Annotated in this window: 59 protein-coding genes, 1 pseudogene and 1 other annotated feature (1 of these 61 running past the window's edge); of the genes and pseudogenes, 38 read left to right on the forward strand and 22 right to left on the reverse strand. The window is 36.4% G+C overall.

The annotated features are described in order from the left end of the window. The 6 genes and pseudogenes from RTP99_RS24400 to RTP99_RS24420 all read left to right on the forward strand — a co-directional run. Positions 1–3,246: RHS repeat-associated core domain-containing protein (locus RTP99_RS24400; protein WP_312367935.1), on the forward strand; the 3,246-nt coding region annotated here is incomplete at its 5' end. Positions 3,247–3,301: 55 nt separating this feature from the next. After that, on the forward strand, positions 3,302–4,006 hold the full coding sequence (locus RTP99_RS24405; protein ID WP_000878669.1) for a hypothetical protein: 705 nt from the start codon (positions 3,302–3,304) through the stop codon (positions 4,004–4,006). A gap of 7 nt (positions 4,007–4,013) precedes the next feature. Continuing rightward, positions 4,014–4,163 (forward strand): annotated as a pseudogene (locus RTP99_RS27910) (RHS repeat-associated core domain-containing protein); the annotation flags it as partial. Next, positions 4,161–4,709, forward strand: a complete 549-nt coding sequence (locus RTP99_RS24410) for an RHS repeat-associated core domain-containing protein (protein ID WP_301280741.1) — start codon at positions 4,161–4,163, stop codon at positions 4,707–4,709. The pseudogene RTP99_RS27910 and the gene RTP99_RS24410, both read left to right, overlap by 3 nt. 340 nt (positions 4,710–5,049) lie before the next feature. Beyond that, a complete protein-coding gene (locus RTP99_RS24415; RefSeq protein ID WP_073569396.1) occupies positions 5,050–5,763 on the forward strand; it encodes an RHS repeat-associated core domain-containing protein in 714 nt (237 codons plus the stop codon). 47 nt (positions 5,764–5,810) lie between these two features. Then, positions 5,811–6,344 carry a hypothetical protein gene (locus RTP99_RS24420; RefSeq protein WP_011040108.1) on the forward strand — a complete coding sequence of 178 codons (534 nt, stop codon included), beginning with the start codon at positions 5,811–5,813 and terminating at the stop codon, positions 6,342–6,344. 230 nt (positions 6,345–6,574) lie between these two features. Here the strand turns inward: RTP99_RS24420 and prsA are convergent, their stop codons facing one another. Both prsA and RTP99_RS24430 read right to left on the reverse strand, forming a co-directional pair. Next, positions 6,575–7,432, reverse strand: coding sequence for a peptidylprolyl isomerase PrsA (gene prsA / locus RTP99_RS24425; protein ID WP_001214226.1), 858 nt, complete (start codon positions 7,430–7,432; stop codon positions 6,575–6,577). A 130-nt stretch (positions 7,433–7,562) separates the two neighbouring features. Beyond that, a complete protein-coding gene (locus RTP99_RS24430) occupies positions 7,563–7,694 on the reverse strand; it encodes a DUF3941 domain-containing protein (RefSeq protein WP_001120845.1) in 132 nt (43 codons plus the stop codon). Between the two features lie 100 nt (positions 7,695–7,794). Between RTP99_RS24430 and RTP99_RS24435 the strand changes: the two genes are divergently transcribed. Continuing rightward, the gene (locus tag RTP99_RS24435) at positions 7,795–8,652 is read left to right on the forward strand and encodes a YitT family protein (protein ID WP_000364453.1); all 858 of its coding nucleotides are present in this window, start codon (positions 7,795–7,797) and stop codon (positions 8,650–8,652) included. A gap of 25 nt (positions 8,653–8,677) precedes the next feature. Here the strand turns inward: RTP99_RS24435 and RTP99_RS24440 are convergent, their stop codons facing one another. From RTP99_RS24440 to RTP99_RS24450, 3 genes are all read right to left on the reverse strand, one after another. Further along, positions 8,678–8,875, reverse strand: coding sequence for a DUF3813 domain-containing protein (locus tag RTP99_RS24440; protein WP_000527392.1), 198 nt, complete (start codon positions 8,873–8,875; stop codon positions 8,678–8,680). Further along, positions 8,876–9,016, reverse strand: a complete 141-nt coding sequence (locus tag RTP99_RS24445) for a hypothetical protein (RefSeq protein ID WP_000516816.1) — start codon at positions 9,014–9,016, stop codon at positions 8,876–8,878. Between the two features lie 105 nt (positions 9,017–9,121). Further along, positions 9,122–9,931, reverse strand: a complete 810-nt coding sequence (locus RTP99_RS24450; protein ID WP_001041235.1) for a Cof-type HAD-IIB family hydrolase — start codon at positions 9,929–9,931, stop codon at positions 9,122–9,124. Positions 9,932–10,425: 494 nt separating this feature from the next. Between RTP99_RS24450 and RTP99_RS24455 the strand changes: the two genes are divergently transcribed. Next, complete coding sequence (locus RTP99_RS24455; RefSeq protein ID WP_000531421.1) at positions 10,426–10,605, forward strand: YjzC family protein; 180 nt, start codon at positions 10,426–10,428, stop codon at positions 10,603–10,605. A gap of 211 nt (positions 10,606–10,816) precedes the next feature. Further along, a complete protein-coding gene (gene clpB, locus RTP99_RS24460) occupies positions 10,817–13,417 on the forward strand; it encodes an ATP-dependent chaperone ClpB (RefSeq protein WP_000365369.1) in 2,601 nt (866 codons plus the stop codon). Between the two features lie 37 nt (positions 13,418–13,454). On the opposite strand, the gene RTP99_RS24465 is transcribed toward clpB, so the two are convergent. Further along, on the reverse strand, positions 13,455–13,637 hold the full coding sequence (locus RTP99_RS24465) for a YjzD family protein (protein ID WP_001211115.1): 183 nt from the start codon (positions 13,635–13,637) through the stop codon (positions 13,455–13,457). 156 nt (positions 13,638–13,793) lie between these two features. On the opposite strand from RTP99_RS24465, the gene RTP99_RS24470 reads away from it, so the two are divergent. The 7 genes from RTP99_RS24470 to RTP99_RS24500 all read left to right on the forward strand — a co-directional run bounded on the left by RTP99_RS24470 (position 13,794) and on the right by RTP99_RS24500 (position 19,878). Then, complete coding sequence (locus RTP99_RS24470) at positions 13,794–14,528, forward strand: lipase family protein (RefSeq protein WP_000028715.1); 735 nt, start codon at positions 13,794–13,796, stop codon at positions 14,526–14,528. Between the two features lie 29 nt (positions 14,529–14,557). Further along, on the forward strand, positions 14,558–15,430 hold the full coding sequence (locus tag RTP99_RS24475; RefSeq protein WP_000486162.1) for an NAD-dependent epimerase/dehydratase family protein: 873 nt from the start codon (positions 14,558–14,560) through the stop codon (positions 15,428–15,430). Positions 15,431–15,483: 53 nt separating this feature from the next. Continuing rightward, positions 15,484–15,660 (forward strand): ComZ family protein, encoded by a 177-nt coding sequence (locus RTP99_RS24480; protein WP_001986215.1) that lies wholly within the window; start codon positions 15,484–15,486, stop codon positions 15,658–15,660. A gap of 231 nt (positions 15,661–15,891) precedes the next feature. Beyond that, on the forward strand, positions 15,892–16,824 hold the full coding sequence (gene fabH, locus RTP99_RS24485) for a beta-ketoacyl-ACP synthase III (protein ID WP_001100536.1): 933 nt from the start codon (positions 15,892–15,894) through the stop codon (positions 16,822–16,824). A 30-nt stretch (positions 16,825–16,854) separates the two neighbouring features. Then, positions 16,855–18,093 (forward strand): beta-ketoacyl-ACP synthase II, encoded by a 1,239-nt coding sequence (fabF, locus tag RTP99_RS24490; RefSeq protein ID WP_000412648.1) that lies wholly within the window; start codon positions 16,855–16,857, stop codon positions 18,091–18,093. A 106-nt stretch (positions 18,094–18,199) separates the two neighbouring features. Further along, positions 18,200–18,988, forward strand: a complete 789-nt coding sequence (locus RTP99_RS24495; protein ID WP_000539320.1) for a DUF2268 domain-containing putative Zn-dependent protease — start codon at positions 18,200–18,202, stop codon at positions 18,986–18,988. A gap of 143 nt (positions 18,989–19,131) precedes the next feature. Then, the gene (locus RTP99_RS24500) at positions 19,132–19,878 is read left to right on the forward strand and encodes a YjbA family protein (RefSeq protein ID WP_000966125.1); all 747 of its coding nucleotides are present in this window, start codon (positions 19,132–19,134) and stop codon (positions 19,876–19,878) included. 345 nt (positions 19,879–20,223) lie between these two features. Here the strand turns inward: RTP99_RS24500 and trpS are convergent, their stop codons facing one another. Together trpS and RTP99_RS24510 are read right to left on the reverse strand one after the other, a co-directional pair. Next, a complete protein-coding gene (gene trpS, locus RTP99_RS24505) occupies positions 20,224–21,213 on the reverse strand; it encodes a tryptophan--tRNA ligase (protein WP_000110985.1) in 990 nt (329 codons plus the stop codon). Positions 21,214–21,289: 76 nt separating this feature from the next. After that, positions 21,290–21,506: a binding site (T-box leader), on the reverse strand. 105 nt (positions 21,507–21,611) lie between these two features. Then, positions 21,612–21,992 (reverse strand): DUF3899 domain-containing protein, encoded by a 381-nt coding sequence (locus RTP99_RS24510; protein WP_001044987.1) that lies wholly within the window; start codon positions 21,990–21,992, stop codon positions 21,612–21,614. A 319-nt stretch (positions 21,993–22,311) separates the two neighbouring features. Here RTP99_RS24510 and RTP99_RS24515 point away from each other — a divergent pair, with 319 nt between their 5' ends. From RTP99_RS24515 to RTP99_RS24535, 5 genes are all read left to right on the forward strand, one after another. Beyond that, positions 22,312–23,943: a peptide ABC transporter substrate-binding protein gene (locus RTP99_RS24515; protein ID WP_046646762.1), complete on the forward strand. Its 1,632-nt coding sequence runs from the start codon at positions 22,312–22,314 to the stop codon at positions 23,941–23,943. A 127-nt stretch (positions 23,944–24,070) separates the two neighbouring features. Further along, complete coding sequence (gene opp3b, locus RTP99_RS24520) at positions 24,071–25,000, forward strand: oligopeptide ABC transporter permease (protein ID WP_000534165.1); 930 nt, start codon at positions 24,071–24,073, stop codon at positions 24,998–25,000. After that, the gene (gene opp3C / locus RTP99_RS24525) at positions 24,997–26,013 is read left to right on the forward strand and encodes an oligopeptide ABC transporter permease (protein WP_000974100.1); all 1,017 of its coding nucleotides are present in this window, start codon (positions 24,997–24,999) and stop codon (positions 26,011–26,013) included. The genes opp3b and opp3C overlap by 4 nt, the downstream gene beginning before the upstream one ends. Before the next feature lie 18 nt (positions 26,014–26,031). Further along, a complete protein-coding gene (locus tag RTP99_RS24530; protein ID WP_000854346.1) occupies positions 26,032–27,075 on the forward strand; it encodes an ABC transporter ATP-binding protein in 1,044 nt (347 codons plus the stop codon). Continuing rightward, the gene (locus RTP99_RS24535) at positions 27,068–28,003 is read left to right on the forward strand and encodes an ABC transporter ATP-binding protein (RefSeq protein WP_000166342.1); all 936 of its coding nucleotides are present in this window, start codon (positions 27,068–27,070) and stop codon (positions 28,001–28,003) included. Before RTP99_RS24530 ends, RTP99_RS24535 begins: the two co-directional genes overlap by 8 nt. A gap of 144 nt (positions 28,004–28,147) precedes the next feature. Here RTP99_RS24535 and RTP99_RS24540 read toward each other — a convergent pair whose 3' ends face one another. Further along, the gene (locus tag RTP99_RS24540; RefSeq protein WP_041184457.1) at positions 28,148–29,593 is read right to left on the reverse strand and encodes an MATE family efflux transporter; all 1,446 of its coding nucleotides are present in this window, start codon (positions 29,591–29,593) and stop codon (positions 28,148–28,150) included. 352 nt (positions 29,594–29,945) lie between these two features. Here RTP99_RS24540 and RTP99_RS24545 point away from each other — a divergent pair, with 352 nt between their 5' ends. Then, on the forward strand, positions 29,946–31,592 hold the full coding sequence (locus RTP99_RS24545) for a peptide ABC transporter substrate-binding protein (RefSeq protein ID WP_000728614.1): 1,647 nt from the start codon (positions 29,946–29,948) through the stop codon (positions 31,590–31,592). 28 nt (positions 31,593–31,620) lie between these two features. Here RTP99_RS24545 and RTP99_RS24550 read toward each other — a convergent pair whose 3' ends face one another. Beyond that, positions 31,621–31,824 (reverse strand): hypothetical protein, encoded by a 204-nt coding sequence (locus RTP99_RS24550; RefSeq protein WP_000559976.1) that lies wholly within the window; start codon positions 31,822–31,824, stop codon positions 31,621–31,623. 592 nt (positions 31,825–32,416) lie between these two features. Between RTP99_RS24550 and spx the strand changes: the two genes are divergently transcribed. Then, positions 32,417–32,812, forward strand: coding sequence for a transcriptional regulator Spx (gene spx, locus RTP99_RS24555; RefSeq protein WP_000258267.1), 396 nt, complete (start codon positions 32,417–32,419; stop codon positions 32,810–32,812). Between the two features lie 49 nt (positions 32,813–32,861). Here the strand turns inward: spx and RTP99_RS24560 are convergent, their stop codons facing one another. Next, on the reverse strand, positions 32,862–33,536 hold the full coding sequence (locus RTP99_RS24560) for a TerC family protein (protein ID WP_000362602.1): 675 nt from the start codon (positions 33,534–33,536) through the stop codon (positions 32,862–32,864). A 339-nt stretch (positions 33,537–33,875) separates the two neighbouring features. Here RTP99_RS24560 and mecA point away from each other — a divergent pair, with 339 nt between their 5' ends. The 4 genes from mecA to pepF all read left to right on the forward strand — a co-directional run bounded on the left by mecA (position 33,876) and on the right by pepF (position 39,378). Then, positions 33,876–34,559 (forward strand): adaptor protein MecA, encoded by a 684-nt coding sequence (gene mecA, locus RTP99_RS24565; protein ID WP_000350722.1) that lies wholly within the window; start codon positions 33,876–33,878, stop codon positions 34,557–34,559. Between the two features lie 72 nt (positions 34,560–34,631). Then, positions 34,632–36,176, forward strand: a complete 1,545-nt coding sequence (locus tag RTP99_RS24570; RefSeq protein WP_000799204.1) for a cardiolipin synthase — start codon at positions 34,632–34,634, stop codon at positions 36,174–36,176. Between the two features lie 80 nt (positions 36,177–36,256). Further along, entirely contained in the window at positions 36,257–37,501 is a 1,245-nt protein-coding gene (locus RTP99_RS24575; protein WP_000612701.1) for a competence protein CoiA, read from the forward strand. Positions 37,502–37,551: 50 nt separating this feature from the next. Next, positions 37,552–39,378, forward strand: a complete 1,827-nt coding sequence (gene pepF / locus RTP99_RS24580) for an oligoendopeptidase F (RefSeq protein ID WP_000003391.1) — start codon at positions 37,552–37,554, stop codon at positions 39,376–39,378. A 117-nt stretch (positions 39,379–39,495) separates the two neighbouring features. On the opposite strand, the gene RTP99_RS24585 is transcribed toward pepF, so the two are convergent. From RTP99_RS24585 to RTP99_RS24600, 4 genes are all read right to left on the reverse strand, one after another. Further along, positions 39,496–39,669 carry a hypothetical protein gene (locus RTP99_RS24585; protein WP_000754593.1) on the reverse strand — a complete coding sequence of 58 codons (174 nt, stop codon included), beginning with the start codon at positions 39,667–39,669 and terminating at the stop codon, positions 39,496–39,498. A gap of 229 nt (positions 39,670–39,898) precedes the next feature. Beyond that, positions 39,899–40,792: a ClpXP adapter SpxH family protein gene (locus tag RTP99_RS24590; RefSeq protein ID WP_000360652.1), complete on the reverse strand. Its 894-nt coding sequence runs from the start codon at positions 40,790–40,792 to the stop codon at positions 39,899–39,901. Then, positions 40,792–41,190: a globin domain-containing protein gene (locus tag RTP99_RS24595; protein WP_000043381.1), complete on the reverse strand. Its 399-nt coding sequence runs from the start codon at positions 41,188–41,190 to the stop codon at positions 40,792–40,794. Before RTP99_RS24595 ends, RTP99_RS24590 begins: the two co-directional genes overlap by 1 nt. A 180-nt stretch (positions 41,191–41,370) precedes the next feature. Continuing rightward, positions 41,371–41,949 carry a CYTH domain-containing protein gene (locus RTP99_RS24600; protein WP_000191109.1) on the reverse strand — a complete coding sequence of 193 codons (579 nt, stop codon included), beginning with the start codon at positions 41,947–41,949 and terminating at the stop codon, positions 41,371–41,373. A 146-nt stretch (positions 41,950–42,095) separates the two neighbouring features. Here RTP99_RS24600 and RTP99_RS24605 point away from each other — a divergent pair, with 146 nt between their 5' ends. The 4 genes from RTP99_RS24605 to RTP99_RS24620 are packed head-to-tail and all read left to right on the forward strand — an operon-like array spanning position 42,096 to position 44,861. After that, complete coding sequence (locus RTP99_RS24605; protein WP_001180003.1) at positions 42,096–42,467, forward strand: UPF0738 family protein; 372 nt, start codon at positions 42,096–42,098, stop codon at positions 42,465–42,467. Between the two features lie 30 nt (positions 42,468–42,497). Beyond that, positions 42,498–43,136, forward strand: a complete 639-nt coding sequence (gene yjbM, locus RTP99_RS24610; RefSeq protein WP_001081482.1) for a GTP diphosphokinase — start codon at positions 42,498–42,500, stop codon at positions 43,134–43,136. Positions 43,137–43,154: 18 nt separating this feature from the next. Next, entirely contained in the window at positions 43,155–43,952 is a 798-nt protein-coding gene (locus RTP99_RS24615; RefSeq protein WP_000673185.1) for an NAD kinase, read from the forward strand. Between the two features lie 15 nt (positions 43,953–43,967). After that, positions 43,968–44,861 carry an RluA family pseudouridine synthase gene (locus tag RTP99_RS24620; RefSeq protein WP_011040118.1) on the forward strand — a complete coding sequence of 298 codons (894 nt, stop codon included), beginning with the start codon at positions 43,968–43,970 and terminating at the stop codon, positions 44,859–44,861. 48 nt (positions 44,862–44,909) lie between these two features. Here RTP99_RS24620 and RTP99_RS24625 read toward each other — a convergent pair whose 3' ends face one another. From RTP99_RS24625 to RTP99_RS24655, 7 genes are all read right to left on the reverse strand, one after another. After that, entirely contained in the window at positions 44,910–46,298 is a 1,389-nt protein-coding gene (locus tag RTP99_RS24625; RefSeq protein ID WP_000730500.1) for a peptidase G2 autoproteolytic cleavage domain-containing protein, read from the reverse strand. A 131-nt stretch (positions 46,299–46,429) separates the two neighbouring features. Then, positions 46,430–47,170, reverse strand: a complete 741-nt coding sequence (prpE, locus tag RTP99_RS24630) for a bis(5'-nucleosyl)-tetraphosphatase PrpE (protein WP_000872682.1) — start codon at positions 47,168–47,170, stop codon at positions 46,430–46,432. 74 nt (positions 47,171–47,244) lie between these two features. Then, positions 47,245–48,405, reverse strand: coding sequence for an FtsW/RodA/SpoVE family cell cycle protein (locus RTP99_RS24635; RefSeq protein ID WP_000655328.1), 1,161 nt, complete (start codon positions 48,403–48,405; stop codon positions 47,245–47,247). A 142-nt stretch (positions 48,406–48,547) separates the two neighbouring features. Then, positions 48,548–49,483, reverse strand: coding sequence for a glycosyltransferase family 2 protein (locus tag RTP99_RS24640; RefSeq protein WP_000427731.1), 936 nt, complete (start codon positions 49,481–49,483; stop codon positions 48,548–48,550). Between the two features lie 6 nt (positions 49,484–49,489). Further along, on the reverse strand, positions 49,490–50,248 hold the full coding sequence (locus tag RTP99_RS24645; RefSeq protein ID WP_001004738.1) for a class I SAM-dependent methyltransferase: 759 nt from the start codon (positions 50,246–50,248) through the stop codon (positions 49,490–49,492). Between the two features lie 142 nt (positions 50,249–50,390). Next, positions 50,391–51,236 carry a TylF/MycF family methyltransferase gene (locus RTP99_RS24650; protein WP_000428859.1) on the reverse strand — a complete coding sequence of 282 codons (846 nt, stop codon included), beginning with the start codon at positions 51,234–51,236 and terminating at the stop codon, positions 50,391–50,393. Between the two features lie 123 nt (positions 51,237–51,359). Beyond that, a complete protein-coding gene (locus RTP99_RS24655; protein WP_000069696.1) occupies positions 51,360–52,211 on the reverse strand; it encodes a BclA C-terminal domain-containing protein in 852 nt (283 codons plus the stop codon). A 165-nt stretch (positions 52,212–52,376) separates the two neighbouring features. Here RTP99_RS24655 and RTP99_RS24660 point away from each other — a divergent pair, with 165 nt between their 5' ends. The 7 genes from RTP99_RS24660 to rfbB all read left to right on the forward strand — a co-directional run. Next, positions 52,377–53,477, forward strand: coding sequence for a glycosyltransferase (locus tag RTP99_RS24660; RefSeq protein ID WP_000932900.1), 1,101 nt, complete (start codon positions 52,377–52,379; stop codon positions 53,475–53,477). A gap of 151 nt (positions 53,478–53,628) precedes the next feature. Then, the gene (locus tag RTP99_RS24665; RefSeq protein WP_001087864.1) at positions 53,629–54,318 is read left to right on the forward strand and encodes a class I SAM-dependent methyltransferase; all 690 of its coding nucleotides are present in this window, start codon (positions 53,629–53,631) and stop codon (positions 54,316–54,318) included. Then, positions 54,315–55,001, forward strand: coding sequence for a glycosyltransferase family protein (locus RTP99_RS24670; RefSeq protein ID WP_001271202.1), 687 nt, complete (start codon positions 54,315–54,317; stop codon positions 54,999–55,001). The genes RTP99_RS24665 and RTP99_RS24670 overlap by 4 nt, the downstream gene beginning before the upstream one ends. A gap of 12 nt (positions 55,002–55,013) precedes the next feature. Then, on the forward strand, positions 55,014–55,694 hold the full coding sequence (locus RTP99_RS24675; protein WP_312367969.1) for a glycosyltransferase family protein: 681 nt from the start codon (positions 55,014–55,016) through the stop codon (positions 55,692–55,694). A 14-nt stretch (positions 55,695–55,708) separates the two neighbouring features. Next, the gene (locus RTP99_RS24680) at positions 55,709–56,446 is read left to right on the forward strand and encodes a sugar phosphate nucleotidyltransferase (RefSeq protein ID WP_000676173.1); all 738 of its coding nucleotides are present in this window, start codon (positions 55,709–55,711) and stop codon (positions 56,444–56,446) included. An 8-nt stretch (positions 56,447–56,454) separates the two neighbouring features. Then, complete coding sequence (rfbC, locus tag RTP99_RS24685; RefSeq protein ID WP_000864170.1) at positions 56,455–57,000, forward strand: dTDP-4-dehydrorhamnose 3,5-epimerase; 546 nt, start codon at positions 56,455–56,457, stop codon at positions 56,998–57,000. A 15-nt stretch (positions 57,001–57,015) separates the two neighbouring features. Then, a protein-coding gene (gene rfbB / locus RTP99_RS24690; protein ID WP_001024145.1) for a dTDP-glucose 4,6-dehydratase crosses the window boundary here: on the forward strand, positions 57,016–57,671 show its 5' portion. It continues 313 nt past the right edge of the window; only the first 656 of its 969 coding nucleotides appear in the window; the start codon lies at positions 57,016–57,018; its stop codon lies off the right edge, out of view.

Consider the following 57,671-nt stretch of genomic DNA (forward strand, 5'->3'; position numbering starts at 1 on the left):
CAAGCCGCAAATACATCATCTTTCATGCAGTATGATCAGTTTGGAAATCCAATTGCAACAACTAGAGAGCTAGGAACAGGAGAAAACCTGATTCAAAATCCAAGCTTTGAAATGAATGATACGGAAAAATGGGTACCAGTAAATGCGAATAATTCTGGATCTATTATAAAAGATGCAACACCGGCACCAGGTGGTCTGGGCGGAGAATCATCACTCAAAATTTCAACAAAAGCAACGAATAATGATTGGGGCTATATTGCTGCAATTCAAGAAGTAACGTTAGAACCAAATACAACGTATACGTTAAGTGGTATGATAAAAACGGATTTAGCCAATGGTGCTGGTTTCTTCAATGTACAGTTATTAAATGAAAACAGTGCTGGTGTAGATGGTGGATGGCATGATACTCGTCATAATAAAGTTCAAGGAACGAGGGACTGGGTTAATCGTCAAGTTACTTTTAAAACAACAGAACAAACGAGAAAAGTAAACATCTATTTACAAGTAGAAAATGGCGGTTCTGCTACGAGTGGTACTGTCTGGTTTGATAAGATTCAACTGGAAAAAGGTGAGGTTTCTTCTAGCTTTAATCCAATTGAAAATAGTAGTTTAGAGAATATGACGGAAAAAGGTTGTATTCCAGGATGGATTCGAGGAGATGGAACAAGCTGTGATCCAAAAGATGTTTCTCAGCAAGAGAGCTTTACAGGACATTCATCTATTGTATTAGAGCGCAGCCAATATGGTGGTTCAAATGTAGGGTATGGCAAGCATGTAACTATAAATCAGAAAAAAGCAGAGCCAATTACACTAACAGGGATGTCTAAATCTGAAAATGTAGAGAATGATGCGCCAGATAAACTTTCTCGAGACTATGCGATTTGGGCAGATGTGTATTATCAAGATGGTAGTGGGGCTAATTACCAAACGAAATTCCCAAGTGGGACAAATGATTGGAATCGTAGTGCAGTTGTGATTCCAGCAACAAAACCAATTAAACGTATGGAAATCTATCTTCTCTTTAGAAATAATAACAAAGGGAAAGTTTGGTTTGATAACATCCGTTTACTAGAAGGTAACGCTCTTATTAAAAACGAGTACGACAACGATGGCAATGTTGTTGCCGCGTATGATGAAGAAGGGCAGAAGAATACATTCACATACGATGCATCAGGAAATAAAAAGAGCGAAACAGATGAAAAAGGAAATACAAAACTATATGATTATAACAAAGATAATTTATTAACGAAGGTTACTTTGAAAAATGGTACGTCTGTAAATTATCGTTATGATCATAATGGAAACACAACAGAGAAATCTGTCATGTTTGGTGGGAAAACACAAACACACAAATATGAATATGATGTAGATAATAAAAATACAGTGTATATCGATGCGTTGAACCGTCGTATTGAACATACGTACGATGAAAATGCAAACAAGATTAAAACGAAAATGCCAAACGGTTCTATCTTAGAATCTGTATATGATACAGCAGATCGCGTCATTGGTGAAAAGCGAAATGGAAAAGATTCATTTACATTTGAACGTGATCAAAATGGACAAGTTACGAAAGTCAAAGACCATGTCAATGGCGTAGAACGTACAAAAACATACGACAAGGCAGACCGTGTCACAAGCGCAACAGATAGCCGAGGCGGAAAAGTTGACTGGGCATATCACGATAAAGCAAACAGTAAGACAGAAAAACTAAAAGAACAAACAATTACGCAAGGTGGATACACAAATAAAGTATCGTATGACTACAACATGTTAGATCAAAACATTCGTGTGACAGACGGTTCTCAAACGTATCGATTTGACTATGATGATCAAGGAAATGTTCGCACGTATACAACCGGAAATGGTTCAGGTTCTACCTTTAACTATGACCATGCGAATAAAATTAAAGATTTAGTAGTAGGTACGTCAAATAGTATTCTTCTTTCTGAACGATATGAATATGATCAAGCGGGCAACCGTACGAAAATTAAACATGAAGGTGCGGGCGGAAAAGTAACAGAAATAAACTTTGTATACGACCCGATTAACCAACTATTAAATGAAGAATTACCAAACGGAACAACTAAATCATACACATATGATGGATTTGGAAATCGTACGAGTGTGAAAGTTGTAGAGAATGGAAAAGAAACAAAGTCTATAGCGGCAACATTTAATGACGGAAATCAGCTTGTGAAATTCGGAAACGAATCGTTAACGTATGATGCGAATGGAAATCGTACGTCTGATGGAAAGTACAAGTATACATGGAATGAAAATGACCAAATTGTAGCGATTACAAAACAAGGTGAAAGCAATGCATTCGCAACGTATAAATATGATGAAAATAATCGTCGTATTGAAAAGAATGTCAATGGTCAAGTAACACGTTACTTCTATGATGGAGATAGTATCAATCCATTGTATGAAACAGATGGAAGTGGAACTGTACTTCGTCAATATGTATACGCAACAAGTGGCGCGCGTCTAGCGATGAAATCAAAAGGACAAACGTTATACTACCACTATAACCCTCGTGGTGATGTCATCGCGATGACAGATCAAAATAAAGAAGTTGTAGCAACGTATGAATATGATTCTTGGGGTAATGTATTAAAGAGTGATACAAAAGGTATCGCAGCAGATAATCCGTTTGGGTATGCGGGATACATGTATGATAAAGAAATAGGCATCTATTATTTAATGGCGAGATACTATCATCCAGATCACGGTGTGTTCTTATCGGTGGATCCTGATCCGGGTGATAGTGATGATCCGGTTACAATGAATGGGTATACGTATGCGGATAATAACCCGGTAATGAACATTGACCCAGATGGGCATTGGGCAATGGCTGCAGGCATATATTTCGTACCAGGTTTGGGACAAGCGGCATTATTAGCAACTATAGCGGTTGGTGGTGCATATGCGGCTTGGCGTATTGGTGCAAAAATCAGAGTCATGCAGGCCCGTAGTAAACCATCTGGACCAGACCCGAAGGCAAAGGGAAGTCCACATACAAGATATAAAACTAAAAATGGAAAAGTGACTGAATACGCAACTTATGGACAAGGAGGAGTGTTGAGGAAACAATTTCGTGGAGAAGGAAAACCGCATGGTGATGTTCCTCGACCAAATGTTAAAACTAAAAATCAATACAATAGAAACCCTATAACTAAGAAGAAGTATCCGAAAGAAAAAGTGAGAAAACCATTTAAAAAGGAATATCCAAGAGGGTATTAAAATGAATATAGTTATTGAAGAATACTTGTATTCATAACAGGAAGGAGGGATGGGCATGAAATATTATAACGGTGGATTTATGATAATTTCATATGAAAAAGAGCTTATTTATCAAACTTGCATAATTGAGGGGCTGTCCTCGACTATTTTAACAATAAGTAATAGCGTACGGCCAACATTCCCTGATTATTGGTTTTTCCCTTGGGCCAATACAAATGAAAATGAATCGATTACTAAACTAATAAAATCAAGATTAAGGATCAGTAAAGAGGAGCATGAACAGGCGCGATGTTTTTTAGATACATTGATAGAGGAAAAAAGGTTCTCCTGGCCCAATGTTTTTAGGGATTTAGAGGATGCTAGATTTTTTAAGAAAAACTATTTAAAGGGTATAGAGGATTTAGAAATTGTTAGTTTAAATCTTTCAGAAGAGTATCGGGCGGATTTTTTATTGAATGAGCGAGAAGAGAATGATTTTGATTGTTCTATATATCATTTTATGGAAGATGCATTGCCATTCTGTATCAATAACGCTGAAATGTTAGGTTTTGATATATGTGGCTATAGTAACAATAATTTTTATTCGTTTATTCATAATAATTTACAGACGGATTTTAGAAAGTATGGTAAGAATTTAAATGAATTATCACTTATCGCTAATTATGAGGATGCACAATATGTTATTCATTTAATTGATAATCAACAGATAGAGGCGGAAGAGATATTGTGGTATCCGTGGTTAATGTTGAAGTGTTCATAATTTATAAAATGGAAAAGAAACAAAGTCTATAGCGGCAACGTTTAATGAAGGAAATTAACTTGTAAAATTCGGAAACGAATCGTTACTATATGATGTGAATGGAAATCGTACATCGGATGGAAAGTACAAGTATACGTGGAACGAAGATGACCAAATTACCATGAATGGGTATACGTATGCAGACAATAATCCGGTGATGATGACAGATCCGGATGGGCATTTAGCATGGATGGTATTAAACACAGGATTCGCAGCTTATGATGGGTATCAAGCGTATAAAAAGAGTGGTTGGAAAGCAGCTGCAGTAGCTGTTGGTGTCGGATTAGTTGGTGGAGCAGCTTATAAAGGTGCGAAATTAGCATATAATACATTTAAATATGGTACAAAGCTTAAGTTTACTAATGTTACGACTAGGAAATCCAAGCCTAATTTTCAGGCAAATATAAGTCTGCGCCAATTGCACAATAGATTGGACAAAGCGGGATGGAATCAAGAAACATTTTACCAAAAAGGTTTACAAATCGAATTAGCGTTGCTAATTAGTGAAAAAGATATTTATAGGGATCAGATGATTGATACAACGATATGGCAGCCTCTTTCTGATTTTCTTATTGAAACGGAGGAGTACCATAAAGAAATTTTTCGTGATGGAGGAAAAAGGTATAGGAAAGCTTTAGTTGAAAACTATGCTGGTCTGCAATAAAGGAATGACAATGCAAATATTTAAAGTAGTAATATTTTATACATATCGTTCTAGGATTATAAAATTAATTCATTGATAATATTCTTTTTAATGATGAGTGGAATATAAAGTTTTATAGATTCAGTGCATCCCGAAAATTAAACAGGTAATTTTTGAGATGCACTTTTTATTTTAAATAATCTATTACTTCTAAGGCAGAGAGTATCACCCTGTTATATGGGATAGATGGAAACGGGACTGCCCTTCGTCAATATATACATTTAATAAATGGTATACGTTGAGCGATGAAATCAAGAAGACAAACAGTATACTACAACTTCTTCATGGTAATGTCGTCGCGATGACAGATCAAAATAAAGAAGTTGTAGCAACATATGAATATGATTCATGGGGTAACGTATTAAAGAGCGACGCAAAAGGTATCGCAACAGACAATCCATTCGGATATGCGGGATACATGTATGATAAAGAAATTGGGATGTATTATCTGATTGCGAGATACTATAATCCGGAGCATGGTGTGTTTTTATCGGTGGATCCTAATCCGGGTGATGAAGATGATCCTGTGACGCAGAATGGGTATACGTATGGTGATAATAATCCAGTGATGATGGTGGATCCAGATGGGCATTGGGTGTGGTTTGCAGTAAATGCTGGTTTTGCAGCTTATGATGGCTATAAAGCTTATAAATCAGGAAAGGGTTGGAAAGGGGTAGCAAAAGCTGCAGCTATAAGCGCAATTGGCGGAGGAAAATTAAAACTAACAAAAACAATTACAAAACCGGTTTATTTTACAAAGTTATTAGGAAAAAATGCAAGAGCGCATAAATCAAGAATTAATACGGATTTGCCAGGTGGAAAAGCTGTTGCAAAAAGTATTTTTAGACATTATACAAAAGGGCAAAAGGTGATAAATCATAGAAAAGGAAATTCAGTTAGAAGACATACTAAAGACAATCGAATTCAAATTAGAATGGTAAAACGTAAAGATGGCACGTGGAAAGTTAATTTAGATATTAAAAGAAAAAGGATATACGAAGATATTCATTTTTAAGTATATAATACTGAAATTTTAATTAGGAGTGAAGAAGATTGATAGGAATGCCACATTATATAGTTCCGGTGCAAGTTCATCCAAAAGCTATAGATGCTTTAATGAAAGAAGCGGAGATCAAGATATTAAGTTTAACACCTATAATGCAAAAAGATGATAATACTATAATCAGTTCAGAAATAGCCATTCAACTAAAAGATAATTTATATTTAAATGTTTCTGTTGCTAGGTCAGAGATGAAATTTGAAGATGAAGTAGAGCACCTTCAGGTAATAGTGGAAAGAAATGTTCCCAATATAACTGATGGAAATCCTAAAAATATACTAGTTTTCGAAAAGTTTTTGAGAATAAGGGGAAATGTTCAGTGTGAACTATTAGTGGAAGAAGAAAAATATACAGATTTATCTTCAAAGAAAGTACTCTATACTTCCGAATGTGGAACAGGTATATTATTAAAAAATGATGAGGAAACTGTCTTAATAACTTGTAATGAATTTTGTACAATTTTAGTAACAAAAGATCAAGAAATAATTAATGATATATTAAATAAGCGTTATAATTTTGCTAGATTAAAAGGATGAAATGAAAAATAAGGGAATGTAAATAAATCTGTACTATTTGTAAAGGGCATATATTTAACAAAGGAATCCAGTTTGTCAAGTTTGGAAATAAATCGTTAATGTTTCGGGCTGCATTTTTTATTTTAAATAATTCATTTTTTCATTAGCATTATAAAATAAAGAAAAAATTAGAAATAGTGATGGAAGATTAAAAAGCACGATCTTATTTTTCAATAAGGTCGTGCTTCCTTTTAATTCTCCTGCTCACGCGTAAGAGTAAACGTATCTTTCAACTCACTATCATTTATTTTAATATTTGCCTTTTTTAATTCCTTTTGCAATAGTTTTTTGCCGAATATAGGGTCAGAGATACGTTCTTCTTCTAAGTTTTTGCGAATAGAGTCTTTCACTTCATCATAAGGCTTTAAAGCTTTTTTATCAGTTAATTTAATAATATGATAACCGTTTGGTGATGCAACGGGATTGCTAATTTGTCCGACCTTTAGTTTATAGGCAGCAGTTTCAAATTCAGGTGCCATTCTACCTGAATTGAAGTATCCAAGGTCTCCGCCTTTCTCTTTTGATAGTAGGTCTTGCGATTCTTGTTTTGCTAGTTCTTCAAATGAAGCACCAGCATCTAATTTTTTCTTTATTTCTTTCGCTTCATTTTCGTCACTTACTAAAATATGGCTTGCTTTAATTTCTGGTTTGTAGTGGTCTTTCACGTCTTTTTCTGTAATACTTTTCTTAATCGCTTCATTCATAGCAAGCTTGAACTTAATTTGATTTTTGAAATCAGCTTCATCTTTTAAACCATTGTTTTTCAATACGTTTTTAAATTGGTCTCCGTATTGATTTTTCGCTTTTTGTAATTCTTTATCTACATCATCGTCAGATACTTTATATTTTTTCGTGATAACGTCTTGCGCCATCATTTCGTACAGCATGTCTTTTCCGTAACGATCTTTCAACTGTTTTTCGAAGTCGCTCTTCGTAATGGTTGAGTCTGTTGCTGTAGCGACTGTATCTGAGTCGTTTTTTTGTCCACAAGCAGATAGCATTAATATACTTAGTAGTGCAGTAATAATGAAAATGTGTTTCCCTCTCATGCTAACACCTCATCCGAATATGTTATCGCTATTGTAGAATATAGAAGTGAACATGAAGTGAATTTTTAATGTTTTTTCCCTGTAAACTGTAAAAAAAGTACACCAACAATATTGTCGGTGTACGATGGAATCAAAGGTGATCAGTCTTTTTAGAATAGGCACGCTTACCTTGTTCTATATTCTTTTGTTCTTGCTCATTTTTTTGCGCGCGTTTTGCATTATTATCGCGTGCTTTTTTGTCGTTATCACTCGTATGTGGCATATGTATCAACTCCATTTCTAAACGTTGTACGTTTATCATTTCCTTTTTCGTAAAGACTATGTATAGCAGTGTACTCATGAATAATGAAGGTGGATTGGAAATGGATTTGAAGTTGAATTATACCGAACTTATAAAGAAGTTAATCGTTGTAATCGTCGCAGGTTTGTTAAATGCGATTGGAATGAATTTATTTTTAACGCCAGCGAAAGTGTATGCAAGTGGCTTTGCTGGATTGTCTCAATTGCTATCACAAATATTAGGTGATTTTTTATCTATTCACATATCAACCGGGGTATTATTTAGCTTGTTTAACATTCCAGTCGTTATTTTAGCCTGGAAAAAGGTTGGAAAGGCCTTTACTTTCTTTAGTTTTCTTTGCGTTATCTTTATGACTATGTTTTTAGAAATTATCCCAGTTAGAGCAGTTTCAAACGACATCATATTAAATGCGATTTTTGGTGGGCTTATTTCAGCAATCGGGGTAGGGATTGCGTTGAAGTGGGGGGCTTCTACAGGTGGTTTAGATATAATCGCCATGATTTTATCAAAGATTAAAGACAAGCCTGTCGGTACGTATTTTTTCTTCTTTAATGCACTGATCATTATCGCTGCCGGCTATGTGTATGGATGGGAAAAAGCATTATATACTTTAGTGACTTTGTATGTGTCAACGCGAATCATCGATGCAATTCATACGCGTCATGTGAAAATTACGGCATTAATCGTTACGAAAAATGGGGCAGATGTACGAAAGGCGATTCACTCACGCTTAGTGAGGGGGATTACAACTATACCAGCAACTGGTGCTTATACGAATGAAAATAAGGAAATGTTAATGATTGTTATTACCCGTTACGAACTGTACGAATTAGAGAGGGTTATTAAACAAGTGGACCCAGGTGCATTTACAAACGTACTGCAAACGGTTGGGGTGTTCGGATTGTTTCGAAAAGATTAAAGAGGACCAAAGCTGGTCCTCTTTTTTAATGTGCATTCGTAATGTTTTGCAACTGCTCTTGCATTTCACGTAGCTGAACTTTTTCAGCTGTTGAAGAGTTTGCGTATGCAGAGTGCAAAGCGTTTTTGGCTCTATATACGAGATCTTGTTGCTCGGCACCGCTTGAACAAGATACGGCATTTGCAACAGCATCTCTAGCTTGTTGAAATAGTAAGTTCCCCATTTAGACCCCTCCAAAAGAAGAGTTACTTCTCGCTTTTTCTGCCTCAGCTAATGTACCTCGGTACGGGAATCTTGCATCATGCTTCATAACAGCATCGGCTCCTTGTTGGATAAAACGTTTTGATTTATTCTTTTTACCCATTCGAAAAACCCCCTTTATTTAGCTGAAAACAATCGACGCGCTAACTTTTGCGTCTAATGATAGTATGAGCGTTTGGCGAGAAACTATAAGCAGGGAATTTTTAGATTACAACCCAAGAACCTCTTCTAAATATAGTGCAATGCCATCTTCTTCGTTCGTTAGCGTCGTATGGTTTGCGAGTGATTTTAATTCAGGAATGGCATTTCCCATTGCGATGCCGTGACCAGCAAATTCAATCATTTCAAAGTCGTTATCTTCATCACCGAAAGCGATAATTCGCTCTTGTGGAATGTTGTAATGACTAGAAATTTTTTGTAGTCCAACGGCTTTATTTAATCCGCTTTTTACAATTTCAATAATTGGCCAAGGTGCGCCCCATTTTCTATGGTCAATTACTTCAGCATGCATATCAGTTAAATGTTGACGAATTGCACTGGAATGCTCGTCATGTGCGTCAATTAATAAGCAAGTTGGATGATCGTTTAAAATATTTAATAAGTCTCCTGTAAAAATGTTTGGAGAACCGAATTCAAAAATATGTTTTTTATCTTCATCAATTTCACGAACATACACATCATCCATTACTTCAGCGTATATATTTTTTACGCCAAAATCAAAGCAAGCTCGGACAATTTCTTGCGCTGTTGCTAGCTCAAGAGGAGAGTGATGTGTGCCCCACTTTGAATCAAGAGGGTGATGTACGTAAGCGCCATTAAAGTTTACGATTGGTGTATTTAAACCAAGTTCTTTATAGTAATCATAACTAGCGCGGAATGGACGTCCTGTTGAAATAACGACAATATGTCCTTGTTCCTTTGCTTTTGCAATTGTATGTTTCGTTCGAGTGGAAATTATTTTGTTGTCTGTTAATAAAGTGCCGTCTAAGTCTAGTGCGATTAAATGCTGTTTGTTCATAATTTCACCTCTTATAATAATTTATTTTTGTTTCTATCTGTATTTCCGTTTTAATATGCAGAAATAAGAGGTTAAGCTGGGTGAGACCACCAAAGATGGAAACTTCACTATATATCCATCTTACGTCGCAAAGTGTTACGGTGTCTACTATTTCTCGCTGGAAATTAAGAAAAGTCAACATCTTTTTAGAAAGTTCAAACAATGTTTCTTTCATTATGGACAAATTGTGAAAAGGGTTACATTGTTCGTAGGATGAGGCTTATAATGAACATGTAATCTTCTCGTATATGTTTGACTCTCCTTTGAAACTGGCCTATAGTAGGTTGGTTTCTTTTTTTTCTACAAATCGGAAAGAAATCCCTGCTTTAAGCTTGTGTCATTCATGTATATGTACAAGAATGAAATGTAGTACTTGTTTCCTAAACATGACAGACAAGCTTTCTTTTAAAATGGATATACTAATGAGGCAAAGACGTCATGGAAGGAGAATGGAAATGGGACAAAATCGTAGGTTTCGTTCTGGACAAAAAGCGCCGAATGATGGCATTTACGTAGAAATTGGTGAAACGGGAAGTATGGTGAAAGATCCGCAAATGGTAAAACTAACTGCTGGTGAAAAGTTTCCAGATAACACAAATCATAACCGCCAGTGGACATATAAAAGAAAACCGTAACAGAAGCCGCAATTATTATTGCGGCTTTTTTGTCGTCATCCATTTTAATTTCATTTACCGTATATTTTTCAGTCGTATCATGCATGCTCCCTTTTTCTTTTTCTAATAATAAGTTTGAAAATACATAATCAAAATTATTGTATAAAAAAGTCAGTTGGCGTATAATCAAATCAAAGGTCAAAGAAAGTCAAACATTTGGAGGACTGTAAAGATGGACTTAAATCAAATGACAACAAAAACACAAGAGGCGATTATGAGTGCTCAATCTTTAGCGGTATCTCATCATCATCAAGAAGTAGATACTGTTCATCTCTTGTTTACATTATTAGAAGAGCAAGATGGGCTAGCAGTACGTATTTTTCAAAAAATGAATGTCGATATAGAAGCGTTAAAACAAGGTGCTGAAGGTTTAATTAAGAAAAAGCCCTCTGTAACGGGAAGCGGTGCAGAAGCAGGTAAATTATATATAACAGGTGCTTTGCAACAACTGCTTGTAAGAGCAGGAAAAGAAGCAGAAAAATTGCAAGATGATTACATTTCAGTTGAACATGTATTACTTGCTTTTACTGAAGAAAAAGGCGATATAAACCAATTATTTACAAGATTTCATATTACGAAAGATAACTTATTACAGTCTTTAATGACAGTTCGGGGGAATCAAAGAGTGACTAGTCAAAATCCAGAAGCAACTTATGAAGCGTTAGAAAAATATGGTCGTGATTTAGTGGCGGAAGTAAGAGCGGGGAAAATTGACCCTGTTATCGGCCGCGATAGTGAAATTCGCCGCGTAATCCGCATTCTTTCACGTAAAACGAAAAACAACCCAGTTTTAATTGGTGAACCAGGTGTTGGTAAAACAGCAATCGTTGAAGGGTTAGCACAGCGTATTGTGAAAAAGGATGTACCTGAAGGATTAAAAGATAGAACAATCTTTGCATTAGATATGAGTGCGCTTGTAGCTGGAGCGAAATTCCGCGGTGAGTTTGAGGAGCGTCTCCAAGCTGTATTAAATGAAATTAAAAAGAGTGAAGGTCGTATTTTACTATTCATTGATGAACTTCACACAATCGTCGGCGCTGGTAAAACAGAAGGCGCAATGGATGCAGGAAATATGTTAAAACCGATGCTTGCGCGTGGTGAACTGCATTGTATCGGGGCGACGACGTTAGATGAATATCGTAAATATATTGAGAAAGATCCAGCGCTAGAAAGACGTTTCCAACAAGTATTAGCAGAAGAACCAACTGTTGAAGATACAATTTCCATTTTACGTGGTTTAAAAGAGCGCTTTGAAATTTATCATGGTGTAAATATTCATGACCGCGCGATTGTAGCAGCATCAGTTTTATCAGATCGATATATTTCGGACCGTTTCTTACCAGATAAAGCAATTGATCTTGTCGATGAAGCGTGTGCAACAATTCGTACAGAAATCGATTCTATGCCGACAGAATTAGATGAAGTAACGCGCCGCATTATGCAGCTAGAAATTGAAGAAGCGGCTCTTGGAAAAGAAAAGGACTTTGGTAGCCAAGAACGTCTAAAAACGTTGCAACGTGAATTATCGGATTTAAAAGAAGTTGCAAGTGGTATGAGAGCCAAATGGGAGAAAGAAAAAGAAGATATTCACAAAGTTCGTGACTTACGTGAACATTTAGAGCGTCTGCGCCGTGAATTAGAAGAAGCAGAAGGGAATTACGATCTAAATAAAGCAGCGGAACTTCGCCACGGAAAAATTCCTGCAATTGAAAAAGAGTTAAAAGAAGCAGAAGAAATGGGCGCGCATAATAAACAAGAAAATCGTTTATTACGTGAGGAAGTAAGTGAAGAAGAAATTGCTGATATTGTTTCACGTTGGACTGGTATTCCTGTTGCAAAACTTGTTGAAGGTGAACGCGAGAAATTACTACGTTTAGAGCAAATTTTATCAGAGCGTGTCATCGGACAAGAGGAAGCGGTAAGCTTAGTATCAGACGCAGTTCTTCGTGCGCGCGCTGGTATTAAAGACCCGAACCGTCCAATTGGTTCCTTCATTTTCTTAGGACCTACTGGTGTTGGTAAAACAGAACTTGCAAAAACGTTAGCGCAGTCATTATTCGATAGTGAAGAACAAATGATTCGTATTGATATGTCTGAGTATATGGAGAAACACGCTGTGTCACGCTTAATTGGTGCGCCTCCTGGATATGTTGGATATGAAGAGGGCGGTCAATTAACAGAAGCGGTAAGACGTAAACCGTATTCCGTTATTTTATTAGACGAAATCGAAAAAGCACATCCAGAAGTATTCAACATTTTATTACAAATGTTAGATGACGGTCGCATTACAGATTCGCAAGGACGTACAGTAGACTTTAAAAACACGGTTATTATTATGACTTCAAATATTGGATCTGCTCATTTATTAGATGGATTAGAAGATGATGGCTCCATTAAAGAGGAATCAAGAGAGCTTGTTATGGGACAATTAAGAGGACATTTCCGACCAGAGTTTTTAAACCGTGTCGACGAAATTATTTTATTCAAACCTCTTACAACGAATGAAATTAAAGGTATTGTTGATAAAATTGTAAAAGAATTACAAGGTCGTTTAGCTGACCGTCACATTACGGTAGAATTAACAGACGCAGCGAAAGAGTTTGTTGTCGAAGCTGGCTTCGATCCGATGTACGGAGCCCGTCCATTAAAAAGATATGTACAGCGTCAAGTTGAGACGAAATTAGCGAGAGAATTAATTGCAAGTACGATTACTGACAATAGTCATGTAGTGGTTGATGTAGAAAATAACGAGTTAGTTGTTCATGTGAAGTAAAATAAAAAAGAGTTCGGATAAAATCCGGACTCTTTTTTTAGTGTTGTTCTACTGGCTCGTTTGGAATTGCAGCTGAAATTGCTAGTACGAATACCGCAAGAACAACTGAGAAAATAGACGCTTGGTTAAAATCGTATGTACCGCCAGTCATAGAGCCGATTACGTAGCTCATCATATGTACAAGCAAGAACGACCAAATTAATGCCCAAATGAAACGCATATTTTACACCTCTATTCGTTCAATCTGTCCTTATTGTAACACAATTGAAAAAAGAATATAGAAAAATATTTGTAGATTTTTCAACGCAAATTTGCATTCCGTTCATACATTATAAAAGAGTACTTTTATACGTTTAGAAAATAAGGCGGGGGAAAAATGAGTATTACGGAACGTTTTTTTTACTTAGAAAAAGAACCATGCGTTATTTATTTACCAGAGAAGCCAAATGGATTTTCTGTCATGCTTCTTGGTGATTACAACTACTTTATTGAGAATGGTACAAGTTTATGGACACAGCATACAGGTAGATCTTATTTTTTACATGGCCTTATTGAGGAAGGCTATACGGTCTTTTCTTCTAATTTATACGGAAGACATTGGGGAAACGACCAATCTGTTCGTCTAGCGAAACGTCTATATGACGTTGTGTTGAGAAAAGAGACATTAAATGCAAAAATGCACATTATGGCAGATGGTATGGGGGCACTTGTTGCGCTTGAAATGATGAACAAATACCCTGAATGTATACGTTCTGTCATTATGTTAAATCCGTGTTTAGATTTACCAGAATATGTGGAGTTTGAGAAAGAGCATAAATTTTTTTACAAGAGACTCTTGAAGGAATTAAGTTTGGCGTATGATGCTAAGGAAGAAGAATTAGAAGCGAAAATAAATAAGAAATCATTTACGCTTCTTCCGTCTTGTGTACCTGTTAAAATTTTTGTATCAACGCAAGAAAAAAGAGGAAGAAAACAGCTGCTACGTAAATACGAGAAAATGAGGCAATTGAACCAATGCGATACTTCTGTCTTATTCCATCTGCAAGATGTGAAATATAAAATGGTTAGGCAAACGACTGATTTCTTTAAAAAATATGAAGAAGAATTGTGAAGCTCCCATATACATAAATGAGGAGCTATTTGTTTCAAGGGGAAAGGGTTGGTGGTATGGAACGCGTGCTAATTATAGGTGCACTTACGTTTGTAGGTTATCACCTTGTGAATAAAATGATTGCAGAAGAAGTAGAAGTATATGGTCTTGATTTTGATGAATTTGATAGTATGACAAAAATTAATGAAGAGAAGTTATTGTTAATTGGGCGAAATGCGTTATTTACGTATTATTCGATAAGAGATGAAGACGGATGGAGATCCGTAGAGGAAGAGAAATTTGATGCGGTTTACTTTTGTCTGTATGAGCCTAATCAACAAAGGGGCTTTCGAAATGAAAGAGTTATATTACAGTATTTAAAGCGAATGATAAGACTGTGTGAAGAACATAAAGTGAAGTTAAATCTAATTTCTTCTATTGAAGTAGGAAACGCAGATGAGTCCGAAAATAAACGTTTATTTTCGAAAGTGGAAGAAGGATTGAAAAAAGGAGAGGTACAATATAGTGTATTTCGAGTTCCTACATTATATGGTCCATGGCAACCATCTTTTATGATGTATCATCAGCTCATGTTATCAGAACTGGGTGAGAAAGAGTGCCATTATGCGGGTGAGGAAAACGGAAGTGATCTACTGTACGTTGAAGATGTATGTGAATACTTATGGGAAAATGGAATGAACGAGGAGCATCTCGGTATATATAATTTACTTAGTGGCAAAAAATCATTATGGAAAAAAGGTATGAACCTTTTACGTGCAGAGGATAAAGTGAATAAAGAGAATGCGGAAGAAAGAGATGGAGCGGCCGAGGATATTTTAATAAAAAGAAATACTCCGTTAGAATACGGTTTAAATAAACAATTGGCACATATGAAAAAATATAAAGAGTTATACGAAGGATAGAGAGCATGTTACACTATGTATGTGAAAGTTTTAATGGAGAGGAAGAACGTAATATGAATGAGAAAAGCATGCAATTTTTACAAATCGCAATGAAGCATTTACCAGAAGCTAAGGCCATTTTAGATGATAATGGAATTGCGCTTGATATGGAGAAAGCTCAACCAGTATTAGAGTTATTGATGAAAGTTATGAACGAAGCATATGAGCTTGGGAAAGCAGATAAAGAATAAAAGCATTTTTTTAGACGGAAGAGAGGCCCGAACCGTAAGTAGAAGCGGTTCGGGCCTTTTTATATTTCGAAAGAACAGAGAAAGGTATGTTTCCGTTTCTTTTCATGAACAATAAGGTGAATAATGCGCTCGCTTTATGTTTTAGCTGAAATATATTCTAGACAAAAATACATTTATGTTTTAAAATTAGTACCAAGTCATAATAATTGATATAAAACGGAGGGCTGCGATGTGAACGTGGGCATTTTAGGGATCGGAAGATATGTGCCGGAAAAAGTAGTCACAAATCACGATTTAGAGAAAATAATGGATACATCCGATGAATGGATTCGTACGAGAACAGGTATTGCGGAAAGACGCATTGCCGATGATACAATAGATACTTCATATATGGCCGTAGAGGCCTCTAAAAAAGCACTTGAAGATGCAGGGATTAGCGGAGAGGATATCGATCTTATTTTAGTAGCAACAGTAACGCCAGATCGTGCTTTTCCAGCAGTAGCTTGTGTTATTCAAGAAGCGATTGGCGCAAAACATGCAGCTGCAATGGATTTAAGTGCAGCGTGTGCTGGTTTTATGTACGGAATGATTACAGCGCAGCAATTTATTCAAACGGGAACTTATAAAAATATACTAGTAGTTGGTAGTGATAAACTATCTAAAATTGTAGACTGGAACGATCGAAATACAGCAGTACTATTTGGAGACGGAGCTGGTGCGATCGTAATGGGAGCTGTTTCAGAAGGTAAAGGTGTTCTATCTTTCGAATTAGGAGCGGACGGAAGTGGCGGTAAGCATCTTTATCAAGACGAGTATGTTATGATGAATGGCAGAGAAGTCTTTAAATTTGCCGTTCGTCAACTTGGGGATTCTTGTCTTCGCGTTTTAGATAAAGCGGGTCTTACGAAAGAAGATGTGGATTTCTTAGTACCGCATCAAGCGAACATTCGTATTATGGAATCTGCAAGAGAGAGATTAAATTTACCACAAGAAAAAATGAGTATGACAATTGAGAAGTTCGGTAATACATCAGCTTCTTCCATTCCGATTGCGATGGTAGAGGAATTGCAAAACGGACGTATTCAAGATGGTGATTTAATTATACTTGTTGGTTTTGGCGGCGGATTAACATGGGGAGCAGTCGCTCTTCGTTGGGGTAAATAAGGACTGAGAGAAAAAAGGAGTGTATTTTGTATGGAAAAAAAGAGGGTCGTAATTACAGGACTAGGAGCTGTTACACCGGTCGGTACAGATGTTGAAACAGCGTGGGAAAACATTAAAAAAGGTGTATCTGGAATCGGACGACTTACAAGAATTGATCCGGAACTATTTCCAGCAAAAGTAGCAGCAGAAATTAACGACTTTGAAGTCGAGAAATATATTGATAAAAAAGAAGCGCGCCGTATGGATCGCTTTACACAATATGCAGTAGCAGCAGCGAAAATGGCAGTTGCAGATGCAAAGCTTGAGATTACAGAGGAAAACGGACCTCGAATTGGTGTATGGATTGGTTCTGGTATTGGCGGTATGGAAACATACGAAGAACAATTTAAGATTTTTACTGAGAAAGGTCCGCGCCGCGTGAGCCCATTCTTCGTACCGATGATGATTCCAGATATGGCAGCAGGCCAAGTATCAATTGCAACCGGAGCAAAAGGAATTAACACTTGTTCTGTAACGGCTTGTGCATCTGGTGCAAACTCAATTGGTGATGCGTTTAAAGCGATTCAGCGCGGTGATGCTGATGCAATGATTACAGGCGGAGCAGAGGCGCCGTTAACAAATATGGCATTCGCAGGATTTAGCTCAGCGAAAGCATTAACATTCAATGAAGATCCAGCAACAGCTTGCCGTCCATTCGATAAAAACCGTAGCGGTTTCGTAATGGGTGAAGGTTCAGGTATTTTAATTCTTGAAGAATTAGAGCACGCATTAGCTCGTGGTGCTCACATTTATGCGGAAATCGCTGGTTACGGTGCAACTGGTGATGCATTCCATATTACAATGCCGGCTCCTGGCGGTGAAGGCGGCGTGCGCGCAATGCGTCAAGCTTTAGCAGATGCAGGTCTACAGCCAGAAGATATTGATTACATTAATGCGCATGGTACAAGTACGGATGCGAATGAAAAGTATGAAACGATGGCAATTAAAGAAACGTTCGGTGAGCATGCGTATAAAGTAGCGATCAGCTCAACGAAATCAATGACAGGTCACTTATTAGGGGCAGCTGGTGCTGTTGAAGCGATTTTCTCTATTAAATCAATTACAGATGGAGTAATTCCTCCAACAATTAACTATGAGACACCAGATCCAGAATGTGACTTAGATTACGTACCGAATCAAGCGAGACATCAAGAAGTAAACGCAGTGTTAAGTAATTCATTAGGATTCGGTGGTCATAACGCAGTATTAGTATTTAAAGCGTATAAATAATAGATGAAATAAGGAGTTTTTTCGTAACATATTGCGAAAAAACTCCTTATTTATTTTTACGCCTTTTTCTCCTTTTGCATATACATAAGAAAAAGGAGGGATAAAGATGGGGGTTGTTGAAACTGCTGAGTGGTTACATCTATATTACGGACGGCCAGAAAAGCTGTGTGAGAAGTTTACGAAGTATATCCCGCTACCAAAAGAAAGATTGTATCGCTTTTTAATTTCTAAAGGTATGTATCGCCCCGTTATGCGAGGAGAACGAGAAATTAAAGAGTTAGAGAAAAAGGAAGTTTGGAAAGAGTTACGTGCAGAATATGAGAAGCTGAAAGATTGGCTAAAAGGTCCAGATGTCCCTGTCTTTATTTTATTATCAGATTCCTATAATCGAACGGTACAAGAAGAGTATAACGGCAGGGCTGGATTATCTATGCGTCACGTTATTTTCTTATTTGTATGTGGACGGAATTCGGTGGAAGAATTAAAAGTGTTACTAGCGCATGAATATCATCACATATGCAGGTTACATCAAATTGAGACGAAAGAAACGGAATATACATTACTTGATACGATGATTATGGAAGGTTTGGCTGAGCAAGCGGTAACGGAAAGATATTCAGAAAAAAACAATGCACCGTGGACGACGTATCTTTCAAAAGAAGAGGCTATATATTATTGGAAAAATGTTGTGCATGAAAGAATAAGTATAAAGCGAGGAACAAGGGAGCACGACATCTTATTAAATGGATTTCATTCTTATCCGAAGATGCTTGGCTATGCGCTTGGATTTCATATTGTCAAAGATTGTGTAACTTTGGAAGGAGAAGATACACTTTCTTTATTGCCTATAGATGCGAAAGAAATATTGAATAAAGCAAATACATTTCATATATAAAAAAACAGGAGCTCTCTTTCCTGTTTTTTTAGTATTAATAGAAGAAAAAATAATAATTAGAATATATTTCCTTAGGTGGAATAAAGTTAAGAAAAATTGAACATAATGATGGATACAAACAGTAGTGAAGTGAGGGGTAGTGAATGTTATATCTACATGATGTATGGGTAAATTGGTTTGAAGGTGAAGAAAATGGGTATAACGTTTGTCATTTTTACGAATGGCGGAAAGATGATACGATTGAGCTATTAGATCAAGTGCCATTATTAAAAGTAGATGCCACATTATATCATTACATCGAGAACGAATTGTTAGAGCTTCCGCAAAAAATGTTGGAAGACGTACATCATAAGGCTTATATTCGTAAAAATCATGAACGTTTGCAGCAAGAGTATTGCTTTGTAGTTACAGATGGAAAAGGAATTATTGCGATTGACACAATTGGTTACAATGTACCGATTCGAAAAAGTAGACTTATACCGCGCCAAGAGCAGATGGTATATGAGATGGTAGAAAACGTACAAGCAGAAAAGTATGAGTTCCAAGTAGAAGAAATAGAAAAAGAACATCATATTTTATCACCATCACCATTCATTATGAATGGCCTGACTCGTAAAGAAAGACAGCTTAAACAATTATTATTTATGGCGTTAGATCAATTACATACAACGAAAAACACAGCAGAAATTCGCTATTGGTTCACAGAGTGGGATCCATCAGCATACGGAATGGTTCAACATATGGAATTTGAAGATATTTGGGCTAAGCTGTATGAGGAAGCGAAAACAGGTTGGTCTGAGAAGCACGAACAATTATGCGAGCGTCTCGTAAAAGGACAACCATTTTTTGAAAAGTTATGGGAAATGGAAAACGAGCAAAAGGTAAATTAAAAAACCGCCAATCGGCGGTTTTTTTAATTTGGTGTAACTTATCTTCAGCAGCAAGCTCTTCGTGTCTAAGAACTGAACGAGCTGCCTCCGCTTTTATATGAAATCCAGCTCCAGCGGCAAGAATGTTCGGTGGCTTCGCACCTTCCTGCGAGGCAAAAAACGCCTCTCCGTCAGGAGCTCCATCCCCCTCACATTCTAAGCGAGCCGCTTCCGCTTTATATAGAAATCCAGCTCTGGCTCCTAGCCCTTCGCGTCTAAGAACCTTCCCCACGAGAAGGTAAAAAGCACCTTCTGTGAGAAAGAACCTTAGCCGTCAGGGCTAAACAGTCGCCTCCGCTTTATATGTTACCTACGTTTTCTGCTTAGTCCCATTGCGTTTTCTACTTTGCGTAGTTGTTTGAATGCGACGCGGTTTGCTTTTTCGGCACCTTTGTCTAGAATTTCGTCTAGTTCTGGTGAGTTAATTAGTTCGTTATATTTGTCTTGGATTGGGCGAATCGCTTCTACGACTACTTGTGCTAGGTCGCCTTTGAAGTCGCCATATCCTTTTCCTTCGTACATTGCTTCGATTTCTTCAACTGTTTTTCCAGAGAATGAAGAGTAGATTGTTAATAAGTTAGAGATACCAGGTTTGTTTTCTTTATCGAATTTCACGATACCTTCAGAGTCAGTTACAGCACTCTTAATTTTCTTTTCAATTGTTTTTGGTTCATCAAGCATGCTAATCATTGATTTTGGATTCGGATCAGATTTACTCATTTTTTTCGTAGGCTCTGTTAGTGACATAACGCGAGCTCCTACTTTTGGAATGCGGATTTCAGGAATTGTGAATACTTCACGGAAGCGTTTGTTGAAACGCTCTGCTAGGTCACGTGTTAATTCCATATGTTGCTTTTGATCATCACCAACAGGCACGATCTCAGTGTTGTAAAGTAAAATATCAGCAGCCATTAATGGTGGATACGTTAGTAATCCAGCTGGTACTGAATCTCTACCTGACGCTTTATCTTTATATTGCGTCATACGCTCTAATTCTCCAACGTAAGCAACTGATTGCATAATCCATCCTAGTTGAGCGTGTGCCGGTACTTCTGATTGTACAAATAACGTAGCTTTTTCAGGGTCGATACCGCATGCTACATAAAGTGCAGCAAGACTGCGGATGTTTTTACGAAGCCCGACAGGATCTTGAGGTACTGTAATCGCATGTTGGTTTACAATACAGAAATAACAGTCGTGTTCATTTTGAAGCTCTGTAAATTGCTTCATAGCTCCTAAATAGTTTCCAAGTGTAATCGTTCCACTTGGCTGAATACCAGAAAAGATAACTGACATAATTAATTCCTCCTAAATTTGAATGCGTAATGGGGAAGAGAAGGCAAACAAAAAAAGCCCATTCATCCCAAAAAACTATAGGGACGAATGGACCGCGGTACCACCCTAATTATTTCACTACTGTGAAATCTCTCTAATCCATAATAACGTTTGGATATAACGCCAAAGCCTACTACTTTCGGTTCGGTTTGGAGCTCAAAAGCCCATTCCATACTGTACAATTACTTGTTCACACCAGCCACAAGCTCTCTGAAATTGCCTCAATATGTACTCTTCTTTATCATCGCATACATATAAATTTATTTATTGTTACCTGAGCTCTTTAAATATGAAAGAACTAAAGTTTTATAACAAAATGTTTTGCTGATTATTATATCATATGGGATAGTGTTTGCAAACTACATCAAAATAGTAAAGCTAATGAAGGTCGAGAACAACCCAAGAATGATACCGGTAATGCAAATTGGATACGTCCATTTGAATGAATATGTTTTATAAATACGTTCTTTCTTATCGACAGGTTCCTCTACTTCTTCAATTAAAGAGTCAATTTTTTTGTTCGTACCAAATACTCTTTGGAAGGCGTAAATTGTTACATTAAAAAATCCATTTTGAAATATGAATAAAAAACCGCCTATAAGAATAAAAAATAGTGCAATATAAAACGAGATGTTGACAAAATTCAACAAAAAATGCGATGAAACGAGGAATGCACCAATACTAGAAGCGATTATCGCTATGAAAATTAGTATACAAGTATGAAAAAAAACTTTATTCAAAATGTTCCCCTCCGTCAAAATATTACTAGAATTATTATACTATAAAAGCTATAATATGTACTAGAACTAATTTTTTGAAAATTATACGCAATTAAAGGTCTGATTGCAAGATGATGGTAGCAATGTTAACGTATCCCTTTACAAAAAAATAAAAATATAAACATTTTATTAAAAATTTTAACAAAAAAACAAAAAACTATATTCACAATTGTTATATTATATGTATAATGAAAATTGTAGAAACTTGGAGATTATTCTTTCAATTCTACTTTTTTACAAGTGAGGGTACAGGAAGTGCAATTAGGGGAGGCAACACAACATGAAGAAAAAGATACCGTTATTACTTGCATCGACGTTGACTGTCAGTATGTTAGGAGCTTGTAGTTACCAAAAAGAGGATAATAAAGCAGGCGCGAAAGAAAAATCCTCAAACAAGCAAGTGTTAAATCTAACTGAGACAGCTGAAATCCCAACTATGGATACGACGTTATCAACAGATGCAACATCTTCTAACATCATGAATAACACAATGGAAGGGTTATATCGTCTGGGGAAAGATGATAAACTTGTTCCGGGTGTCGCTAAATCTTATGAGAAATCAGAGGATGGCAAAAAGTATGTGTTTAAGTTACGTGAAGATGCGAAATGGTCTAATGGTGAACCTGTAACAGCGAAGGACTTCGTTTATTCTTGGCGAAGAGCTGTAGATTCAAACACGGGTGCCAAGTTTGCTTACATACTATTTGATGTTAAAAATGCGGAGAAAGTTAACAAAAAAGAGTTACCAGTTGAAGAACTTGGTGTAAAGGCAATTGATGATCATACACTTGAAGTGGAATTAGATAACCCTGTTCCTTATTTTGTAAGTTTAACAGTCTATCCAACATTGTATCCTTTGAATGAGAAGTTTGTAACAGAACAAGGAGCAAAATTTGGATTAGAATCCAATACGACACTTTATAATGGTCCATTCGTATTAAATGAATGGAAGCATGAACAAAGTTTCAAGCTTAAGAAGAATCCAACGTATTGGGAAAATAAAGAAGTAAAACTTGAGGAAATAAACTTCAATATTGTTAAGGATCGTTCAACTGCTATAAATTTATATGAAACGAAAGCAATTGATCGTGTAGTCTTAACATCAGAGTTTGTAGATAAATACAAATCAGATGCTGACTTTAAAACGATTAAGAGACCATCTACACAATTTATTCGCTTAAATGAAAAGAATAAATTTTTAGCAAATAAAAATATCCGAAAAGCAATTGCAATGTCCTTTGAACGTGAAAACATCGGAAAAGTAATCTTAAACGATGGTTCAGAGGGTATATATGGTTTTGTTCCGAAAGGCTTAGCAAAAGGTCCGAATGGAAAAGACTTCCGTGAAGAAAACGGAAAGCTTATAAAAGAGGATATGAAAGAAGCACAAAAATACTGGGAAGCTGGTAAAAAAGAACTTGGTGTAGACAAAGTAGAGTTAGAGCTATTAAACTTTGATACTGATGATGCTAAAAAAATCGGAGAGTATTTAAAAGGCCAATTTGAAAAGAACTTACCAGGTTTAACAGTTCCAACAAAAATGCAACCATTTGCACAAAAATTAAAACTTGAAGCAAGTGGAGATTATGCAATGTCATATGCGGGATGGAATCCAGATTATATGGATCCAATGTCATTCCTTGAAATGTATACGACAGGTAATGCGCAAAACAAAGTACATTACGCAAACCCAGCGTATGATGATTTAATTAAAAAAGCAAAAACAGAAGTTGATGTACAAGCTCGTTGGGATGCATTATTACAAGCAGAAAAACAACTGCTTGAAGATGCAGCAATTGCTCCAGTATATCAACCTGGAAAAGCATATTTACAACGCCAATCTATTACTGGCCTATTAGAACATAAATATGGCGGGGAATTTAGCTATAAGTGGGTTGAACTCAAAAACTAAAAATGGTTTCCATCATGAATAAGGGTATATGCCTATGATGGGCATGTACTCTTATTTTAAAAAAATAAAAGTAAGAATATTTAAAACTATCTTATTGCTTTTGAGAAAAACGGGGAGGTGCTTGACTATGGGACGTTATGTATTAAAACGTTTCGTGTACATGGCTTTGACATTATTTTTAATTACTACACTGACTTTCTTTTTAATGAAATTACTTCCGGGTTCTCCGCTTAAAAACCAGGAGAAGTTATCACCGGCACAAAAAGAAATCATTCTTGAAAAATATGGCTTAAATGATCCAGTACCAGTTCAATACGCACGTTACTTAGGTAACTTAGCAAAAGGTGATTTAGGGGTATCATTCCAATATGATAACCGTCCAGTAACAGACATGATTGTGGATCGCATTGGACCATCAGCACAACTTGGTTTACAAGCGATTATATTAGGAACATTTATCGGTTTAATTTTAGGAATCGTTGCGGCACTTCGTAACAATACGTGGGTCGATTATGGAGCGACAATTATTTCCGTACTCGGGATGTCGGTACCATCGTTCGTATTTGCCGCATTACTACAATATTTCGTAGGGGTAAAACTTGGATGGTTCCCAGTAGCATTCTGGAAAGGACCAGAGTTTACAGTAATGCCTACAATCGCTTTATCGATGGCAGTTATCGCAACAATCGCACGTTTCGCTCGTGCAGAGTTAATTGAAGTTATGCAAGCTGACTACATTTTAACAGCGAAAGCGAAAGGAATTAGCCAAGGCGTTATCATTATCAAACACGCCCTTCGTAACGCGTTAATTCCAGTTGTAACAATTTTAGGACCAATGGTTGCAGGGTTAATTACAGGTACATTAGTTATTGAGCAAATTTATGCTGTACCAGGACTAGGGGAACAGTTCGTTAAATCTATTACAGTGAATGACTATACAGTTATTATGGGAACTACAATTTTCTATAGTGCGATCTTCATCTTAGTTATTTTCATTGTTGATATTTTATACGGAATTATTGATCCTCGTATTCGTTTAGCGGGAGGGAAAAAATGATGAAAGATGTACAAAAATTATCTCCAGACTTATTTCAACAAGCTAATCAAAATAATGTGGATAATGAAGTCATTGCCCGTCCAAGCTTAACGTTTTGGCAAGATGTAAGAAGACGTTTGTTCCAACATAAAGGAGCAATGTTCGGTTTAGTTTTATTAACGCTTATTATCTTACTAGCAATCTTCGGACCGATGGTAAGTAAGCACTCGTATAAAGAGCAAGATTTAGGACGTGCAAAATTGCCACCGAAAATTCCAGTTATTGAAAATGTTCATTGGTTACCATTTGACGGTACAGATCAATATGGTGTTGACCAATATGAAAAACGTGATATTAAAGAGTATTTCTGGTTTGGTACAGATGATCTTGGACGCGATTTATGGACAAGAACATGGGAAGGTACACGCGTATCATTATATATCGCTCTTTTAGCAGCAGCAATTGACTTAATAATTGGGGTTGCATATGGAGGTATTTCAGCATTCTATGGCGGTAGAGTAGATAACATTATGCAACGTATTATGGAGATTATTAACGGTATTCCATACTTAATCATCGTTATTTTAATGGTAATCATTATGGGATCTGGTATATGGTCAATTACACTCGCAATGGCAATTACAGGTTGGATAGGGATGTCGCGTATCGTTCGTGGACAAATCCTGAAATTAAAAAATCAAGAATACGTATTAGCATCTCGTACATTAGGTGCAACAAATACACAATTAATTGTAAAACACTTAATCCCGAACGTAATGGGACCAATTATCGTAATGACAATGTTTACAATTCCAACAGCGGTGTTTGGTGAGGCGTTCTTAAGCTTTATCGGTTTAGGTATTCAGCCACCATTCGCATCACTAGGTTCTCTTGTAAATGACGGTTATAAATCAATTCAAACGTATCCGCATATGATGTTCATTCCTGCGGTTGTCATCAGTATATTAATTTTAGCATTTAACTTAATGGCAGACGGATTACGCGATGCGTTAGATCCAAAAATGCGTAAGTAAAAGAGGGGAGAGGCAAAGATGAAAACATTGTTAGAGGTAAAAGATTTACAAGTCTCCTTTGATACACATGCAGGTGAAGTACAAGCTGTACGCGGCGTTACTTTTGATTTGAAAAAAGGGGAAACATTAGCGATTGTAGGAGAATCTGGTTCTGGGAAATCAGTTACTTCTAAAGCGTTAATGGGTTTAATTCCGAATCCTCCTGGACGCATTAAAAATGGTGAAATCGTATTTGAAGGTCGTGACTTAACGAAATTAACAGAAAAAGAAATGCAGCAAGTACGTGGTAAAGATATCGCGATGATTTTCCAAGATCCAATGACATCATTAAACCCAACGATGACAATTGGAAATCAAATTATGGAAGGCCTTATTAAACACCAAGGGATGAGTAAAGCAGACGCACGTAAAGTTGCGTTGGAATTAATCGACCTTGTAGGTATTCCAAATCCAGAAGCTCGTTTAAAACAATATCCGCACCAATTCTCTGGTGGTATGAGGCAGCGTGTAGTTATTGCGATGGCGTTAGCTTGTAACCCGAAATTATTGATTGCGGATGAGCCGACAACAGCGCTAGACGTTACAATTCAGGCGCAAATTTTAGAGCTTATGAAGGACATTCAGCAAAAAACAGAAGCAGCAATCATTTTCATTACGCATGACTTAGGTGTAGTGGCAAATGTTGCGGACCGCGTAGCAGTTATGTACGCTGGTAAAGTTGTTGAAATCGGAACTGTAGATGAAATTTTCTACAACCCAAAACATCCATATACTTGGGGCTTAATCGCATCTATGCCAAGTTTAGATGGTTCAGAAGAAGAGTTATATGCAATCCCTGGAACGCCTCCAGATTTATTGAAGCCGCCAAAGGGAGATGCTTTTGCACCACGTAACCCACAGGCATTAAAAATTGATTTTGAAATGGACCCACCTTTATTTAAAGTAAGTGATACACACTATGCAGCAACTTGGTTACTTCATGAGCAAGCTCCAGAAGTAAAACCGCCGGCAGTCGTTGAAAAACGTATTCTTCAAATGAAAGCAGGTGAACAACATGACTAAACAACGTGAGAAATTAATTGAAGTAAAAAATGTAAAGCAGCACTTCGACGTGAGTGGTGGTGTTGTCAAAGCGGTTAATGATATTTCATTTGATATTTACCGCGGAGAAACATTTGGTCTTGTAGGAGAATCGGGTTGTGGTAAATCAACAACTGGAAGAACGATCATTCGTTTATATGATGCAACTGCTGGTGAAGTATTGTTTGATGGTGAAAATGTACATGGTAAAAAATCACGCGCGGAACTGAAGAAATTCAACCGTAAAATGCAAATGATTTTCCAAGATCCATATGCATCATTAAACCCGCGTATGACAGTAGGGGATATTATTGCAGAAGGTATTGATATTCACGGGTTAGCGAAAAACAAAAAAGATCGTATGGACCGTGTTCATGAATTATTAAACACAGTTGGTTTAAATAAAGAGCACGCAAACCGTTTCCCGCATGAATTCTCAGGTGGACAACGTCAACGTATCGGTATCGCTCGTGCACTTGCTGTAGAACCTGAATTTATCATTGCCGATGAGCCAATCTCAGCACTTGACGTATCAATTCAGGCACAAGTTGTAAACTTACTGAAAAAGTTACAAAAAGAAAAAGGATTAACATACTTATTCATTGCCCATGATTTATCAATGGTAAAATACATTAGTGACCGCATTGGCGTAATGTATCGTGGTCAAATCGTTGAATTAACAACAAGTGATGAGTTATATGCAAATCCAATTCATCCATATACAAAATCACTATTATCAGCAATTCCACTTCCAGATCCAGATTATGAGCGCAATCGTAAACGTATCGTATACGATCCATCTCAGCACAATTATGGTAGTGAAGAACCGACAATGCGTGAAATTCGCCCAGGACATTTCGTATTATGTTCTGAAGCGGAGTATAAGAAATATAAAGAGATTTATCAATAATAAAAAATCCATTCTTCTATCACGGAAGAATGGATTTTTTTACTATATAAAAGAGTTGTCAATATTTCTCGGTAAGTCGATATATTTAAAGAATCGCAGATATAAGTTGCCTATACGAATGACTACACCTTAATTAAACGAGTATTATTGCGCCTGAACAGAAACAATCTCCTCTTGTTCTTGAGGTTTAACAAGTGCATAACGTTCCCACGCTCTACTTTTCCAGCGGAAGAACATAATAATAGCACGTGTCCATTCATCAATAGCAATTGCTAGCCAAATACCAACGAGCCCCATATCTAAATGGAAGGCAAAAAAGTAGCCGAGTGGTAAACTCATTAACACCATAGAAAATGCGCCGATTAAAACTGGGTACTTTGCGTCACCAGCTGCGCGAAGTGAATTGATGATGACGATGTTCATCGTACGTCCTGTTTCAAGTAGTACACTTAGTAAAAGAACGCTTGCACCTAACGAAATAATGTGCGGATTATCTGTAAATAGTCCCATTAATTGTGTGCGGAATGTAATAACGAGAGCAACCATACATAAAGTGACACCAATCGCCCACTTTACACTTTTCCATACACGTTCATACGCTTCATCTTTTTCACCACCGCCAACGAGGCGCCCAATAATAATAGCTGTTCCCATACCGATTGCAATAGCGAATAAATAAGTGAACATAGAAATGTTCGTAGCGTATTGTCTAGCCGCTAACGATTCCGTTCCTAAATATGTTGCATAGTATAAGAAGACAATTTGGCAAGCTTGATACATAACCTGCTCAAATGCAGATGGAATCCCAATCTTTAAAATTTTTCCGATGTATTCTTTTGATAAGGTGAAGTAGTATTGTAATTTCACACGGTACTCCATAACGCGGTACAGTAACCAGAAGAAAACGATAAGCGCGATTAGCCTGCTGGCAGCAGAAGAAATGGCAGCCCCTTGTACACCAAGCTCTGGAAAACCAAATTTCCCGAAAATGAGTACGTAGTTTCCAGCGATATGAATAATATTCATTCCAAGTGAAATAAACATCGCTTGCTTTGTGAAGCCGTGTACGCGGATAATTGCGGCTAATGAATTAATAATAGCTTGAAGGAAAATAGCTCCTCCGACGATAGATAAATAGCTCTGTGCATACATAAGTACATCGCCTTGTAAGTTCATCGCCATCATCATATGTTTTGAAAATAAAAGAAAACCAGCACTTATAACGAGTCCGACCACTAAATTTAATGTGACGGCTAAAGCTGATATTTTAGATGCTTCCATAAAACGTTTGGAACCGAGGTATTGAGATACGACGATAGCTGCGCCGTTCCCGATGACTTCTAGTACCAAAATAGCGATATGGAGATATTGATTCGCTGCACCAACCCCAGATACAGCATCGTCTGATAATGCACTTAACATGAAAGTATCAGCGATCCCCATTAACATAAATAGAAAAACTTCTAGAAAAATAGGCCATGTTAATAAGAATAAACTTAATTTCTCAGTGGGCCCGTTTTTTGCCTGAATTGCTGTCATGTCCGTCCCCTCTTTACCGATATCTATTTTTAGCAAAGTGTATCGTAACATACTTTCTTAACCTTTGCACTCATTTTAACCTACATATCTTTATTATGAAGGGAGCGCTATTTTATGATAAAAACAGAAGGATAATTATGCAGAAAGTATTATAGAATATAAAATTTATTTTTATCTAATAATTTAGAAAAATATAAAAATAATTATTTCTGACATTTCAGTAAGGGAAATCAGCAATATGAAACGTTTACAAAGGTTTATTTTTTAACAGAAAATTTTAATAAAATAGAAATATAAATATACAAAAAATATATTTGTGTGTATAATATGAATTATTGGAACATATATATATTTCTATTTGTTTGAAAATGAAAGGGCTAACATTTTTGTGGAGGGTGGAAATATGAAAAAAAAGATGCCAGTTTTTGTAGTATCAACAGTAGCGATGAGCATGATGTTAGGGGCATGTAGCTACCAAAAAGATGAACCGCAAGCGAACGCAAAAGGGGATAGCGGGAAAAGCGGTGCGAAGCAAGTTATTAACTTAATTGAAACACAAGAGATTCCAACGATGGATCCAGCGTTATCAGCTGATGCAGTTTCTTCAAGAGTAATGACTAATACGATGGAAGGCTTATACAGTTTAGGAAAAGATGATAAGCTAGTTCCTGGTGTAGCGAAGGAATTCAAAAAGTCAGAAGACGGTAAAAAATATACATTTACATTACGTGAAGACGCAAAATGGTCAAATGGTGAGCCTGTGACAGCGAAAGATTTCGTATACGCATGGCAAAGAGCGATTAACCCAGATACAGCTGCGAAATCAGCGTACATTATGTATGATATAAAAAATGCAGAGAAAATTAATAAAAAAGAGATGAGTCCGGACCAATTAGGGGTAAAGGCGATTGATGATTATACATTAGAAGTGGAATTAGATAATTCCATTCCATATCTTGTAGATTTAATGGTATATCCAATCTTCTATCCTGTGAATGAAAAGTTTGTGAAAGAGCAAGGTACGAAGTTTGGTTTGGAAGCGAATACAACACTTTATAACGGACCATTTACATTAAGTGATTGGCAACATGAACGTAGCTTTAAAATGACAAAGAGCGCGTCATATTGGGATAATAAAGAAGTGAAGATTGAGGAAGTAAACTTTAATATTGTTAAAGATACGTCTACACCAATTAATTTATATGAAACAAACGCAGTCGATCGAGCGACGTTATTAGCGGAGTTCATCGATAAATATAAAGGAAAACCAGATTTCCAAACAGTAGAAGATACATCTGTATTCTTCCTTCGTTTAAATCAAAAAGATCCAGCGTTAGCAAATAAAAATATTCGTAAAGCAATTTCACTTGCTTTTGAACGTAAACCGTTCGTTGATACATTATTAAATAACGGTTCTAAGCCAGCGACAGGATTAATTCCTGATAACTTCATTAAAGGACCGGATAAAAAGGACTTCCGTGCTGTAAATGGAGATATTGTAAAACCAAACGTGAAAGAAGCGAAGAAATATTGGGAAGCTGGTAAAAAAGAGCTTGGTAAAAATGAAATCGAATTAGAGTTATTAAACGAAGATGTTGAATTATCGAAGAAAACAGGGGAATATTTAAAAGGTGAGTTAGAAAAGAATTTACCAGGTTTAACAGTGAAAATTAAACAACAACCATTCGCGCAAAAACTAAAATTGGAAGATGCGGGCGATTTCGTCATGTCATTCTCTGGATGGAGTGCAGACTTCCCAGATCCAATTACATATCTTGATATGTTTGTAACTGATGGATCACAAAATAAAATGAAATATTCTAATCCGAAATATGATGAGATTATCATGAAAGCGAAAAAAGATGGAAGCGATGTAAATGCTCGTTGGAAAAGCTTACTAGAAGCAGAGAAAATGTTACTTGATGACGCTGCGATTGTACCGGTATATCAACGTGGTAGAGCATACTTACAAAGAGATTCCATTAAAAATATGTACAACCATAAATATGGCGGCGATTTAAGCTTTAAATGGGCGTCAGTAGAGAAATAAGAAAAAAGCAGGTAATTGCCTGCTTTTTTTAATACGTACGTTTCTTATAAATACCTTTCCCGCCAACCTCGTTCCAGCCGGATTGTACATCCAAACTTTTATTAACAAACTTCATCTTTTCTTTTCCGCCAAAGAGTTTTTCACCAATGCTATTTGTAATGACACCAATCAATGCTGTTATTCCGATGATGAGGGCAGCAACAGTGACAAAATCAATAAAAAAAGCAATCATTTGCAAATTCCCCCTTTGCCTGTCTGTATTTTTATTGTATGAGATAAAAGATGAAAAAGAAAGAAATGTCAGAAAAATATTTAATATATTTTAGAAATCGTATAGACATGAACGAAAATGTTTGTTAAAATAAGAACAAACGTTCTTTTAATTCTCACTTATATAGTCTTACATTTCTTGATTGATTTATCAAAAAAAGGTAAGAAAACGTTCTCTTTTTCATAGAAAAGATTATGAGGAAATAACTATAAATCATATGAAAAATCTATGAAAAGCAAGCGTTAAGAGGGTTGAAGATTATTGTTAAAGAACAGATGAAGTAAGTGTGATTATGTTACATAGCAGTGAAATGCACGGAAGAGTTTTCTCAATTAGAAGGAAATTTACTGTATATTTCTTGCAAAATCTATTGTATAATGATTATAGAAGTTACTTATTAAAAGTAATTGTTGTTTACTAAAAGTTGTTGCTTACATGAAAAGCAATTTTTGCACTTTGTTTTAAGACAAGGTATCGCGAAAAATTGCTGAATTAAGAAATTTAAACTGTAATTAGTACAGAATTTGTACTCTTTAAGGAGAGTGAGCTTTGTATGGTAACATTATATAGTTCTCCAAGCTGTACGTCTTGTAGAAAGGCGAAATTATGGCTAGAGGAAAATCATATTCCTTATACAGAACGTAATATTTTCTCAGATCCGTTAACGATTGAGGAAATTAAAGAGATTTTACGCATGACAGAAAGCGGAACGGATGAGATTATTTCTACTCGTTCGAAAGTTTTCCAAGAATTAAATGTAAACTTAGAGTCTTTACCACTTCAAGATTTATATAAGATGATTCGTGACTATCCAGGGATTTTACGTCGTCCAATTATGATTGACGAGAAACGCCTTCAAGTAGGTTACAATGAAGACGAAATCCGCCGTTTCTTACCACGTACAGTAAGAACGTTCCAATTACGTGAAGCACAGCGTCTTGTAAATTAATTATAATAATATGAAAACCTTCTACCTATTATATAGTAGAAGGTTTTTTTTAATGTTTCACATTTCGTAATCGAACTCGTTGAACGATAAAACCGATGCATAAGATGGTGAAAATAAATAAGTAAGGAATGCCTGCAGTGAAACTTGGGTTGTTATGAAAAAAGGTTGCCAGTCTGTCTTCATGTGTGACCATTTTTCCTGCTGTATAAGCGAGAATTGCTGCCCCGCAATAAATGAGGAATGGAAAGCGTTCCATAAGTATTAAAATGAGTTTGCTGCCCCAAATAATAATCGGGATAGAAATGAGTAAACCGATTATTACGAGTAAAAATCTTCCGTGAGCTGCCCCTGCAATGGCGATAACGTTGTCAAATCCCATAACAAGGTCCGCGAATACAATTGTACGCACAGCTTGAAATAAAGTTGTTTTTCCTTGAATAGAAGAAAGATCGTTGCTATTATCAGTTAGTAAATTTACTGCAATGAATGTAAGTAAAATGCCCCCGATAAGTTGCAGAAATGGAATGTCGAGCAAATAGACAGCTAGTATAGTAAGGATAATTCTTAGTACGATTGCTAAAAGAGTACCGATCAAAATAGCTTTATTTCGTTTCGATTCAGGTAAATTTCGGCTAGCTAGTGCGATGACAATTGCGTTGTCACCACCTAATACAACATCGATACCGACAATCATTAGTACAGATGTTAAAAACTCTAAGTCCATTCGTCTGCCTCCATTTATGATGTTTTAATAAGCGAACTATATGTATGTGGTGAAAAGGACTAAAGCATCTTCTCTAATAAAAGTTTCACTTTATTACAGTGTACGGGGGAAGATGGAAATGTATGTCCAAATTTTTTATAAGTGAGTAATCGCCACAATGATATATTTGTGTATACCATTGAATGAAGATAGGTATATAACTATTTTTGTAAAATAAATCGATTTTATTTCCATTCTGGAGAATCTTATCATAAAATGAGAGTACAAGAATCTATTGATTTGTCATATGAGTGGGGAATCCCTTCATAACAATTCTAAGCAGGAAGGGAGAGTTGTATTTTGGATATTGAAAGAATTAATGATCATACGATGAAATTTTTTATTACGTACATTGATATAGAGGACAGAGGCTTTAATCGTGAGGAAATTTGGTATGACCGCGAAAGAAGCGAAGAGCTCTTTTGGGAAATGATGGACGAAGCTCGTGATCATGACGATTTCTTTATTGATGGGCCGTTATGGATTCAAGTGCAAGCAGTCGATAAAGGGATTGAAGTACTTGTAACGAAAGCAGAACTTTCAAAGGATGGACAAAAGCTAGAACTACCAATAGGTGTAGATAAAATTATAGACATTCCTCTAGATGAAGGTATTGAATCATTATTCCAGCAAGAAGTAGTGGAAGAGGTAGAAGAACAAGCAGGTACAAACTTTAACGAAGATGGTACGTTTGGCTTTTTAATTAAGTTTAATGATTTTGAAGATGTCATTTCATTAAGCCACCGTCTTATCTTTGAAGATATAAAAGATGAGCTGTATTCATTTGAGGACCGCTATTATGTATATGTGGAATTCGATGAAGTGCTACATGATGAAGAAGAAATTGATCGCATTTTAAGCATTGTTTTAGAATACGGGGAAGAATCAACTTTAACAATTCATCGTGTAAGTGAGTATGGGAAACAAATTGTGAAAGAGCATGCGCTTGAAACAATTCGCAATAATTTTCCTGCTAAAACGTAGGCCGATTTCTGTAGTATGAAATCGGCTTTTTATATGAAGAATAGGAAAGCTTTCTTAGTAAGGAGGTAAGAGATGAAAAATACGTTAAAGTTGATTTTTTTTGTGTTACTATTGTTTGCATTATTTGTGTCATTACGTATGTTTATTGATGTAGCGTTTTATTCGGATGTAATTGGGATAAAAGATGTTTCGATTTTAGGTATTATTAGTATTTTATTTACGGTATCTGCATTTTTAATTGGCTGCGTTATTTTCTTAGAGAACCGTCATCCGTCAAAAACACTTACATGGCTCATTGTGTTAGGGATTTTTCCGGTATTTGGATTTTTCGCTTATTTATTATTCGGACAGAACTTTCGGAGGAAGAGAATGTTCCAAAAGAAGGCGTTGCTCGATGAACAAGCGTTTTTACAATATAAGGGGCATGAAGATTACGAAGAACGGATTTTGCGCAATCATAAGCATCAAGAGCTGTTATTTCGTTTAGCGGATCGCTTAGGCGCTTTAAATATTTCATTTCAAACTGAAACGAGAACATTAACAAATGGAGATGAAACGTTTCAGGCTATTTTAGATGGATTAAAACGAGCGAAACATCACATTCATATGGAATATTACATTGTGCGTGATGATAAGCTTGGAACAGAAATTAAAGATATTTTAATACAAAAATCAAAAGAAGGCGTAGTCGTTCGTTTTTTATATGATGCGGTTGGAAGTTTTAAATTATCAAAATCATATATTGAAGAATTAAACGACGCAGGTGTCGAAATGATTCCGTTCTTCCCTGTACGCTTTCCGATTTTAAACGATAAGATTAATTATCGAAACCACCGAAAAATCGTTATTATTGATGGAAATGAAGGATTTGTAGGTGGATTAAATATTGGTGATGAATATTTAGGGAAGGATAAGTACTTCGGCTTTTGGCGAGACACACATTTATATTTACGTGGTGAAGCTGTGCAAAGTTTGCAGCTTATTTTCCTTCAAGATTGGTTTTATATGACTGGTGAGGCTGTGCTAGCCCCTGAATATTTACAAGCGAAAGCAGTTGAGGGGGAGCATTGGGGAGGCGTGCAGCTCGTTGCAGGTGGACCGGATAATAAATGGGAAACAATTAAACATTTATATTTTGCCATGATTGCTTCTGCGCGGAAATCCATTTGGATTGCAACGCCGTATTTCATCCCGGATGATGATATTTTGTCCGCATTAAAAGTAGCGGCACTTGCTGGTATCGATGTTCGTTTGTTAATGCCGAGTAAGCCTGATAAGCGCACTGTCTTTTATGCATCAAGGTCATACTTCCCAGAGCTTTTAGATGCAGGGGTAAAGATATATGAATACGAAAAAGGTTTTCTTCATAGTAAAGTTGTCATTGTCGATTCTGATTTAGCTTCAATTGGGACAGCTAATATGGATATGAGAAGTTTTCATTTGAACTTTGAAGTAAATGCCTTTTTATATGATACAGATAGCATTCGAAAACTTGTTCAAGATTTTAAAGACGATTTAGAAGAATCCAGTGAAATTCACGTCGATCGTTTTCATAAAAGGCGTCTGCATAGAAGAATTGTTGAATCAACGTATCGGTTATTATCGCCATTATTATAAAAAGAGATGTCCGAAATTGGGACATCTCTTTTTTAAAAGGAATTTGTAATAAATTGTAGAATATAAGGAGCTGAAAGGGTGTGATTCCGATGTTTATCGCCAAAAGAGAAAACGGAGAGAAAATTCATCTACTCTATCATCATGATGAAGAGATTTTACATCGTATGCGGAAAAGGGAAAGCTTCGTTTGCATAGCTTGTGGGAAAAAAGTACTAATGAGATTAGGAAAACAAAAAAAGTGGCATTTTGCTCATAAGAAAGAAGATTCATGTTTAGCCTTTTATGAAGCAGAATCTATGTATCATAGGCACGGTAAAGAATTGTTATATAGATGGTTCAAACGTCAAAACTTTCATGTAGATATAGAGCATTATTTACCAGAGATTCAGCAGCGACCAGATATTTTCATAGAGAGAGCAGGGAGAAAAGTTGCGATTGAATACCAGTGCGCGAATCTCTCTATAGAACAGCTGTACAAACGAACCTATTCGTATTGGCGAGCTGGTATACAGGTCATTTGGATTATTGGTGGAAATCAATTGAAAAAGCACTCTGCCTATTGGGTGAAATTTTCCTCCCTTATGGCTTTCTCCTTACAATCTTATCCTCAGCCACTTCTTATTTTCTTCTGCTCGAAACAAAAATCATTTATGAAATGCGCGTTTCTCACTTCGTTTTCTACAAGCGTCTCTTTCTCACATATTATATATTTACCAACTGAAACGACTACTTTTGAAATGCTCTTTTCTTCTGTTCCTTTTCAAAAGGAGATATTAGAACGAGAATGGAAGAAGCGAAAGGACTATTTTCGAAAAAATGCTTTGCCTATTTGGAATTATAATCATAAATCACTATTACGCCTCTTATATCACTGTAAATGTACCCCAGCAAATTTCCCTTCTGAAATTGGTGTGCCGCTTCCGTCCTCATTTGCTTTTCAAACAAATCCATTTATATGGCAAGCTTTTTTATATATGAAGTGTATAGGCGAGCTTGCGGTAGGGGATTATATTTCCCTTCCATACGTGTGGAGTTATATAAAAAAGTATACGAAAAGGCGTATGCTCCCGTACTTTTCACAGCATATATGGAAAGTAGCAGTTACTGAGTATATGACATTTTTATGCTATACAGGTGTATTACGTAAAGTAGGGACTTATAAGTACCAGAAAATACGGGGGATAGTTATGGTAAAAACAGAGGAGGAAGTTATGAAATATGATGAAAGTAGTTTAGCGTATGCCTTATCTTTATTTGAGGCAAAGTACAACATGAGAGAAGGAAAAGCGGATATAATAAAGACTGATCGTGAAGGAATTACATAAGAAAAATCGAATTGTATGTAAGTAGAGATATTTAAAGGAGGGCTTAAAGCATGTCTGAACAAAACACAGCAAAAACATTACCGGATCGTAACGAGATTGAAGAATCAAGTACGTGGCGATTAGAAGATATTTTCCAAACAGATGCAGAATGGGAACAAGAATTCCAAGCTATTAAAGAGCTATTACCGAAGTTAACTGAATTTAAAGGGAAACTTGGTGACTCTGCGAACAATTTACTTGAAGCATTGCAATATGAAGATGAAATTTCAATGCGATTAGGTAAGCTATATACATATGCACATATGCGTTACGATCAAGATACAACAAACTCTGTGTATCAAGCGTTAAATGACCGTGCAACAAATTTATATTCACAAGTATCTAGTAGCACAGCATATATTGTGCCTGAAATTTTATCGATTTCAGAAGATACATTGCAAACATTCTTGAAAGAAAATAGAGAATTAAGTGTATATGAACATGCGTTAGAAGAAATTACGCGTCAACGCCCTCACGTATTATCTGAAGCGGAAGAGGCTTTATTAGCAGAAGCATCTGAAGTAATGAGTGCGTCAAGTAATACATTTGGTATGTTGAATAATGCGGATTTGAAATTCCCATCTATTAAAGGTGAGGATGGAGAAGAAGTAGAAATTACACATGGCCGTTACATTCAGTTTTTAGAAAGTGATGATCGTCGTGTGCGTGAAGATGCATTCAAAGCTGTATATGAAACGTACGGAAAATATAAGAACACATTTGCAAGTACGTTAAGCGGAGCTGTAAAGCGTAATAATTTCAATGCACGTGTTCGTAAATATGACTCTGCACGTCAAGCAGCATTAAGTAATAATAATATTCCTGAAGCGGTGTATGATCAACTTGTTCAATCTGTAAATGACAATTTACACTTGCTACATCGTTACATTGATATTCGTAAGCGTGCACTAGGGCTTGATGAGCTTCATATGTATGATTTATATACACCACTTGTACCAGAAGTGAAAATGAATGTGAAATATGAAGAAGCGCAAGACATGTTATTAAAGTCTTTACATGTACTTGGTGATGAGTATGTTGATATTTTGAAAGAAGCATATGAAAATCGCTGGGTAGATGTGTATGAGAATAAAGGAAAACGAAGCGGAGCATATTCATCTGGTGCATATGGAACAAATCCTTATATTTTAATGAACTGGCATGATAATGTAAATAATTTATTTACACTTGCTCATGAATTTGGCCATTCTGTCCATAGTTACTACACAAGAAAAACGCAGCCGCACGTATACGGGGATTATTCAATCTTTGTTGCGGAAGTAGCATCAACTTGTAATGAAGCGCTTCTAAACGATTATTTATTAAAAACGACAGAAGATAAGAAAGAGCGTCTATACTTATTAAATCATTATTTAGAAGGATTCCGTGGTACTGTATTCCGTCAAACGATGTTCGCAGAGTTTGAGCATATTATTCATAAGAAAGTACAAGAGGGACATGCGGTAACACCAGACATGCTAACGGAGATCTACTATGATTTAAATAAGAAATATTTCGGTGATGCTTTAGTAATTGATGAAGAAATTGGTTTAGAGTGGTCTCGTATTCCGCACTTCTACTACAACTATTACGTATACCAATACGCAACAGGATTTAGTGCAGCAACGGCTCTATCTAAACAAATTTTAGAAGAAGGGCAACCAGCAGTAGAACGTTACATTAATGAGTTCTTAAAAGCAGGAAGCTCAGATTACCCAATTGAAGTGCTGAAAAAAGCTGGAGTAGATATGGCATCTCCAGAACCGGTAAAAGAAGCATTGCAAGTATTTGAAGAGAAATTAAATGAATTAGAAGCATTATTATTTGAAGAGAAGTAATAGAAAAGACGAGGAATTTGCCTCGTCTTTTTCTTGATGTCATTTTGTCGATATTTGTCGAGAAAATAAATCGAATTGTCTTCTTTTTTCTAAACTAGAAGGCAGTTTTACAGTTCATTAAAACCCTTTAAATCGTTTTTTATGGTTGAAATAAGAGAGAGCGATGACAATGACTCCGAATAAAAGAGGAAAGGCAATCATTTTAGGAAAAGCTTGTAGTAGAGAGAGGATGTACAAGAAAAAAGAAACGATGACGGCTAGAATGATAAGTAAAATATACGTTTTTTTCATACAAAACACCTCCAAAATAGCTTTTTTATAGCTTATTCAAAAATGAAAACGTTTAGAATGTGACAAAAGTGTGAAATTCGACAAAAGGGGTTGTCATCTGACGTCGAATCTTGTAATATAATAAGCGTGAACGAATTCACATACAAACATATACCCCTTTGTTTGAACGTGAAAATTTCTCCCATCCCCTTTAATATTTTTATAAGCCGTAAAGAAAAAGACCTGGTGTTTACACCAGGTCTTTTTCTTTTGCTATCCATTTCCAATAACGCTCACATTTTACGTCAATCATTTGTACTTTTCGTTTCAGTTGTAATTTTTTTAGTTCACGTTCAATTTCTTGCTTCGAGCAGTCATATATAAATGCTACTTCTTTTGAAGAGATAAATTGTGTCGCTTCCAGTAATACTTCTAAAGGTGGTAATGGCTCTGGCTCGATTTCACATTTTACAAGTTCTTTCAATAATTGTACGTAGACGTCGTAGGAATACGTTCCAGCGATTTTAATACCTTCTTCATCTGAATTTGCATGAAAGAATACGAGAGAAGGTATTTCTGTAATATGCATTTCATTTGTGAATTTTAAGTCACATTGGAAAGCCTTTTTTGCGCTAGCGGAATATAGGTCTTTTTTAAATTCTTCTACATCAATATTGCTATCTTTTGCGCATGCAAGTAATAATTCGCAGTCAGGATTTGATACATTTTCAAGGAAAATGTATTCTTGGAGTTTTCGCAAAAACTTCGAACCTGCTTTTCGGCCCTGCAACTCCGCTGCTTTAATTGCCATCGAAACTAAATATGGTGTTGACGATGCTTCTTGCATATGTACCTTTCCATCACATGAAAAACCTTGTAAACTTGTTGTCTTTTCCCACACAAATCGAATATTAGCAGGTTTATTCCATTTGTGTGAGGAAGCGTTCGTTCCGTCCACTTTTCCTGTTACGATATGACGAATAGAGAAGTATTTCCCGTACTCAAGCCATAGTTTAATAATAAAGGGCTCAATTTCCCAGCAATCTTTACAAAGTGGATCAATAAATAAATATGCTTCTACAGACTTATGCTCACATGCGGAAGGAGATGGCATATTGATATGCTTTGCTTCCTGTTTATCCATTATATTTCACCTGTTTCGTTTGGAGTATTAACCATATGCTGAGCAGTTAATGCTAAACGTTCAAAAACGAACTCTCTTATATGACCGTGCACTCCTGTGTCATCCATTGCTTGCTCCATGCACGATAGCCAAGCCTCTGCTCGTTTTGGAGTAATCTCAAACGGGAGATGGCGTGCTCTTAACATAGGATGACCATGTTCTTCAGTGTACAAATTAGGACCACCTAAATATTGTGTTAAAAATTGTTTCTGCTTCCTAGCTGTTTCTGTTAAATCATCCGGGAAGATGGGAGATAGGTCAGGGTGTTTACTGACATAGGAATAAAATGTGTCTACTAATATTGCAATGCATTGTTCACCGCCAATTGCTTCAAATGGTGTCATCGGTTGCTTGCTCATCCTTTTAAACTCCTTTTTCCATGAAATGTATATCTATTGTAGCAATGGAATGTTAGGGAGGGCAAATAAACAGCCTTCATAACGTTCTTTGCTTATTCTACAGATGTAAAAGAATCTTTTCTTTTTCAAAAAGTGAGATGTATCCACTAGTAGAACGTATTCACTAGTGGAATTTTCACTTTAGCGTGCTTTGTTTTGTTTGGCAAGGAAAAAGCGTTTTACTTTATTATTTGTATGACGGATTGGTATGTCGTGTTGCTTTAACAAATGAATAAATGAAGCTTTGCCTGCTTCTTCATCTTGCACTTCAAATTCAATTTCATAATCATCGTGATTGTAATAGAAACTATGATCAAAGACAAGCGTTCCGCCTTCAAATAGTGTTTCGGCTCTTTCAGTTGTTAAACTACCCATATAAGTTAAAGCAGAAACAGGAATTTGTAATGTGTGTAGTTGATCTACTACAGCGCCTTGAATAATTGTATTTGTTTCCATCATCAATCTTGCTTCATCTGCTGTTATAACTTGATGCGTTTCTAACAAGCCGACTTCTGCAGGTTGTTTCAATGTTAATGTATAAGTTGCGCCTTTATGACGAATACGAAGTGCAGAGCCAGCTTCTTTTAATGAGAAGCTCGGTGTTTCAAAGTAGTGATTCACCTGTTTCGTAAATCCTTCAATAGAGAATGATTTACATAATGTATTGAATTCTTCTTCTGTAACAATATTTTTAAATTCAATTTCAATTTCTTGTGTCATTGTATGCGCGCTCCTTTTGAAAAATAATTCTTTACACATTATCGCTTTTTCACAAATTTGGTTCAATGTTTTATTTGTTTGCGTCCATGTTATGATACAATAATACTGTTAAGTAAGACAGGAAGTTGAGATGGAGGAGTTAGAGCATGCAAAATAAAATCCAAGTTAAGAGCGTAGAAAAGAGAGAGAATGCTCTTATTTTTTGTGCGGAAAATAGTGAAATAGAGGTAAAGGAGTTAAGTGCGCGTAATCACGTACTTGTAGACTCAGATAATTTATCATTTTTATATATCTTAGAAAACGAATCATCTTTCATTTATGTAAGCATTCCGCATACATGCTGGGAAGCAATGCATGAAGCGATGAATAACGACGTGGTTATGTTTGTTCGCGTGAATGACATTGAAATGGAATTAGAAGGTTTAAAAGAAGAAGTAGAATATTTAGTTGAAAATATTGAAGGTAATGCAAATTACGGAGAAGAACTAGTAACTGCTGTAGAAAAAGTATTTCTATAAGCAAATGGATTGATTTTGGTGGTGGTTGAAATGAATCGAAATTGGGAAGAGTTTTTAGCACCTTACCACCAAGCGGTGGCAGAGCTGAAAGTGAAACTAAAAGGAATGCGTACTCAATTTGCAATGTTAACAGAGCATTCTCCAATTGAGTTTGTAACAGGAAGGGTAAAGTCGGTTGCAAGTATTATTGATAAAGCGGAGAAGAGAAATGTACCGTTAGACAGGCTAAGAGAAGATATGCAAGACATCGCGGGCCTTCGAATGATGTGTCAATTTGTTGATGAGATTAAGCCTGTTGTAGAATATCTTAGAAAACGAAATGACTTTGAAATCGTGGAAGAACGTGATTACGTCACGCAGAAGAAAGATAGCGGTTATCGTTCTTATCATGTTGTCATTAGTTACCCCGTTCAAACGATTCAAGGTGAACAAAAAGTATTGGTAGAAATCCAAATACGTACGCTAGCAATGAACTTTTGGGCAACAATTGAGCATTCTTTAAATTATAAATATAGTGGGCGTTTTCCTGAAGATATTAAAATACGCTTGCAACGTGCAGCGGAAGCAGCATTTTTATTAGATGAAGAAATGTCTTCTATCCGTCTTGAAATTCAAGAAGCGCAGAAAGCTTTTTCAAGAAAGCAAGAAACGAAAGATTCCGAATCATAAACTAAAGGGTGTTGGGCGATGAAATTTACAATTATGTCAAAGGGAGATCAATCATCAGATGCACTGGCAAGCACGATGAAAGAATACTTGCTAGATTTTGGATTTATAATGGATGAACAGGAACCCGATATTGTAATTTCTGTTGGGGGAGATGGAACGCTTTTATATGCGTTTCATCGTTATTATAATCGATTGGATGAAACAGCATTTGTTGGTGTACATACAGGGCATTTAGGTTTCTATGCAGATTGGTTACCGACAGAAGTAGAGAAATTAGTAATTGCAATTGCTAAAACACCATTCCAAGTGGTGGAATATCCGCTTTTAGAAGTGATTATTCGCTATGTGAATGGGAGTAAAGAGTCACAGTATTTAGCGATGAATGAAGCGACTGTGAAAAGTGCAGAAGGTACATTAGTAACAGAAGTGGAAATACGCGGAGAGTACTTTGAAACGTTCCGCGGGGATGGCCTTTGTATTTCTACTCCTTCGGGAAGTACTGCGTATAATAAGGCGCTTGGCGGAGCAATTATTCACCCTTCTATTGAAGCGATTCAAATTGCGGAAATGGCATCTATTAATAACCGTGTGTTTCGTACGGTAGGTTCGCCGCTCGTATTGCCGAAACATCATACATGCGTGCTGAAGCCGACTGCAGGAATGAACTTACAAATTACGGTGGACCATTTAACGATGGTTCATCAAGATGTGAAATCAATTCAGTATCGCGTGGCAAACGAGAAAGTACGATTTGTTCGTTTCCGACCATTTCCGTTCTGGAAACGAGTTCGTGACTCGTTTGTTGCAGATAAATAGAAAGGGTTTATATATTTGAACAGATTTACATTGAAATGGGATATAGACTCGGCTGAGGAAGGAACTTTGGTTAGAGAATTTTTAAAAACAAAAGGGATCTCCAAAGCCGCATTAACGGATATAAAGTTTCACGGCGGAGCTATTGAAGTAAATGGTCAACATGCGAGCGTTCGCTATCAGTTGCAAGCTGGTGAAGAATTACGTGTCTTTTTTCCAGTGGAGGAAAGAAGTGAAGGGATGATTGCAGAAGATATCCCTTTATGTATTGTATACGAAGATGATGCAGTTCTTGTCATAAACAAAGAGGCGAACATGTCAACGATTCCGTCTAGAGAACATCCGGCTGGAAGTGTTGCAAATGCACTTTTATCTCATTATGATAAGCAACATCTTGCAAGTACGGTGCACATCGTAACGAGGTTAGATCGTGATACTTCAGGGCTTATGCTGATTGCAAAAAATCGTTTCGTACATCATCTTTTATCGAAACAGCATCAACAAAAAGCTGTGAAAAGAACGTATGAAGCGATCGTTCACGGTGAGATGGTAGAAAGAGAAGGAACGATTGACGCACCGATTGGACGAAAATCGGATAGCATTATTGAGCGAACCGTTTGTGAGGATGGGCAAAGAGCTGTTACTCATTTTAGAGTGATCGATAGTGCGAATCATAAGACGCACGTATCACTTGAGCTCGATACAGGGAGAACGCATCAAATTCGTGTACATATGGCGCACATAGGACATCCGCTACTTGGCGATAATTTATATGGTGGAAAAAGAGATGAAATGAAGCGACAAGCGCTTCACAGTACATCCTTGACGTTTTATCATCCTATTTTAGAGAAAGAAATGTCTTTCACTACACCGATTCCAAGCGATATGCAAGCGGTATTAAGACATACTTAAAAAGGGAACAAAATTCTTATGTAACGAAGAATTTTGTTCCCTTTTTTCTTAGCGGAATAATATTAAAATTTGGTTTTCACCCGTGCGCTTTATAACGAAAAAGCCACTTTCAGATTTTGTAGCAATGCCATCGTTATTTGGACGACAATATCCATGCGTTTCGCAAGTACCGTCATCACGTACTAACATTTGTCCAATTAATCCGACAGGAAGCCACTCGTTACGGTCTTTTCTTGCTATATATTTGCAAGCTGGATCCCATTCTGTATTTAAAAGAGGTTGTATGTCTTGCGATTCCGTACGTACATATTGACGTTTTCCAAAGCTATCTGTTTTATAGCGTTTTTGCCAACTTAAAGCGCCGCTATTTCCTATAAGAGCGGGGGTGGCGCTAGATATTCCTAAGATGAATGAATCGTTTGAAGTAGCGATTCGAATTTTTTCTTCGCTACTAAATGTAACGAAATAACCTACATCAATAAAAGTATTGTCTACTGTTTCAAACATTTGCGCAAAATCAGTTCCGCTTGCATTGTAAGAAGCGCCCTCAATGTACATTTCTCCATTATGAGCAAGCCACTTTGCACCGATATTATGATCGGTTTCATTTGTGCCGTTTGCAATAAACCAAGAATAAGATTCATCTGCTGTGCCGAAGCGCCCCATAATATGGCTACCTGCAAAATGAGCTGTTGATGTATGATTACCTTCCGCATGAGAAGAGAATCCGTTAGCGATAGTCGCGGTTCCTTCTGCATGTGCTGCTTCGCCTAAAGCGATTGTATGTTTACCTTCTGCATGAGAATAAGCGCCACTTGCTGTCGTTTCACTTCCTTCACTATGGGAACTATGTCCAGTTGCTTTCGTTTTTGATCCTTCTGCATGAGAGAAAGAACCTTTTGCATGTGTCAGAAGTCCTTCTGCATGTGAAGCTGTACCCTCTGCATGAGAGTGAAGACCCTCTGCATATGCATACCGCCCATCTTTTTTTACTTTTGTATTTTCAGATGTAGGGGTCTGAATGATAATCGTTTTTTCTGTTTGTATATCATTTGATGGTACTAATGCTTCTTTAATTTTTTTCACTTGATTTATAATAGCAGCTGGAATTTCTGCTTCCGCTTTTTTATTTATTGCTACAGGGCTGTTTTCTTCTGTATTCTTCTCTACTTGCTCAGAAGGCACAATCTGTTCAATATGAGTAGAGAGAGGTTTATTTTTTTGCTGCATCTTTGCTTTTCTATTATCAATTATGCGGCTCATTACAGCATTCTGTAATGAGACATATTTTGGTCTATCTTTGTTTTTTGTGGAAGCCTCTTGTTCTTCCAGTTCTTCTACAGCTGCAGCTCGAATGCTGCACCAGTTGTTAATTCCGTACATGGGCAGATAAAAAGGCGGGCATTTTCTTTTTTGTTTAGAAGATTTTTTCTTCATTCTGTCACCTCCTGCGACAGTATATGCCGTGTCATTAAAAAAAGATGCACTTTATTGCATCTTTTTTTAATGACTTTACCCAGTTTTTATATGAGAGACGCCTAAATGATACGGTAATCCTTACATATGGGTTATGAAATTGGGCGGAATTTCTCAGGGACAAAAGGCAGGGAGGAAGGAACGGAAACAGTCTCCATTTCAGGATAACGTAGTCCAGTTAGTTTGCCACCAAATACAGCACCAGTGTCAATATTGACTGTATGATTTACAAAGCGAGGTTCTTTTACGGGTGTATGTCCATATACAACCCAAGCTGTTCCTTTATACTCCTTCGCCCAGTCGCGACGGACAGGAGAGCCGTCAGCATGTTTTTCTCCTGTAATATCGCCGTATAATACAAAGGTTTGTACTTTTTTATCTTGTCTTCCTATGTAATCTTGCCGAATGCCGGCGTGACACACAATTAACCTTTTTTCATCGAGTACATGATATAAAGGGGATTGCTCGTAAAGTGTGATGAATTTTTCTTTTATCATGTTTTGTTGATGAGAAGGCAGTGCTTCATATTCGGCAACAGTTGTTTCGAGTCCATGAGCGATTGTCACATTACGTCCAAGGAAAAATCGGTATAGTTTATTGCAGTGATTTCCCGGAGCGTAATACGCTACTTTTTTATTTATGACAAGTTCCCATACAATTTCAATCATACGTAATGAATGAGGACCGCGATCTGTGATATCGCCAACAAAAGCAAGCTTGCGTTGATCAGGGTGAATCGGCAAGTCACTATTCCAGTTATATCCGAGTTTTTTCGTTAAATCTTGAAACTCTTGGAAGCATCCATGAATATCCCCTATAATGTCATATTTCATATGTAAACCTCCATCATATTTTTCATTAGTATATCTAAAAAAGGATAGAGATAAAAATATACCGTTTTTGTGCTTCAGTTGAACATAAAGATTTTCGTTCTTGAGCGGACGTTCAAAACAAATCCAATCGCTATCATGTATGTGAGTAAGGAGCTTCCTCCGTAGCTCATAAGGGGTAGTGTGATGCCTGTAATAGGTAGTAATCCGATTGTCATCCCGATATTTTGAAATACTTGAAAAGTAAACATTCCGATTGTACCAGCGCAGATGTAACTACCGAAAGGGTCATTACTTTCTATAGCGATATGAATCATGCGGAAAATAAGTAGGAAAAAAAGTGCAATAATGACGCTTGCGCCTAAAAATCCGAATTGCTCAGCGACATTCGTGAAAATAAAATCTGTATGTGGTTCTGGAAAGTATACTTGTCCATTTTCCCAACCTTTTCCTTGCATTTCTCCTGATCCGGTAGCTAAGAAAGCTTGTCTTAATTGATAGCCTTGCGCATCATATTTGTATGGCGCTAACCAGCCGTAGAAGCGATTTAATTGATATTCTTGTAAAATGTGTGCTTTAAAGAATTTTGTATGAGTGAAAAAAATATACGTTAATGTAAAGCCAGCTACAAAGATACCGGAAACTAACCCGAAAATAAAACGCCAACGTATACCAGAAACTAATATCATTGCTGCGAGCATAGCTGAAATTACCATCGTGTTTCCTAAATCAGGTTCCTTTGCAATCAGTAGTAGTGGCGGCAAACTTGTTGCGCATATTTTTCCGAGTAATAGAAAATCGTCGTGTATTGTTCGGTAAAAATATTTCTCATTATGATTAGCTATAATTCGTCCGATGACAATAATTAAAAACAATTTCATAATTTCGGAAGGCTGGAAATTTCCGATGCCTGGGAGCCTGTACCAAGCAGTCGCACCTTTAATTGTAACGGCACCTGGTACTTGAAATTCTAGTCCAATAAGTAGTACCAATGCAAAGCTATATAAATACCAAGCAATTTTTTGATAACGATCGAAATCGATAATCATAATCATACCAATGGCTATGAATCCAATGAAGTACCACTGGATTTGCTTTAATACAAAATTTACATGTTGTAAAAATGGTGGTAAAGAGGCTTGTGCACTTGCAATTGCAAAACAACTAACAATCCCAATGGCAAATAAAATGAATAGCAATACGTAGTCTATTTGATATTGAGAATTTGAATCTTTCAATGTGTGTATTCCTTTCTATCGCCTAGTAAGTATATGGATCATGTCATGATAAAAATAATATACAAGCAGACTATGCATACATTTATTCCACTATTTGCGGGAAGTCATACATCACAAGGAAGGAATTCCCCCTTGTGATGGATTATATTGCATGGAGTTCTTTTGTAACTATATTCAAACAATGAGAAAGGCGAGTATGTGTATCGGTCGTTGGAATGAGTTCTGGATATAGCTGATAAAATGTTGTAGCATTTTTATACCATTCGCAAGCTTTTAACAGACTCGTTTTGTAATAGTCAATCTCTTGTAGAAAACCATATTTTTTTGAATGTAAAACGAGATGTGAAAAATCTTCGCAACCTTCAAGGTATTTGTGATGTACTTGCTGTCCCGTATGAAGGCGGAAAGAACTTAAAGGTTCCGTGATATAGATTGCATCACCTTTGGAAAGTAAACTGATCCAAGAAGCCATATCCACACTACAATTATAATTTCTACTATTTAAAGTACCGAAAGGTTCTGTTAATAGGCGTTTTCGAAAGAGTACAGTCGTAGGTTCACCAATAATATTTTGCCCTAGTATAAGCATATGGTTTCCAAGATCTTTCCCATTTAATAGAGTATCTTCATCATATAATCTTTTCATGGAGGGGTGTTGTTCAATTATCTCTCCATCATCATTAATCCAAGTACGGTAAGATGTAATAAGTGCGAGATTTTGATCTAAGTCTTTTTGGAAATAAAACATCATTTTTTCAATTTTATTTTTATAAAATATATCATCGTCCATTAAGAAATTTATGTACTCTCCATTTGATTGTTCTAAAAGCATAAGGGCGTTATGAAATTGTCCTAAAGTAGAGGGGTTTCGAATGTATGTTATATGTTTATGCTTATGTAAATAATCTCTGTATATTAATTTTTCTGTTTCATTATTTGTGCTATCGTCTCCTACAATAATTTCAATATTTGAATACGTTTGTGCTAATGCACTTTCTAGAGCAATTTTAAAATAATGTGGCCGATTATAGGTAGGAATAAGGATGGAAACGAGAGGTACATTTTTTATATTTTCCATATACAACTACCTTTCAGAAATTTTCTGTGTAAGAATCATATCTTGATAACTTGTGTGTTCAGTTCTGCCACACCATGAACCATAATGAGGAGGGGTCTGCATTTCTAGCCCATATTTATTTAATAGAGTACGAATATCTTCCTCAGGATAGGCAACTGCGAAATTCGGGATATCTTTATTTAGAACATAACAATTGTCAATTTGATGGTAAAAACCTAACGGACTTAGTCCTGCATTTAAGTAATAAGAAGATTCAGGATTAATTAAAAAGAAAGTAATAAAACATCTCCCATCTTTTTTCAGAACTCGTGCAATCTCGCGTACGTAATGTTCTAATTCTTTCGGAAGGAGATGGGTAAATACAGACGTTAAAAAAATAAAATCGAATGATTCATCTTCATATGGAAACTTGTATTGGGAAGCATCTTCTTTTCCATCGGGATTGTAGAATTGGTTATATATATCGACATGTTCAAAATGGAAATTGTTATGGCGTGTTGAAATGTTATTTTTGCACCATGTAATTCCCTTATTAAATAAGTCAAATCCATAATAAGTACCATCATCGCTTAAATAGTTCATTAATGGAACCGCCATCCGGCCGATACCACAGCCTACATCTAACACTGTTTCATTTGATTTTAAATTGCCAATTTCAATAAAATACTGCATAAACTCTTTTCCAACTTCTTCAAAGTCACCACCTACATATTGAACGAGTTCTGGGGGGGGAATTAATGTGATTTTTTTCTCATTTTCGTTCATACCTTCACTCCGTCCTTGTAGTAAAGTAAGAGATTTTTATTGCATATATAAGTTAAACATTTATAGTGAGGGGAACTTTACACGATTGCTTCTTATGAATCAGTAGTGTGATAGAACCCCCCAAAAAGAATAAAATTGTATTCTATTCTTTTCGCCAATAAATACCGAAATCATCAATTTGAGTCATAGGAGTTTTTATGTTTCTTTCACTTCTGAAATCTGTTACAGCTTCTGCGCATGTTATCAATCCATAATCATCAATAATAATAAAGCCACCTGTTGAAACTTTATCGTATAAATTTACAAGGCTATCCATCGTTGATTCATACATATCACCATCAAGGCGAGCAATTGCAATTTTTTCTACCGGTGCTGAAGGCAATGTATCTTTAAACCACCCCTTTAAAAACTTCACCTGATCATTTAATAAATCATATTTTCTAAAGTTTTCTTGCACTGTTTCTAAAGAAACTCGTAAGTAATCGAATGTGTGTAAATAATCACCGTAATCTTTCGGATATTGTTCTAAGTTAGGTGCGGGCAGACCTTCAAACGAATCGGCAACCCATACAGTACGATCCTTAATGTTGTTTGCTTGTAAAAACCCATTCATAAAAATACATGATCCTCCGCGCCATACACCAGTTTCAATAAAATCGCCTTCTATATTTTCCCTGACTACAGTTTCCATCGCTTCTTGTAATTGATTCATACGTTTTCGACCAACCATACTGTGTGCAGCTCTTGGCCAATCCTTGCCACCTTGACGCTCATTGTTTGAAACATTAGGATTAACGATTTTTAAATTGTGATTTTCTACATACTGCTTAAGAAATAAAGGAAGTGGAACCGTAACTGGTTCATATGATAGTTCTTTAGATATATGTAACGAAGCAGGTAAGTATGGTTCGTATTCTAACCATATTTCAAATAAAATTGTTTTCTTTAATAACTCAAGATAAAGCTGGACAGCCGATTTATTTTCCATATAAGTGCCTCCTGAAGAATGTCATACAACATTATGACTATGTAGAAAAGAAGGATTTAATGATTGAATTTACCAATGAAAAAGCAGTAAAACTGATATCAGTTTTACTGCTAAGTAAAAAAATTAAGCGATTTTTTCAATAATAATAGATGCATTTGTACCAAGAGCTAATGATAGCCCAAGCCCTGTAACGATTACTTCAACTAATGATGGAGTTGTCGTAATTTGCGTAATTGCTTGAACAACGATAGGTGCTCCAACTGAGATTAAAGTAGCCCCAGTACCTGGTACAGGTAATCCATTCACTTGAATTGTAAGGCCACCTAATACACTTACTGCTGCAGTATATACGATAACAGTAATTTTATAGAATCCAGTTTCACTAATTACGAAAGTATCAGGATCTAATTGAGAAATTGCTGTACCAAACTGAGATCCGACAGTATTAAATGGTACTGGAGCATTAAGTCCAAGATCCAAAGAAATCCCAGCGGAGTTAAATGCATACAATCCTGCTGGAAGTCCTAGCCCTGATGGTCCAGTCGTACCAGTTGGCCCAGTCGGTCCGGTAGCCCCAGTCGGTCCAGTAGCACCAGTGTCACCAGTTGGCCCAGTCGATCCAGTAGCACCAGTGTCACCAGTTGGCCCAGTTGGTCCAGTCGTACCAGTTGGCCCAGTTGGTCCAGTCGTACCAGTTGTACCAGTTGGCCCAGTCGGTCCAGTAGCACCAGTTGGTCCAGTTGTACCAGTTGTACCAGTCGGTCCAGTTGGCCCAGTTGGTCCAGTCGGTCCAGTTGGCCCAGTTGGTACAGTTGGCCCAGTCGGCCCAGTTGGTCCAGTCGGTCCAGTTGGCCCAGTCGGAAGGGTAAACGGTGGTATTGGTGGTAATGTTGGTCCTACAAGATTAGGGTCAAATGCACTAGCTGATAAAGATTCATCGGGATTCAATCCATCTGAATAATTATTATTTGACATAAATTCACCTCCATAAAGCGTTCATTATATAGTAGATGCAAAACCGAAAGAAAATGACACGGACATTTGAATTATTGAAAAGAAATCTTAAACTGCTTGTGCAAGTTAAAAAAGTGGAAAGTTTATTGTATGTATAACATATGATTGATTTGGAAGAGGGTGATTATGTTGAACAAGCAAGGAATTACAATTAGTTTATGTATGATTGTTCGAGATGAGGAAGATACAATAGGTCGATGTTTAGATGCAGTCGAAAAAATTGTTGATGAAATTATTATAGTTGATACAGGTTCCATTGATCGAACGAAAGAAATTGTAGCTCAATATACCTCTAACATATATGACTTTCCATGGATTAATGATTTTGCAGCAGCAAGAAATTTTTCTTTTTCAAAAGCAACGCAAGAGTATATATTGTGGCTAGATGCAGATGACGTATTATTAGAAGATGCTCAAGAAGCATTGAAACTTTTAAAAAGAGAATTAGATCCTAAAATTGATGCTGTTTCGATGCCTTATCATCTTGCATTGGATTCTAGCGGGAAACCTTTATATTGTACAAAAAGAAATCGACTTGTAAAGCGTGAAAAACAATTTCAATGGTTTGGAAAGGTTCATGAGTATTTAGCTATTTCTGGTGAAACTTTTAGTAGTAATGTTGCTATTACACATAAAAAAGAAAAAAAGGTAACAAATCGTAATTTGAAAATTTTTCAAAATGCTGTAGCTGCAGGAGAAGAATTGAGTCCGAGAGATTTATTTTATTACGCTAATGAATCTATGGATAACCAAAAATATGATGATGCAGTTATGCTATATGAAACATTTCTTAATCAAGATGAAGGATGGTATGAAGAGAAAATTTATGCATGTGGTAAGTTAGGAGATTGCTATGCAAAGCTTGGATCATGGGAAAAGGCAATTGAATCTTGCGTGAAGTCGTTTCGATATGATGTTCCTAGAGGGGAGAATTGTACAAGAATAGGATATATATATATGGAACAACAAAAATATAACGAAGCGATATTTTGGTTTAAACTTGCAACGGAAGTACCAATGGCGACGGAGAGTCCATTTCATAGTCCAGCGAGCTACACATGGCTTCCCTATTTACAAATGTGTATTTGTTATAGCAAGTTAGGAGATCAAGACAAAGCTTATTATTACAACGAATTAGCGGCTGCTTATGTTCCAAATAATGCTGCAATCGAATATAACCGCAAATATTTTCGGAGTGTTTTTGATAAACAATATAAATCGTTATAGGCAGCTTTTTTTAGAAATGGCTCATTGCGATTCTAACTCTAATAGATTGGCTATATAGTAAAGTATCGGCAATGTAACTAGTACAGGTTACATTTATAGACTTTAAATGAGATTTATATTTCAAATTCAATTTGCATAAGGAGTGTGTAAAATGAATTCCCCAAAAAATTCTTTATACGAAGAAAAGTCTGGGCATTATTATAATGCAGTGAATCCGAATTTATTAAAGCATATAAAAAAGGAATGGAAAGAAGTTCTTGATATCGGTTGCTCGAGTGGTGCATTGGGAGCTGCCATAAAAGAAAATGGCACACGTGTATCTGGAATTGAGGCATTCCCAGAGGCGGCAGAACAAGCAAAAGAAAAACTAGATCATGTCGTTTTAGGCGATATAGAAACAATGGATATGCCGTACGAGGAGGAGCAATTTGATTGCGTTATATTTGGTGACGTATTAGAGCATTTATTTGATCCGTGGGCGGTAATAGAAAAAGTAAAACCATATATAAAGCAAAATGGTGTAATTTTGGCTAGTATACCGAACGTTTCTCATATCTCAGTATTAGCTCCTTTACTCGCTGGAAATTGGACGTATACAGAATATGGTTTATTAGATAAAACGCATATTCGTTTCTTTACATTTAATGAAATGCTCCGAATGTTTTTAAAAGCAGGCTATTCGATTAGTAAAGTAGATCGTGTATATGTTGATCATAAAATGTACGAACCACTTATTGAGGAGTTATATGGAATTTGTAAGAAATATCGTCTTGGAAGTGGCTTCATGGCTGAAACAGTCGTATTTCAGTATATTATTGAAGCAGAAAAATCACAGCTATGAGCGCTGCTGAAAAAACAATATTATTTGTCACATGTATAAATGATCGGAAAATGTATGCACAGTGCGTACGACATATATTGAGCTTAGCAGTGCCTCCAGGGTATACTGTACAATTTATGCCAATTCGGAATGCGAAAAGTATGACGAGCGGATATAATCAAGCGATTTCGCATCCAGCGAAATATAAAGTATATATACACCAAGATGTTTTCATTATGAATGTGGCATTTTTATACGGATTACTTCAATTATTTAACGAACATGAACATCTTGGAATGATTGGAATGATTGGAGCCCAATATGTTCCTCCAAACGGGATATGGAATGAAGGCAAGGGGGTTGTTGGGAAAGTAATTGGTTATATGAACGATTTATTTTATATGGCAACTCAAGAACAGCCGTACCATGATTCAAAAACATTTATGCCGGTGGAATGTATTGATGGTTTATTGATGGCCACGCAGTATGATATTCCGTGGCGAGAAGACTTGTTTGATGGATTTGACTATTATGATGTATCTCAGTCATTTGAATTTAGAAAAGCTGGCTATACAGTTGGGGTTCCTGTACAGCGTGATGCGTGGTGCATTCACTATCACATTGATGTGAATATGACCAATTATGACAAGTATAGAAAGATATTTGTGGAGAACTATATGTCAGATGTAAATCAAGACGAATAGAGGGGCTACAAAATGAAGGATCGTACAATATTAGTTGTTGTTTGTGTAAATAATGAAGAGCTATTTGAACAATGCGAGAGACAAATAAGAAATCTTTTTGTTCCCCCTGATTATGTCGTACAAATTTTTCCGATACGAGATGCGAAAAGTATGGCGAGTGCATATAACCGAGCACTTTCATATCCCGCGAAGTATAAGGTTTATATACATCAGGACACTTATCTTATTAATCGAGAGATGTTTTATACACTTATTTCCCTTTTTAAAGATAATGAAAAGCTCGGCTTAATTGGAGTAGCTGGAGCACAATTTTTACCGAGTAACGGGATATGGTGGGAAGGGAAAAATTTAGTAGGGAAAGTGATTGAGTACAGAAGACGGAATTATCAATTATTAAATTCGGATCAGGAATTTTATGGAAGACAATCTTTTATGTCGGTGCAGGCAATTGATGGCTTATTCATGGCAACGCAATATGATATTCCATGGCGAGAAGATTTGTTTCAAGGGTTCCACTTTTATGATGTGTCGCAGTCTTTAGAATTTCAAAGGGCTGGTTATTTAATTGGTATCCCTAATCAAGCAAATTTATGGTGTATTCACTATAACGGGGATGAGTTTGATGCGGATACATATGAGGAGTATCGGAAAGTGTTTGTAGAACATTACAAAGATATATTATCTCCATCATAAGGGAGAGATGCAGGATGAAAGGAATTATTTTAGCAGGTGGAACTGGATCAAGATTATATCCAATAACGAAAGTAACGAATAAACATTTGCTTCCAGTTGGACGGTATCCAATGATTTATCATGCAGTATATAAGCTAAAACAATGCGAAATTACAGATATTATGATTATTACAGGTAAAGAGCATATGGGAGATGTTGTTAGTTTTTTAGGAAGCGGTCAAGAATTTGGCGTGTCCTTTACGTATCGTGTGCAAGATAAGGCTGGCGGAATTGCGCAAGCATTAGGGCTTTGTGAAGACTTCGTTGGGAATGATCGCATGGTAGTTATATTAGGAGATAATATCTTTTCTGATGATATTCGTCCGTATGTTGAAGAGTTTGCAAATCAAAAAGAGGGTGCGAAAGTACTGCTGCAATCTGTAGATGATCCGGAGAGATTTGGCGTAGCGCATATTCAAAACGACAAAATAATTGAAATTGAAGAAAAGCCGAAAGAGCCGAAAAGTTCCTATGCAGTCACAGGAATTTATTTGTATGATTCGAAAGTCTTTTCTTATATAAAAGAATTAAAACCTTCCGCAAGGGGAGAACTTGAAATTACAGATATTAATAATTGGTATTTAAAACGAGGGGTACTTACTTATAATGAAATGAGCGGTTGGTGGACTGATGCAGGAACTCACATTTCTCTTCAAAGGGCGAATACGTTAGCGCGGGATATAAACTTTGGTAAACAGTTTAACGGAGAATAGGTGAAAATATGAAAGTTATAGAAACAAACTTTACTGACGCAAAATTGTTAGAACCGAGGTTATTTGGAGATGGGCGTGGCTTTTTTACTGAAAGTTATAATAAGAAGGTGCTAGAAACATTAGGGATTACGTATTCATTTGTACAGGATAATGTTTCATATTCAGCGGAAGCGGGAACGATTCGGGGATTACACTTTCAAAAAAATCCGAAAGCACAAACGAAACTTATTCAAGTTATGCAAGGAGCAATCTATGACGTTATCGTCGATTTGCGAAAAGATTCCCCAACGTTTAAACAATGGAGAGGATATATTTTAAGCGCGGATAATCATCGGCAATTATTAGTGCCAAAAGGATTTGCACATGGTTTTTGTACACTTGTCCCGCATACTATTGTTATGTATAAAGTAGATGAGTATTATAGTGCTAATCATGACTCAGGGGTACTTTGGAATGATAAAGACTTAGCAATTCCATGGCCGGTAACAAGCCCTATTTTGTCTGATAAAGATCGAATATTACCATCGCTTCAGGAATGTGAAGATAGTTTTTGAGTAGGAGAGTTGTGTATGAATATATTAGTAACAGGTGGGGCCGGATTTATTGGAAGTAATTTTGTACATTATATGTTACAAAGCTATGAAACATATAAAATTATTAATTTCGATGCATTAACATATAGTGGAAACTTAAATAATGTAAAGTCTATTCAAGATCATCCGAATTACTATTTTGTAAAAGGTGAAATTCAAAATGGAGAGCTGCTGGAGCATGTTATTAAGGAACGTGATGTGCAAGTAATTGTCAATTTCGCAGCTGAATCACATGTGGACCGTAGTATTGAAAATCCGATCCCTTTTTATGATACAAATGTAATTGGGACAGTCACCTTATTAGAATTAGTAAAAAAATATCCGCATATTAAACTCGTGCAAGTATCAACGGATGAGGTGTATGGCTCTTTAGGAAAAACAGGGCGATTTACCGAGGAAACCCCGTTATCTCCAAATAGTCCATATTCTTCAAGCAAAGCGAGCGCCGATATGATAGCTTTATCTTATTATAAAACATATCAATTACCAGTTATCGTAACGCGTTGTTCCAATAACTATGGGCCGTATCAATATCCTGAAAAATTAATTCCGTTAATGGTTACGAATGCGCTCGAAGGAAAAAAATTACCGTTATATGGCGATGGATTAAATGTAAGAGATTGGCTACATGT

Origin of the sequence: Bacillus sp. (in: firmicutes) (assembly GCF_031983925.1) — a bacterium.
GTDB lineage: Bacteria > Bacillota > Bacilli > Bacillales > Bacillaceae_G > Bacillus_A > Bacillus_A pacificus.

Bases quoted from the DNA above. Each gene is read 5' to 3' on its own strand.
- RTP99_RS24585 (WP_000754593.1), bottom strand. From the start codon at position 39,669: ATGAAAAAAACGTATATTTTACTTATCATTCTAGCCGTCATCGTTTCT.
- RTP99_RS24455 (WP_000531421.1), top strand. From the start codon at position 10,426: ATGGGACAAAATCGTAGGTTTCGTTCTGGACAAAAAGCGCCGAATGAT.
- RTP99_RS24655 (WP_000069696.1), bottom strand. From the start codon at position 52,211: ATGTCAAATAATAATTATTCAGATGGATTGAATCCCGATGAATCTTTA.
- RTP99_RS24675 (WP_312367969.1), top strand. From the start codon at position 55,014: ATGAAGGATCGTACAATATTAGTTGTTGTTTGTGTAAATAATGAAGAG.
- RTP99_RS24480 (WP_001986215.1), top strand. From the start codon at position 15,484: ATGAATGAGAAAAGCATGCAATTTTTACAAATCGCAATGAAGCATTTA.
- RTP99_RS24570 (WP_000799204.1), top strand. From the start codon at position 34,632: ATGAAAAATACGTTAAAGTTGATTTTTTTTGTGTTACTATTGTTTGCA.
- yjbM (WP_001081482.1), top strand. From the start codon at position 42,498: ATGAATCGAAATTGGGAAGAGTTTTTAGCACCTTACCACCAAGCGGTG.
- RTP99_RS24450 (WP_001041235.1), bottom strand. From the start codon at position 9,931: ATGAACAAACAGCATTTAATCGCACTAGACTTAGACGGCACTTTATTA.
- opp3b (WP_000534165.1), top strand. From the start codon at position 24,071: ATGGGACGTTATGTATTAAAACGTTTCGTGTACATGGCTTTGACATTA.
- RTP99_RS24640 (WP_000427731.1), bottom strand. From the start codon at position 49,483: ATGGAAAATATAAAAAATGTACCTCTCGTTTCCATCCTTATTCCTACC.
- RTP99_RS24665 (WP_001087864.1), top strand. From the start codon at position 53,629: ATGAATTCCCCAAAAAATTCTTTATACGAAGAAAAGTCTGGGCATTAT.
- RTP99_RS24590 (WP_000360652.1), bottom strand. From the start codon at position 40,792: ATGGATAAACAGGAAGCAAAGCATATCAATATGCCATCTCCTTCCGCA.
- RTP99_RS24515 (WP_046646762.1), top strand. From the start codon at position 22,312: ATGAAGAAAAAGATACCGTTATTACTTGCATCGACGTTGACTGTCAGT.
- RTP99_RS24535 (WP_000166342.1), top strand. From the start codon at position 27,068: ATGACTAAACAACGTGAGAAATTAATTGAAGTAAAAAATGTAAAGCAG.
- RTP99_RS24495 (WP_000539320.1), top strand. From the start codon at position 18,200: ATGGGGGTTGTTGAAACTGCTGAGTGGTTACATCTATATTACGGACGG.
- pepF (WP_000003391.1), top strand. From the start codon at position 37,552: ATGTCTGAACAAAACACAGCAAAAACATTACCGGATCGTAACGAGATT.
- RTP99_RS24550 (WP_000559976.1), bottom strand. From the start codon at position 31,824: ATGATTGCTTTTTTTATTGATTTTGTCACTGTTGCTGCCCTCATCATC.
- prsA (WP_001214226.1), bottom strand. From the start codon at position 7,432: ATGAGAGGGAAACACATTTTCATTATTACTGCACTACTAAGTATATTA.
- opp3C (WP_000974100.1), top strand. From the start codon at position 24,997: ATGATGAAAGATGTACAAAAATTATCTCCAGACTTATTTCAACAAGCT.
- RTP99_RS24540 (WP_041184457.1), bottom strand. From the start codon at position 29,593: ATGTTACGATACACTTTGCTAAAAATAGATATCGGTAAAGAGGGGACG.
- RTP99_RS24660 (WP_000932900.1), top strand. From the start codon at position 52,377: ATGTTGAACAAGCAAGGAATTACAATTAGTTTATGTATGATTGTTCGA.
- clpB (WP_000365369.1), top strand. From the start codon at position 10,817: ATGGACTTAAATCAAATGACAACAAAAACACAAGAGGCGATTATGAGT.
- rfbC (WP_000864170.1), top strand. From the start codon at position 56,455: ATGAAAGTTATAGAAACAAACTTTACTGACGCAAAATTGTTAGAACCG.
- RTP99_RS24545 (WP_000728614.1), top strand. From the start codon at position 29,946: ATGAAAAAAAAGATGCCAGTTTTTGTAGTATCAACAGTAGCGATGAGC.
- RTP99_RS24470 (WP_000028715.1), top strand. From the start codon at position 13,794: ATGAGTATTACGGAACGTTTTTTTTACTTAGAAAAAGAACCATGCGTT.
- fabF (WP_000412648.1), top strand. From the start codon at position 16,855: ATGGAAAAAAAGAGGGTCGTAATTACAGGACTAGGAGCTGTTACACCG.
- RTP99_RS24430 (WP_001120845.1), bottom strand. From the start codon at position 7,694: ATGCCACATACGAGTGATAACGACAAAAAAGCACGCGATAATAATGCA.
- RTP99_RS24560 (WP_000362602.1), bottom strand. From the start codon at position 33,536: ATGGACTTAGAGTTTTTAACATCTGTACTAATGATTGTCGGTATCGAT.
- RTP99_RS24650 (WP_000428859.1), bottom strand. From the start codon at position 51,236: ATGGAAAATAAATCGGCTGTCCAGCTTTATCTTGAGTTATTAAAGAAA.
- RTP99_RS24605 (WP_001180003.1), top strand. From the start codon at position 42,096: ATGCAAAATAAAATCCAAGTTAAGAGCGTAGAAAAGAGAGAGAATGCT.
- RTP99_RS24420 (WP_011040108.1), top strand. From the start codon at position 5,811: ATGCCACATTATATAGTTCCGGTGCAAGTTCATCCAAAAGCTATAGAT.
- trpS (WP_000110985.1), bottom strand. From the start codon at position 21,213: ATGTCAGTTATCTTTTCTGGTATTCAGCCAAGTGGAACGATTACACTT.
- RTP99_RS24405 (WP_000878669.1), top strand. From the start codon at position 3,302: ATGAAATATTATAACGGTGGATTTATGATAATTTCATATGAAAAAGAG.
- prpE (WP_000872682.1), bottom strand. From the start codon at position 47,170: ATGAAATATGACATTATAGGGGATATTCATGGATGCTTCCAAGAGTTT.
- RTP99_RS24645 (WP_001004738.1), bottom strand. From the start codon at position 50,248: ATGAACGAAAATGAGAAAAAAATCACATTAATTCCCCCCCCAGAACTC.
- RTP99_RS24440 (WP_000527392.1), bottom strand. From the start codon at position 8,875: ATGGGGAACTTACTATTTCAACAAGCTAGAGATGCTGTTGCAAATGCC.
- RTP99_RS24500 (WP_000966125.1), top strand. From the start codon at position 19,132: ATGTTATATCTACATGATGTATGGGTAAATTGGTTTGAAGGTGAAGAA.
- RTP99_RS24670 (WP_001271202.1), top strand. From the start codon at position 54,315: ATGAGCGCTGCTGAAAAAACAATATTATTTGTCACATGTATAAATGAT.
- RTP99_RS24595 (WP_000043381.1), bottom strand. From the start codon at position 41,190: ATGAGCAAGCAACCGATGACACCATTTGAAGCAATTGGCGGTGAACAA.
- RTP99_RS24415 (WP_073569396.1), top strand. From the start codon at position 5,050: ATGACAGATCAAAATAAAGAAGTTGTAGCAACATATGAATATGATTCA.
- spx (WP_000258267.1), top strand. From the start codon at position 32,417: ATGGTAACATTATATAGTTCTCCAAGCTGTACGTCTTGTAGAAAGGCG.
- RTP99_RS24615 (WP_000673185.1), top strand. From the start codon at position 43,155: ATGAAATTTACAATTATGTCAAAGGGAGATCAATCATCAGATGCACTG.
- RTP99_RS24680 (WP_000676173.1), top strand. From the start codon at position 55,709: ATGAAAGGAATTATTTTAGCAGGTGGAACTGGATCAAGATTATATCCA.
- RTP99_RS24445 (WP_000516816.1), bottom strand. From the start codon at position 9,016: ATGGGTAAAAAGAATAAATCAAAACGTTTTATCCAACAAGGAGCCGAT.
- RTP99_RS24625 (WP_000730500.1), bottom strand. From the start codon at position 46,298: ATGAAGAAAAAATCTTCTAAACAAAAAAGAAAATGCCCGCCTTTTTAT.
- RTP99_RS24600 (WP_000191109.1), bottom strand. From the start codon at position 41,949: ATGACACAAGAAATTGAAATTGAATTTAAAAATATTGTTACAGAAGAA.
- RTP99_RS24465 (WP_001211115.1), bottom strand. From the start codon at position 13,637: ATGCGTTTCATTTGGGCATTAATTTGGTCGTTCTTGCTTGTACATATG.
- RTP99_RS24435 (WP_000364453.1), top strand. From the start codon at position 7,795: ATGGATTTGAAGTTGAATTATACCGAACTTATAAAGAAGTTAATCGTT.
- RTP99_RS24530 (WP_000854346.1), top strand. From the start codon at position 26,032: ATGAAAACATTGTTAGAGGTAAAAGATTTACAAGTCTCCTTTGATACA.